Annotated in this window: 46 protein-coding genes and 2 tRNA genes; 18 read left to right on the forward strand and 30 right to left on the reverse strand. The window is 70.6% G+C overall.

Going from position 1 to position 57,671, the window contains the following annotated elements; all coding sequences use genetic code 11:
* From FJ091_17490 to FJ091_17515, 6 genes are all read right to left on the reverse strand, one after another.
* Positions 1 to 372: lipoyl domain-containing protein (locus FJ091_17490; protein ID MBM4385149.1), on the reverse strand; the 372-nt coding region annotated here is incomplete at its 3' end.
* Positions 373 to 383: 11 nt separating this feature from the next.
* On the reverse strand, positions 384 to 1,445 hold the full coding sequence (locus tag FJ091_17495) for an NAD(+)/NADH kinase (protein ID MBM4385150.1): 1,062 nt from the start codon (positions 1,443 to 1,445) through the stop codon (positions 384 to 386).
* A gap of 30 nt (positions 1,446 to 1,475) precedes the next feature.
* Positions 1,476 to 2,495 (reverse strand): alpha-ketoacid dehydrogenase subunit beta, encoded by a 1,020-nt coding sequence (locus FJ091_17500; protein MBM4385151.1) that lies wholly within the window; start codon positions 2,493 to 2,495, stop codon positions 1,476 to 1,478.
* A 163-nt stretch (positions 2,496 to 2,658) separates the two neighbouring features.
* On the reverse strand, positions 2,659 to 3,588 hold the full coding sequence (locus FJ091_17505) for a thiamine pyrophosphate-dependent dehydrogenase E1 component subunit alpha (protein ID MBM4385152.1): 930 nt from the start codon (positions 3,586 to 3,588) through the stop codon (positions 2,659 to 2,661).
* A gap of 296 nt (positions 3,589 to 3,884) precedes the next feature.
* Positions 3,885 to 4,523: an EthD domain-containing protein gene (locus FJ091_17510; GenBank protein ID MBM4385153.1), complete on the reverse strand. Its 639-nt coding sequence runs from the start codon at positions 4,521 to 4,523 to the stop codon at positions 3,885 to 3,887.
* Entirely contained in the window at positions 4,520 to 4,930 is a 411-nt protein-coding gene (locus tag FJ091_17515; protein ID MBM4385154.1) for a cobalamin B12-binding domain-containing protein, read from the reverse strand. The genes FJ091_17510 and FJ091_17515 overlap by 4 nt, the downstream gene beginning before the upstream one ends.
* 511 nt (positions 4,931 to 5,441) lie before the next feature.
* On the opposite strand from FJ091_17515, the gene FJ091_17520 reads away from it, so the two are divergent.
* Positions 5,442 to 5,798 carry a PEP-CTERM sorting domain-containing protein gene (locus FJ091_17520; protein ID MBM4385155.1) on the forward strand — a complete coding sequence of 119 codons (357 nt, stop codon included), beginning with the start codon at positions 5,442 to 5,444 and terminating at the stop codon, positions 5,796 to 5,798.
* A 35-nt stretch (positions 5,799 to 5,833) separates the two neighbouring features.
* Here the strand turns inward: FJ091_17520 and FJ091_17525 are convergent, their stop codons facing one another.
* Positions 5,834 to 7,528, reverse strand: coding sequence for a methylmalonyl-CoA mutase (locus tag FJ091_17525; GenBank protein MBM4385156.1), 1,695 nt, complete (start codon positions 7,526 to 7,528; stop codon positions 5,834 to 5,836).
* A 90-nt stretch (positions 7,529 to 7,618) separates the two neighbouring features.
* Here FJ091_17525 and FJ091_17530 point away from each other — a divergent pair, with 90 nt between their 5' ends.
* Positions 7,619 to 8,845, forward strand: a complete 1,227-nt coding sequence (locus FJ091_17530) for an MFS transporter (protein ID MBM4385157.1) — start codon at positions 7,619 to 7,621, stop codon at positions 8,843 to 8,845.
* A 204-nt stretch (positions 8,846 to 9,049) separates the two neighbouring features.
* Here FJ091_17530 and lon read toward each other — a convergent pair whose 3' ends face one another.
* The 5 genes from lon to FJ091_17555 all read right to left on the reverse strand — a co-directional run bounded on the left by lon (position 9,050) and on the right by FJ091_17555 (position 14,951).
* Positions 9,050 to 11,521, reverse strand: coding sequence for an endopeptidase La (lon, locus tag FJ091_17535; protein MBM4385158.1), 2,472 nt, complete (start codon positions 11,519 to 11,521; stop codon positions 9,050 to 9,052).
* A 25-nt stretch (positions 11,522 to 11,546) separates the two neighbouring features.
* Positions 11,547 to 12,794 carry an ATP-dependent Clp protease ATP-binding subunit ClpX gene (clpX, locus tag FJ091_17540; GenBank protein MBM4385159.1) on the reverse strand — a complete coding sequence of 416 codons (1,248 nt, stop codon included), beginning with the start codon at positions 12,792 to 12,794 and terminating at the stop codon, positions 11,547 to 11,549.
* Positions 12,791 to 13,429 carry an ATP-dependent Clp endopeptidase proteolytic subunit ClpP gene (clpP, locus tag FJ091_17545; GenBank protein MBM4385160.1) on the reverse strand — a complete coding sequence of 213 codons (639 nt, stop codon included), beginning with the start codon at positions 13,427 to 13,429 and terminating at the stop codon, positions 12,791 to 12,793. Before clpP ends, clpX begins: the two co-directional genes overlap by 4 nt.
* Before the next feature lie 135 nt (positions 13,430 to 13,564).
* Positions 13,565 to 14,845, reverse strand: coding sequence for a trigger factor (tig, locus tag FJ091_17550; protein MBM4385161.1), 1,281 nt, complete (start codon positions 14,843 to 14,845; stop codon positions 13,565 to 13,567).
* Between the two features lie 20 nt (positions 14,846 to 14,865).
* Positions 14,866 to 14,951 (reverse strand) — tRNA-Leu (locus FJ091_17555).
* Between the two features lie 288 nt (positions 14,952 to 15,239).
* On the opposite strand from FJ091_17555, the gene FJ091_17560 reads away from it, so the two are divergent.
* Complete coding sequence (locus FJ091_17560; GenBank protein MBM4385162.1) at positions 15,240 to 16,223, forward strand: LLM class flavin-dependent oxidoreductase; 984 nt, start codon at positions 15,240 to 15,242, stop codon at positions 16,221 to 16,223.
* A 173-nt stretch (positions 16,224 to 16,396) separates the two neighbouring features.
* Here FJ091_17560 and FJ091_17565 read toward each other — a convergent pair whose 3' ends face one another.
* Entirely contained in the window at positions 16,397 to 16,552 is a 156-nt protein-coding gene (locus tag FJ091_17565; protein ID MBM4385163.1) for a hypothetical protein, read from the reverse strand.
* A 76-nt stretch (positions 16,553 to 16,628) separates the two neighbouring features.
* Between FJ091_17565 and FJ091_17570 the strand changes: the two genes are divergently transcribed.
* From FJ091_17570 to FJ091_17585, 4 genes are all read left to right on the forward strand, one after another.
* The gene (locus FJ091_17570) at positions 16,629 to 17,114 is read left to right on the forward strand and encodes a TlpA family protein disulfide reductase (protein ID MBM4385164.1); all 486 of its coding nucleotides are present in this window, start codon (positions 16,629 to 16,631) and stop codon (positions 17,112 to 17,114) included.
* Positions 17,090 to 17,302, forward strand: coding sequence for a DUF4266 domain-containing protein (locus tag FJ091_17575; GenBank protein MBM4385165.1), 213 nt, complete (start codon positions 17,090 to 17,092; stop codon positions 17,300 to 17,302). The genes FJ091_17570 and FJ091_17575 overlap by 25 nt, the downstream gene beginning before the upstream one ends.
* Before the next feature lie 54 nt (positions 17,303 to 17,356).
* Positions 17,357 to 18,565: a DUF3570 domain-containing protein gene (locus FJ091_17580; protein MBM4385166.1), complete on the forward strand. Its 1,209-nt coding sequence runs from the start codon at positions 17,357 to 17,359 to the stop codon at positions 18,563 to 18,565.
* Between the two features lie 222 nt (positions 18,566 to 18,787).
* Positions 18,788 to 19,720, forward strand: coding sequence for an FAD:protein FMN transferase (locus FJ091_17585; protein MBM4385167.1), 933 nt, complete (start codon positions 18,788 to 18,790; stop codon positions 19,718 to 19,720).
* A gap of 91 nt (positions 19,721 to 19,811) precedes the next feature.
* On the opposite strand, the gene FJ091_17590 is transcribed toward FJ091_17585, so the two are convergent.
* Entirely contained in the window at positions 19,812 to 22,262 is a 2,451-nt protein-coding gene (locus FJ091_17590) for a hypothetical protein (protein MBM4385168.1), read from the reverse strand.
* Positions 22,263 to 22,334: 72 nt separating this feature from the next.
* Positions 22,335 to 22,928 (reverse strand): hypothetical protein, encoded by a 594-nt coding sequence (locus tag FJ091_17595; protein MBM4385169.1) that lies wholly within the window; start codon positions 22,926 to 22,928, stop codon positions 22,335 to 22,337.
* 99 nt (positions 22,929 to 23,027) lie between these two features.
* Here FJ091_17595 and FJ091_17600 point away from each other — a divergent pair, with 99 nt between their 5' ends.
* The 8 genes from FJ091_17600 (at position 23,028) to FJ091_17635 (ending at position 30,039) form a co-directional block, all read left to right on the forward strand.
* Entirely contained in the window at positions 23,028 to 23,495 is a 468-nt protein-coding gene (locus FJ091_17600; GenBank protein MBM4385170.1) for a hypothetical protein, read from the forward strand.
* Between the two features lie 7 nt (positions 23,496 to 23,502).
* The gene (locus tag FJ091_17605) at positions 23,503 to 24,774 is read left to right on the forward strand and encodes a hypothetical protein (protein ID MBM4385171.1); all 1,272 of its coding nucleotides are present in this window, start codon (positions 23,503 to 23,505) and stop codon (positions 24,772 to 24,774) included.
* A gap of 17 nt (positions 24,775 to 24,791) precedes the next feature.
* On the forward strand, positions 24,792 to 26,906 hold the full coding sequence (locus FJ091_17610; protein MBM4385172.1) for a hypothetical protein: 2,115 nt from the start codon (positions 24,792 to 24,794) through the stop codon (positions 26,904 to 26,906).
* Between the two features lie 4 nt (positions 26,907 to 26,910).
* Entirely contained in the window at positions 26,911 to 27,477 is a 567-nt protein-coding gene (locus FJ091_17615) for a hypothetical protein (protein MBM4385173.1), read from the forward strand.
* 133 nt (positions 27,478 to 27,610) lie between these two features.
* The gene (locus FJ091_17620; protein MBM4385174.1) at positions 27,611 to 28,222 is read left to right on the forward strand and encodes a hypothetical protein; all 612 of its coding nucleotides are present in this window, start codon (positions 27,611 to 27,613) and stop codon (positions 28,220 to 28,222) included.
* Between the two features lie 518 nt (positions 28,223 to 28,740).
* Positions 28,741 to 29,403, forward strand: a complete 663-nt coding sequence (locus FJ091_17625; GenBank protein MBM4385175.1) for an FkbM family methyltransferase — start codon at positions 28,741 to 28,743, stop codon at positions 29,401 to 29,403.
* Positions 29,404 to 29,413: 10 nt separating this feature from the next.
* Positions 29,414 to 29,815, forward strand: a complete 402-nt coding sequence (locus tag FJ091_17630; GenBank protein MBM4385176.1) for a thiol-disulfide oxidoreductase DCC family protein — start codon at positions 29,414 to 29,416, stop codon at positions 29,813 to 29,815.
* Positions 29,816 to 29,868: 53 nt separating this feature from the next.
* Complete coding sequence (locus tag FJ091_17635) at positions 29,869 to 30,039, forward strand: hypothetical protein (GenBank protein MBM4385177.1); 171 nt, start codon at positions 29,869 to 29,871, stop codon at positions 30,037 to 30,039.
* A gap of 10 nt (positions 30,040 to 30,049) precedes the next feature.
* Here the strand turns inward: FJ091_17635 and FJ091_17640 are convergent, their stop codons facing one another.
* Both FJ091_17640 and FJ091_17645 read right to left on the reverse strand, forming a co-directional pair.
* Positions 30,050 to 31,189 (reverse strand): zinc-binding dehydrogenase, encoded by a 1,140-nt coding sequence (locus FJ091_17640; GenBank protein MBM4385178.1) that lies wholly within the window; start codon positions 31,187 to 31,189, stop codon positions 30,050 to 30,052.
* A gap of 94 nt (positions 31,190 to 31,283) precedes the next feature.
* The gene (locus FJ091_17645; GenBank protein MBM4385179.1) at positions 31,284 to 34,685 is read right to left on the reverse strand and encodes a hypothetical protein; all 3,402 of its coding nucleotides are present in this window, start codon (positions 34,683 to 34,685) and stop codon (positions 31,284 to 31,286) included.
* A 64-nt stretch (positions 34,686 to 34,749) separates the two neighbouring features.
* On the opposite strand from FJ091_17645, the gene FJ091_17650 reads away from it, so the two are divergent.
* On the forward strand, positions 34,750 to 35,589 hold the full coding sequence (locus FJ091_17650; GenBank protein MBM4385180.1) for an SDR family oxidoreductase: 840 nt from the start codon (positions 34,750 to 34,752) through the stop codon (positions 35,587 to 35,589).
* A gap of 8 nt (positions 35,590 to 35,597) precedes the next feature.
* Here the strand turns inward: FJ091_17650 and FJ091_17655 are convergent, their stop codons facing one another.
* On the reverse strand, positions 35,598 to 38,807 hold the full coding sequence (locus tag FJ091_17655; protein MBM4385181.1) for a DUF1080 domain-containing protein: 3,210 nt from the start codon (positions 38,805 to 38,807) through the stop codon (positions 35,598 to 35,600).
* A 46-nt stretch (positions 38,808 to 38,853) separates the two neighbouring features.
* Entirely contained in the window at positions 38,854 to 39,711 is an 858-nt protein-coding gene (locus FJ091_17660) for a VOC family protein (GenBank protein MBM4385182.1), read from the reverse strand.
* A gap of 69 nt (positions 39,712 to 39,780) precedes the next feature.
* Here FJ091_17660 and FJ091_17665 point away from each other — a divergent pair, with 69 nt between their 5' ends.
* Entirely contained in the window at positions 39,781 to 40,425 is a 645-nt protein-coding gene (locus tag FJ091_17665) for a nitroreductase family protein (protein ID MBM4385183.1), read from the forward strand.
* A gap of 54 nt (positions 40,426 to 40,479) precedes the next feature.
* Here FJ091_17665 and FJ091_17670 read toward each other — a convergent pair whose 3' ends face one another.
* The 3 genes from FJ091_17670 to FJ091_17680 all read right to left on the reverse strand — a co-directional run bounded on the left by FJ091_17670 (position 40,480) and on the right by FJ091_17680 (position 43,102).
* A complete protein-coding gene (locus FJ091_17670) occupies positions 40,480 to 41,703 on the reverse strand; it encodes a CoA transferase (protein MBM4385184.1) in 1,224 nt (407 codons plus the stop codon).
* Positions 41,704 to 41,777: 74 nt separating this feature from the next.
* Entirely contained in the window at positions 41,778 to 42,113 is a 336-nt protein-coding gene (locus FJ091_17675) for a hypothetical protein (GenBank protein MBM4385185.1), read from the reverse strand.
* On the reverse strand, positions 42,113 to 43,102 hold the full coding sequence (locus FJ091_17680) for an LLM class flavin-dependent oxidoreductase (protein MBM4385186.1): 990 nt from the start codon (positions 43,100 to 43,102) through the stop codon (positions 42,113 to 42,115). The genes FJ091_17675 and FJ091_17680 overlap by 1 nt, the downstream gene beginning before the upstream one ends.
* 95 nt (positions 43,103 to 43,197) lie before the next feature.
* Between FJ091_17680 and FJ091_17685 the strand changes: the two genes are divergently transcribed.
* On the forward strand, positions 43,198 to 45,435 hold the full coding sequence (locus FJ091_17685; protein ID MBM4385187.1) for an acyl-CoA dehydrogenase: 2,238 nt from the start codon (positions 43,198 to 43,200) through the stop codon (positions 45,433 to 45,435).
* Between the two features lie 21 nt (positions 45,436 to 45,456).
* On the opposite strand, the gene FJ091_17690 is transcribed toward FJ091_17685, so the two are convergent.
* From FJ091_17690 to FJ091_17725, 8 genes are all read right to left on the reverse strand, one after another.
* Positions 45,457 to 45,532: transfer RNA gene (locus FJ091_17690), tRNA-Lys, on the reverse strand.
* Between the two features lie 177 nt (positions 45,533 to 45,709).
* The gene (locus FJ091_17695) at positions 45,710 to 47,677 is read right to left on the reverse strand and encodes a pyrroloquinoline quinone-dependent dehydrogenase (GenBank protein ID MBM4385188.1); all 1,968 of its coding nucleotides are present in this window, start codon (positions 47,675 to 47,677) and stop codon (positions 45,710 to 45,712) included.
* Positions 47,674 to 48,381, reverse strand: a complete 708-nt coding sequence (locus FJ091_17700; GenBank protein MBM4385189.1) for a TetR/AcrR family transcriptional regulator — start codon at positions 48,379 to 48,381, stop codon at positions 47,674 to 47,676. Before FJ091_17700 ends, FJ091_17695 begins: the two co-directional genes overlap by 4 nt.
* A 31-nt stretch (positions 48,382 to 48,412) precedes the next feature.
* The gene (locus tag FJ091_17705; protein ID MBM4385190.1) at positions 48,413 to 52,072 is read right to left on the reverse strand and encodes a hydantoinase B/oxoprolinase family protein; all 3,660 of its coding nucleotides are present in this window, start codon (positions 52,070 to 52,072) and stop codon (positions 48,413 to 48,415) included.
* Positions 52,069 to 54,021, reverse strand: a complete 1,953-nt coding sequence (locus FJ091_17710) for an alkaline phosphatase family protein (GenBank protein ID MBM4385191.1) — start codon at positions 54,019 to 54,021, stop codon at positions 52,069 to 52,071. The genes FJ091_17705 and FJ091_17710 overlap by 4 nt, the downstream gene beginning before the upstream one ends.
* 148 nt (positions 54,022 to 54,169) lie before the next feature.
* Complete coding sequence (locus tag FJ091_17715; GenBank protein ID MBM4385192.1) at positions 54,170 to 54,952, reverse strand: SDR family oxidoreductase; 783 nt, start codon at positions 54,950 to 54,952, stop codon at positions 54,170 to 54,172.
* Complete coding sequence (gene murJ / locus FJ091_17720) at positions 54,949 to 56,517, reverse strand: murein biosynthesis integral membrane protein MurJ (protein MBM4385193.1); 1,569 nt, start codon at positions 56,515 to 56,517, stop codon at positions 54,949 to 54,951. Before murJ ends, FJ091_17715 begins: the two co-directional genes overlap by 4 nt.
* Positions 56,514 to 57,545 (reverse strand): KamA family radical SAM protein, encoded by a 1,032-nt coding sequence (locus FJ091_17725; protein MBM4385194.1) that lies wholly within the window; start codon positions 57,543 to 57,545, stop codon positions 56,514 to 56,516. Before FJ091_17725 ends, murJ begins: the two co-directional genes overlap by 4 nt.
* Positions 57,546 to 57,671 lie beyond the last annotated feature (126 nt).

Raw genomic sequence — 57,671 nt, forward strand, 5'->3', positions numbered from 1 at the left:
GCGCTTCGGCGCGCTCGCGGCGGCCGGCGCCGCGGCCGCTCGCGGTGCTGCCGCGGGCGCCGCGGCCGTAACGAGTGCCGGGGCCGCGGGGCCGACGCTCTTTGCGAGCCCCGCGAGGTCCGCGGGAATCGCTTCACCTGGCGCGAAGATGAAGCCGATCAAGTCGCCGGGCGCGCACGTCACGTTCTCCGCGATCCAGTGCTTCACCACGCCGGACGCGTCCGCGTCGACCTCGAGCTCGACCTTCTCGGTCTCGAGCCGATAGAGCAGCTTGCCCTTCTCGACGCTCGCGCCGTCCGCCACGTACCACTGCGCGACGACGCCTTCGGACATCGTCATGCCGACTTTCGTGAGGAAGATTTCTGCGGGCATGCAGGCAGTCCTTACTTTGACTTTTCCGCGCGGATCGCCACCGAGGCCAGCGGTGTGCGATCAGAAGCGCGGAGGAAATGAGAGCTCTCGAATCCCTTCGTCAGCCAGCCTTCGCGCGCGGCGCGGCCGAGCACGCGCGGCACGTCGATCACCCACGGGCCATCGCGCTGCACGCGGAGCGTCGCGCGCTGGCCGGGTGCGAGCACGCGCTCACGCTCGCCGTCGAACGCGAGCGCACCGGCTCCGGTGACTTCGACGGGCTCACCGAACGCGATGCGGCGCACGCTGCGCACGCGCACGTCCTGATAGAAGCCGGGTGCGATCGGCGCGTGCACGATGCCGGCGCCCTCGCCGAACTCGAGCAGCAACGCGGCGTCGTCCTCATCGCCGACCGGCGCGACGAGTCCGCCGATCGAGGTGATGCCGACGCCCGCGGGATCCGCACGCGTGAGCAGCGCGAGCACGAGGCGATCCGCGTCGAGCAGCGCGCGCGCGCCCACGAAGCGGTCCTGCGTGAGCACCGCGTCGATCAGCGCGAGATCGGGCTTCTCGCCCGCGATCTCGACGCTCACGGCCTTCGCGCGGCGCGCGGACTCTGCGAGCGGTGCGCGCCCGGTGGCGACGAAACCCGCGGCGGCGCCGGCGAGCGTCGCCTCGACGAAGCGCGGGAACACGTTGTTCGTGCCGGTGGAGACGGGCAGCAGCGGCGCATCGCGCCAACCCGTCGCGAACGCGCGGTTCGTGCCGTCGCCGCCGAGCGTGATCACGGCGCCGCAGCCGGCAGCGCGCAGCGAGATCGCGCCGCGCATGGTGTCGAGCACCGAGCCCGTGCGCGGCGCGGCGACCTCCTGCGCCTCGATCTGGCCCGCGAACTCCGCGAGCGCGTTCGCCGCGAGATCGTGCGTGTCGGGGATGAAGCGGAAGCTGCGCGCGCCCGCCGCGATCGCGCCGACGACGGCGCGCCGCACGATCGCCTGCTTCTCCTGGTTGTCGAACACGGAGGCGCGCGCGACGAGGCGTCTCACGTCCTTGCCGGACGCGGGATTGCAGCAGATGCCGATCGGAGCAGGCACGTGTTCGACTCCGTTCGGCGCGCGCGCTCTTTAGACCGTCTTCCCGATCACGCGCTTGACCTCGGCGACGATCTTCCCGGCGTCGGGCAGATAGTGCTTCTCGAGCGCGGGGCTGAACGGAACCGGCGCGAACGGCGCGCCGAGGCGGCCGACCGGCGCGTCGAGATGATCGAACGCGAGCTCCTGAATCTGCGACGCGATCTCCGCGCCGAAGCCGCCGAAGCGCACGGCCTCGTGCACGACCACCGCGCGGTGCGTCTTCTTCACCGAGCTCACCACGGTCTCGGTGTCGAAGGGCGAGAGAGTGATCGGGTCGATCACCTCCGCGTCGATGCCTTCCTTCGCGAGCTGCTCGGCCGCGTTCAGCGCTTCGTGCCGCATGCGACCCGTCGCGACGATCGTGAAGTTCGAGCCCGGGCGCGCGATGGTCGCCTTGCCGATCGGGATCGAGTACGGCGCCTCGGGCACCTCGCCCATCATCGCGAGCGAGACCTTGTTCATGATCACGATCACGGGGTTGTCGTCGCGCACCGCGGCGATGATCGCGCCCTTCATGTCGTAGGGCGTCGCGGGCATCATCACCTTGAGGCCCGGCAGGTGGACGAGCCAGCTCTCGAGGCTCTGGCTGTGCTGCGCCGCAAAGCTCATGCCGGCGCCGGCGAAGGTGAGCAGCGTGACGGGCAGCTTCGCCTTGCCGCCGAACATGAAGCGCATCTTCGCCATCTGGTTCGCGACTTCGTCCATGCACTCGCCGAGGAAGTCCATGAACATGATGTCGACGATGGGGCGCAGGCCCGTCGCGGCGGCGCCGACGCCGAGGCCGATGATGCCGCTCTCGCTGATCGGCGTATCGATCACGCGCCTCGGCCCGAACTCGGCGAGCAGCCCGCGATAACAACCGAACACCGAGCCCGCGCCCGCGACGTCTTCGCCGGCGATGAACGACTCCGGGAACTCCTGCATCGCCTGGCGCACGCCCTCGGTGATGGCGAGGACGTAGGGAAGCTTGCGCGGGCCCGCCGGCGCCGTGCTCGTTGCTGCTGCTGCCATGGTTTCGACCTCGATTCGTGAATTCAGATTGCGATGCCTGACGACGGATCAGCGGCGAGGCGCAGCCTCGCCCGCTGCATCCGCCCCCGCCGCCCGCGACCGAGGGCCGCGAGGCTCCTCGTACACGCGCAGGGAGGACCAAGTCCGTAACAACTCCACGCCCCTACCTCACGTAGTAGACGTCTTCCGTCAGCTGATCCGGCGTCGGAAACGGGCTCGCTTCGGCGAACGCGATGCCCTCGGCGGCGTCGGTCTTCACGCGCTCGTGCACGGCCTTCGCCTCCTCGCGCGACATCACGCCGAGCGACGCCATGCGCTCCTCGAGCAGCACGATCGGGTCGCGCTTCTTCCAGGCCGCGACCTCTTCGTCCGTGCGATACGCCATGCCCATGCCGCGCACGCCGACGTGGTCGTAGAAGCGATAGGTCTTGAACTCGAGCAGCGTCGGCCCGCCGCCGCTCCGCGCGCGCGCGACGGCTTCCGCCGTCGCCTCGTACACCGCGACCGCGTCCATGCCGTCGGCGATCACGCCGGGCATGCCGTAGCCCGCGGCGCGATCGGCGACGTCCTTGATCGCCTGGTGATTCGCCTGCGAGGTGTACTCGCCGTAGCCGTTGTTCTCGCACACGAACAGCACGGGCAGCTTGTAGAGCGCGGCCATGTTCGCGGCTTCGTGAAAGGCGCCCTCGTTCGAGGCGCCGTCGCCGAAGAACGTGGCCGCGACCTGCTTCGTGCCGCGGTACTTGTTACTGAAGCCTGCACCCACCGCGATCGGCGGACCGGCGCCCACGATGCCGTTCGCGCCCAGCATCCCGACGTCGAGGTTCGAGATGTGCATCGAGCCGCCCTTGCCCTTGCAGTAGCCGGTCGAGCGGCCGAACAGCTCGGCGTACATCGGCTTGAACTCGCCGCCCTTCGCGACGAGGTGCCCGTGCCCGCGGTGCGTGCTCGTGATCTGGTCGTCGTCGTTCAGGTTCACCATCACGCCCGCGGCGACGGCTTCCTGCCCGACGTAGAGATGGAGCGCGCCGGGCACCTTCCCGTTCTCCATCAGCTTGCCGGCCTCTTCTTCGAAGATCCGGATGCGCACCATGCGCAGGTGCATGTCCTTCAGCACTTCGTTCGTGGGCATCTGGGCCACGGGCAGGCTCCTCGGTGTTCGCGGGATTGAACACGTTACACCTGGCCGAAGCGAATTTCGCCCGCCCCCAGGCCGCAAATCGATCTTGTTGCTCGAGCTCCCGAGTCCCACAAACGGCGCTGGTCTCGCCGCGCCTGCGGCGGAGCTGCCGGTTCCCGCAGGAGTGAGCCGCGCGGCGCGCGTGGACGTGACGAAGGCCGCGGACGACTCGACGCGGCGCGCAGAGCTCGCGAGATGCGAATCCCGCTTCAGGGCACCCCCGCTGGCGGCAGCGGCGTCTCGTGCTCGCTGACGCGCAGCGCCACCACGCGCGCGGCCTCTCGCTCGCGCGCAACGCACCACGCACCGATCGATGCAGCGGCTTCGCAGTGCAGGAATGTCACCGTGTGCCACGGCGGCTCGCCGAACGTGGCGAGCGAGTCGTTATGCAGCGACCAGCGCAAACCTGCCACGGCGTCGCGCAGATCGGGCAGCGCACGCGACGCGAACTCGTGCTCGCCCTGCCCCGCTGCGCGCCGCGCGAGCACGATGATTGAAACGCGCGCCGGCTCGCCGCGTGCGCCCGTCTCCTCGACGTCGCGCAGCTCGAAGAAGCGATTGCGCGGCTTGTCCATGAAACGCAGCTCGTCGCGCAGCACCGCATCGCCGGCCGGCGTAGCGAGCTTCGCGACGACACTGCGCATCGCCGCCGCATCCCGGTACGTGAAGGCGGTCGCGACGTCGAAGCCCGCTGCGCCGTGCAGCTCCTCCGTGACGTGGTGGCGCACGTAGCGCAGGAGGCCGCTCATCAGCGGCAGCGCGAGTGGCGCGTGCTGCGTCTCGTAGTGCGCGCGGAACTCGTCGCGCGAGAGGCCGGGCTTGCGCGCGATCAGCGCGAGGGTCTTCACGCGCCCGCGGCCCACCAGGCGCGGATGTAGGCCACGATCTCGTCGGTCTTCGCGCCCATCGTGAAGATCTTAACGACGCCCGCCGCCTCGAGCGCGGCCACGTCCTCCGCAGGAATCACGCCGCCCGCGATCACGAGCTTCTCGCCCGCGCCCTGCTCCCGTAACAAGTGCGCGACGCGCGGCAGGTGCTGCATGTGCGCCGCACTGAGGCTCGAAATGCCGATCACGTCCGCGTCTTCCTGAATGGCGGCGTTCACCACCATTTCGGGCGTCTGCTTGAGCCCCGTGTAGATCACCTCCATGCCCGCATCGCGCAGCGCCTTCGCGATCACCGTGATGCCGATCGTATGAGCATCCAGTCCGAGCTTGGCGAGGAGCACGCGGATTGGGCGGTGGGGGCGGTGCATCGGGGGCTTCATTCTCTTCTGGGTGATCGGGGCACTCGACACTCGATCTTCGCCGTCGAGTTCACCTGGAGCTCGGGCTCGGTTGATCGCTCCGGGAGGTCATCGCAAATTCGTAAGGGATCAGCGGGCTCGCTTGCCGTACCCGCGACGAACCCCCGCGATGCCGGCGGATGCCGCGTTGGGAGTCGACTCGTGACTTGCTCGCATCCTCGCTTCGCGGGCAGAGAGATCGCCACCTCCAGGCTGCGGTCTAAGAAGTCTAAGAAGAGGGGTGAGCGGTGACGATTTGCAGCAGGGCAACTTCGGCAGTTTTCTCAGCAGCGTTCGCGCTCGTCGCGACCTCCGCGGGCGCCTCACCGATTCAGACCCTGACGAATCTCACCAGCGTCACGGTCTTCGAGGCCACGAACACTGTCCACACCATCGACTTCGCGCCGAACGCCCCGGAGTTGTTGGCGAGGCTGCCCGACCCGATTGGAGACACGAGTCGAGACTTCAGCTTCTTCGCCGGTTGACGATCGAAGGCGTCCTGACGCCCGGAGTCCTCGGTGGCGGGATGAACATCACGGGCGTGCGGCTGAACTTCAGCAACGGCGCATCTCCACTGGCGGATTTCGTGTCGAGCTTCCAGGCCGTGTGCGACTTCGGCGGTTGTGTCACCGGCTCCGAATTGTTGGCGGTTGACGGAGACCTCTCCTTCAGCTCCATCCCGCTGCTCGGCGCCACCCTGAACTATCCGACAGATCCGCGGCGAATGCGGCTTACCGTGGGCTGGACCGGGATTTCCGTTGCAGAGCCCGCCTCGTTCGTGCTGGCCGGTCTTGGCCTCGCGGGCCTCGCACTGCGCGGGCGGCGCAAGCAGCGCTGAGCGCGGTTCCACGTCGCGAGCACGCGCGGACGCTCTCACACTCCGCTCGTGAGCGTGTCAGGGGTGTACGTGCCGAACACCTCGCGCAGCGCATCGCAAATCTCGCCCTGCGTCGCGTAGACCTTCACGGCTTCGAGGATCGGCGGCACGAGGTTGCTGCCGTCGATCGCAGCCTCGCGTACCGCTTCGAGCGTCTCGGCGACTTTGCTCGCGTCGCGCTTCGCCTTCACGGCGTGCAGCTTCTCGATCTGGCGGCGCTCCGTCTCTTCGTCGAGGCGGAAGATGTCGATCGCGCGCTTCGCTTCTTCGCGCACGGCGAAGTTCTGGCCGACGAGGACGCGCTCGCCCGTCTCGAGCGCGCGGTTGCGCTCGACTTGCTCGCGCGCGAGCTCTTTCTGGAAGTAGCCGCGCTGGATCGCGGCGAGCGCGCCGCCCATCGCGTCGATCTTCGCGATCTCGGCCATCACGGCGTCTTCGATCTTGCGCGTCATCAGCTCGACCGCGTACGACCCGCCGAGCAGGTCGACCGCGTCGGCCACGCCCGTCTCGTGCGCCACGATGTGCTGGATCGCCGCGCCCACCGCGATCGCGTCCTCGCTCGGCAGCGCGTGGGCCTCGTCGTAGAGCGGGCTCGTCATCGTGGTGGCGCCGCCGCCGAGCGCGCAGGCGAGCATCTGGATCGCGAGGCGCGCGATGTTGTTGAGCGGCTGCTGCAGCGTCATCGACATCGTGCCCGGCGAGCTCATCAGCTTGAGCCGCAGCGACTCGGGCTTCTGCGCGCCGTAGCGCTCCTTCATGATGCGCGCCCAGACCTTTCGGTACGCACGCAGCTTCCCCACGGCCTCCATGAAGTCCATGTCGATGCCGGTAATGAACGAGAAGTACGGCGCGACCTCATCGACGTGGAAGCCGCGCTTCAGGACCGCGTTCAGGTACTCCATCGCGATCGAGAAGCCGAAGGCGAGCTCCTGCACCGGGTTCGCGCGCGCGGCGTAGAGCTGCGCCGAGACGACCGAGATCGGGATCCAGTTCGGGTGATTGCGGATCGTGTACTCGATCACGTCGGTCGAGAGCCGCAGGCCGTGCTCGGGGGGAAAGATGTAGCGCCCGACGCACGTGTACTCGATCAGGATCATGTTCGGCATCTGCAGCGTGAACCTGCGCGGGTCGACTCCGCGCCGCTCGAGCGCCGCGAGGATCAGCGCGAGATTCACCGGCTGCGGACCGTTGCAGACACTTGTTAGGTGCTTCAGCTTCTCGAACGGCAGGTCGAGCGCCGCCTCCATGTCGGCGAGCGTGTCGATCGCGGTGCCCGCGCGGCCCACTTCGCCCGCCGCGAGGGGATGATCGCTGTCGTAGCCGTTCGTGGTGGGCAGGTCGTACTCGATGATCAGCCCCGACAAGCCGCGCTCGAGCATGTACCGCCCGCGCTTCGCCCAGTCGCCGCCGGTCCCGAAACCGGTCACCTGCGCCATCGTCCAGAGCTGGCTGCGATAGCCGTTCGCGTCGGTGCCGCGCGTGAACGGGTACTCGCCGGGGAAGCCGAGATCGCGGGCGTAGTCGAAGCCGATCGCGTCGAGATCGGCGGGCGTCGCGAGGCGGTCCACGGGCCAGTGCATCGCCTGCGTCGTGAACGCCGGCTTGCGCTCGCCCCGCGCGAGCTCGCGCGCGAGCGTGCCCGCCTCCCACGCCGCGCGCTTCGCGCGGATGTCGTCGTTCGCGTCGGCCATGCGCACTCCTTCGCGCGAGCAAGATGCAGCACGCGCGCCCAGATCGCAGCACGCCTCGACTCGCGCGCAGTGCGTGTGCAACATGCCCGCGTGGAAGCACGAGGTGCGGACGCGGACTCGCTCGCGCGGCTGTCGCCGTACCACAAGCGCCTGCTCGCGCTGCTCACCCTCGCGACGGCGATCGAGGGCTTCGACGCCGCGCTGATGATGGTGACGATGCGCGGCGTCGAGCAGACGTTCGGCGCGAGCACGATCGAGGTGTACGACGCGATCTCGTGGCTGAGCTGGGGCGCGATCGCGTCCGGCGTCGTGATCTGGTGGGCGGATCGCGTGGGACGCAAGCCCGCGCTCTTGCTCTCGCTCGCGGCGTACGGCGCGTTCTCGCTCGCGACGGCGCGTGCGGATTCGCTCGCGGCGTTCGCCTGGCTCCAGTGCGGCGGTCGCCTCTTCATGGTCGCGCAGCTCTCACTCGCCTACGTGATGCTGTCCGAGGAGATGCCGCCCGCGCTGCGCGGACGTGCGAACGGACTGCTCGGCACGGCGGCCGGCGTGGGCGCCGCGGTGCCGTTGTTGTTCGCTGGCGTCGACTGGCGCACGACCTACACGATCGGCGCGTTGCCACTGCTGCTCGCGCCGATCTACGCGTTGGCGCTGCGCGAGACCGCGCTGTTCGAGGCGGGCCGGGCGGCGCAAACGCACGCGCGCGACGCGCTGCGCGATCTGCGCGCGTTCACGCGCGGCGGCCTCCTCCCGCGGCTCGCCGCGGTCACTGCGCTCTGGTTCACGCTCAGCTTCTGGTCCGGGGGCGTGCTCGTGGGATTCATCCGCTTCGTCGGCGCCGAACGCGGTTGGGGCGCGGAGATGATCGGCCGCCTGCCGTGGGGAACGATCCCGGCAGGCATCGCGGGCTATCTGCTCGCGGGCTACGCGATGGACCGCCTCGGACGGCGCGCGACGGCGATGCTCTACTTCGCCCTCTCGAGCGCCGCGACGATCCTGTGTTATCAGGCAGAAGGCGCGCTGCCGGTCGCGGCCGCCTACTGCGCGGTGACCGCGCTCGGCGGCGCGTGGACGGTGACGAACACGCTCACCGCCGAGCTGTTCCCGACCGCGCTGCGCGCGACCGCCTCCGGCATCGCGGGCAGCTTGTTAGGGCGCCTCGGCTTCGTGGTGGGCCCGCTCGTCGCCGGCCGCGCGATCGCCGCGTTCGGCGACACCGCGAGCGCAATGTCCGCGCTCGCGCTCGCGAACCTCGCGTGCGTCGCGATCGTCGCGAAGTGGATCCCCGAAACCCGCGGCGCGCGCCTCGCCGACTGACGAGCCCCCTCGCACCCCTCAGCCCATCCCCGCCCCACCCACCCACGCCAGAACGACCTGGAAGTCGAACGCTACTCCCAAGCACGTCGGCCGAGGCCGCAAGCGAAGCGCGCAGCAACGGCGGAGTCTTCGACGCCGTTGCGGAGTCAACGTGGAGGAAGGCGGCGTCCTCGCTGTCCGGGACGCCTCTCGACCCGCGCGCAGCTAGTTGATCCGCGGCGCCTCGGTCGCGGCAGCGGGAGCCGCCGCCGCGCCCGCGAAGATCGCCTCCACCACGTGCTCGCCGGCGCGCAGGAAGCCGCGCACGTCGGCGTGCGCGAGCGCTGCGACCAGCACCTCGTCCATGTGCTCCACGGGGACCAGCTTCAGGCCGCGCGTGATGAGAGCGGGGATCTCCTTGAGGTCCTTCTCGTTCTCTTTCGGAATCACGACGGTCTTGATCCCGCCGCGCAGCGCCGCGATCAGCTTCTCCTTGAGCCCGCCGATCGGCAGCACGCGCCCGCGCAGCGTGATCTCGCCGGTCATCGCGACGCTCGCCTTCACCGGCACGCGCGTCAGCGCCGACGTGATCGCCGTCGCGATCGTGATGCCCGCACTCGGGCCGTCCTTCGGAGTCGCGCCCTCGGGCACGTGGATGTGGATGTCCACCTTCGAGTAGAAGTCCGGCACGAGGCCGAGCTGCTTCCCGCGCGAGCGCACGTACGACATCGCCGCGTTCGCCGACTCCTGCATCACCTCGCCGAGGCGGCCCGTAACGACCAGCTTGCCCGAGCCCGGCGTCACGGAGACTTCGGTCTGCAGCAGCTCTCCGCCCACTTCGGTGTACGCGAGGCCCGTGCACAGGCCCACGCGATCCTCGGTCTCCACCTCGCCGTGGCGGTGCTTGCGCACGCCGAGCAGCTTGCGCACCTGCACGGGCGAGATCTTCTGCTTCTTCGCCTTGTCCTTGCCTTCCTTCGCGACGGCGAGGGCGACCTTGCGGCACAGCGAGGCGAGCTCGCGCTCGAGGCTGCGCACGCCAGACTCGCGCGTGTAGTACCGGATGATCTCGAGAATCGCGGCGTCGTTGATGTCGATGTGCCGCTGTTCGAGGCCGTTCTGCTCGCGCACCTTCGGCACGAGGTAGTCGCGCGCGATCGCGAGCTTCTCGCTCTCGATGTACCCGGGCAGCTGGATGATCTCCATGCGGTCCTGCAGCGGCCGCGGGATCTGGTGCAGCACGTTCGCGGTGCAGATGAACATCACGCGCGAGAGGTCGTAGTCGATGTCGAGGTAGTGGTCGTTGAAGGTGTGATTCTGCTCGGGGTCGAGCACTTCGAGCAGCGCCGACGACGGGTCGCCGCGGAAGTCCATCGACATCTTGTCCACTTCGTCGAGCAGCACGACGGGATTGCCCGAGCCCGCCTTCTTGAGCGACTGGATGATCTTGCCGGGCAGCGCGCCGATGTACGTGCGCCGGTGCCCGCGGATCTCCGCCTCGTCGCGCACGCCGCCGAGGCTGATCCGCACGAAGTCGCGGCCGGTGGCTCGCGCAATCGACTTGCCGAGGGAGGTCTTGCCGACACCGGGCGGGCCCACGAGGCAGAGGATCGGGCCCTTCATCTTCTCGACCAGCGCCCTCACGGCGAGGTACTCGACGATGCGCTCCTTCGGCTTCTCGAGCCCGAAGTGGTCCTCGTCGAGCACGCGCTCCGCATCGCCGATCGAGTGGTTCTCGTCCTTGTACTCGTTCCACGGCAGCGAGAGCATCCAGTCGACGTAGTTGCGGACGACCGTCGCTTCCGCCGCCATCGGCGACATCATCTTCAGCTTCCGGATCTCCTTCTCGGTCCGGTCGCGCGCGTCGTCGGGTATCTTCTTCGCTTTGAGCTGCTCCTCCAGCTCCTGGATCTCGTTCTTGAGGTCGTCCTTCTCGCCGAGCTCCTTCTGGATCGCTCGCATCTGCTCGTTGAGGTAGTACTCCTTCTGCGAGCGCTCCATCTGCTTCTTCACGCGGCCGCGGATGCGCTTCTCGACTTCGAGCACCTCGATCTCGGCCTGCATCAGCGCGAACACTTCTTCGATGCGCTTGCCGGGGTCCGCGAGCTCGAGCAGGCGCTGGCGGTCTTCGAGCTTCGTGTTGAGGTGCGTCGCGATCGTGTCCGCGAGCTTGCCCGGTGCCTGGATCTGGCTGACCGACTGCAGCACCTCCGCGGGGACCTTCTTGTTCAGCTTCACGTAGTTGTCTAAGGTCTGGTGCACGCTGCGCACCAGCGCCTCGATCTCGGGCGTGCGCGGCTCGGTCTCTTCGAGCGCCTCGACGTCGGCCGTGAAGAACGGCTCCTGCTGCACGAAGCGCTTCACGCGCGCGCGCGCGCGGCCCTCGACCAGCACCTTCACGGTTTGGTCGGGCAGCCGTAACAACTGGATGATCGAGCCGAGCGTGCCGACGCGATAGATGTCCTCTTCGCCCGGCTCGTCCTTGCCGGCGGCGCGCTGCGCGGCGAGGAACAGCTCGCGTCCGTTGGCGGCGGCCTCCTCGAGCGCCTTGATCGACTTGGGCCGGCCCACGAACAGCGGCACCACCATCGTCGGGAACACGACGATGTCGCGCAGCGGGAGCAGCGGCATCACGCGCTCGGCCTTCACGGGCGCCGGGGGCGTGCCCTTCGGATCGTCGCTCTTGAAGAAGGACATGCGCTCTCCCCCGCAGCCGCGCTGCCTAAGCGGACTCTGCTTCCCGCTTGTACACGAGCAGCGGCTCCGCGCCCTGCTCGATCACCTCTTCGTTCACCACGCACTCGACCACGTCGTCGCGCGAGGGGATGTCGTACATCACGTCGAGCATCGCGCTCTCGAGGATCGCGCGCAGACCGCGCGCGCCCGACTTGCGCGCGAGCGCTTGCCGCGAGACCGCGCGCAGCGCGCCGTCCGTGAAGCGCAGCCGCACGTCCTCGAGCTCGAACAGCTTCTGATACTGCTTCACCAGCGCGTTCTTCGGGCCGGTGAGGATGTTCACGAGCGCGGCTTCATCGAGCTCGTCGAGCGTCGCGATCACAGGCAGCCGGCCAACGAACTCCGGAATCATCCCGAACTTGAGCAGGTCCTCGGGCTGAATCTCGCGCAACAAGTCGCCAATCTTGCGATCGTTGCGCGACCGCACGTCGGCGCCGAAGCCGATGCCCTTCACGCCGGTGCGGCGCTGGATGATCTCGTCGAGGCCGACGAACGCGCCGCCGCAGATGAACAGGATGTTCGAGGTGTCGACCTGCAGGAACTCCTGCTGCGGGTGCTTGCGCCCGCCTTTCGGCGGCACGCTCGCCATCGTGCCCTCGATGATCTTCAGCAGCGCCTGCTGCACGCCCTCGCCGGAGACATCGCGCGTGATCGACGGGTTCTCGCTCTTGCGCGCGATCTTGTCGATCTCGTCGATGTAGATGATCCCGCGCTGCGCGCGCTCGATGTCGTAGTTCGAGGCCTGCAGCAAGTTGAGGACGATGTTCTCGACGTCCTCGCCGACGTAGCCGGCCTCGGTGAGCGTGGTGGCATCCGCGATCGTGAACGGCACGTCGAGCATCTTCGCGAGGGTCTGCGCGAGCAGCGTCTTGCCGGAGCCGGTGGGGCCGAGCAGCAGGATGTTCGACTTCTGCAGCTCGACGTCGCCGAGGCGGCCCTGATTCTCGATGCGGCGGTAGTGATTGTGGACCGCGACCGCGAGGGCCTTCTTCGCGAACTCCTGCCCGACCACGTAGTCGTCGAGGAAGCTCTTGATCTCCTGCGGCTTCGGAACCTTCGACGTCTCGCGCCGGGCTTCGTCCTGCCCGTACTCCTCGGCGATGATGTCGTTGCACAGCTCGATGCACTCGTCGCAGATGTAGACGGTGGGGCCGGCGATCAGCTTGCGGACTTCGCGCTGGCTCTTTCCGCAGAAGGAGCACGACAGGTTCGCGTTGTCGTCCCGCTTCTTCACGTCTTCGCCGCCCCCCGAATGCCGCGCTGCGCAGGGGTCGCGGCCACGGGCCGCGGCCGATGTGCCGCTACTTGGTCGACGATCCCGTACGTCCGGGCCTCGTCTCCATTCATATAGTAGTCGCGCTCGGTATCGCGGGCGATCTGCTCCACCGCCTGTCCCGTGTGGCTCGAGAGCACTTCGTTCAGGCGATCGCGCAGCTTGAGGATCTCTTTGGCCTGGATGTTGATGTCCGAGGCCTGACCGCGCGCGCCGCCCCACGGCTGGTGAATCATCACGCGCGAGTTCGGCAGCGCGCTGCGCTTGCCATTCGCGCCGGCTGCGAGCAGCACCGCCGCCATCGACGCCGCCTGCCCCACGCAGAACGTCGACACGTCGGGGCGGATGTATTGCATCGTGTCGTAGATCGCGAGACCCGCGCTGATCGCGCCGCCGGGCGAATTCACGTAGAGGTGGATGTCCGCGCTCGGATCCTCGGCTTCGAGGAACAGCAGCTGCGCGATGATCAGGTTCGCGTACTCGTCGTGAATCTGGCCGCTCAGGAAGATGATGCGGTCGCGCAGCAGCCGCGAGTAGATGTCGTACGAGCGCTCACCGCGGTGATCTTGCTCGACGACCATGGGGATCAGCGGCATGCGCGTCGCGGCTCCGGCTCTCGAATGCGCCCGGCTTCACGCGCGAGCGAGACTTGTTAGGAACCGCGCGACCGATCACCCCCGTTCGGCCCCGCTGCGCGGCTTTCGCGCGCAATTTGCGCGCTAAGCGAGCGGCTAGGCCACAGTAGCCAGCGAGAGCACTCGGTCAAGCGCGGCATCGATGCGCAGTCGCCCGCGCAGGTTCTCCAGCATGTCGCGCTCGTCGTACTGCTTGCGCAGGCGATCGGCAGCGAGGCCCTGATCGCGCGCCATCTGCGCGATGCGCTCGTCGAGCTGCGCGTCCGCGATCTCGATCTTCTCGGCGTCGGCGATGGCTTCGAGCAAGAGGCTCTCGCGCACCTCCTTCTCCGCCTCGGGCCGCCACTCCTCGCGCCACTGATCCATGCGCTGGTGCAGCTCCTCGTGCGGCATGAATTGCCCGAGCTGCTGATACGCCATCTCGAGGCGCTGCGAGACGCGGCGCGTCACGAGGCCCGGCGGCACGTCGAACGAGGCGCGCGCGACGAGCGCCTCCATCACGCTGCGCCGCAGCTCTTCCTTCGCGCTGCGCTCCTTGCGCGTCTCGAGGTCGCTGCGCACGCGCGCGCGCAGCGCATCCACCGTGGTCACGCCCTCGTCGCCGAGCGACTTCGCGAACTCGTCCGTGAGCGCCGGCGTCTCGCGCTTCTGGACCTTCTTCACCTGCGCCGCGAACACGGCGCTCTTGCCGGCGAGCTCCTTCGCGCCGTAGTCGGCGGGGAAGGTCACGCGCAGCTCGCGCGCGTCGCCGGCGCGCGCGCCCTTCAGCTGGTCCTCGAAGCCCGGGATGTAGCCGCCGGAGCCGATCTCGATGAACGAGTTCTCGGCGCTGCCGCCCTCGAACGCGACGCCGTCGATCGTTCCCTGATAATCGAGCGTGAGCGTGTGGCCCGTATCCGCGGGGCCGTCGACGTCCGCCAGCGGCGCACGCCGATTGCGCAGCGCCTCGAGCTCTTGCTCCACCTCCGCGTCCTGCACCTCCACGCGCGGCTTCGTGCCCGGGAGCCCGCGCCACTCCGGCAGCTCGATCTTCGGCAGCACCTCGATCGTGGCGGTGTACTTGAACGCGCGATCCTGCGCGGGCGGCTCCGTCTCGATCTCCGGCTCGGCGATCGGCGCGACGCCCGCCTGCGCAATCGCCTCCGGGAACGTCTGATTCACGAGCGTGCGCTCGATCTCTTCGCGCAGCGACGCGCCGTACAGGCTCTCGAGCACCCCGCGCGGCGCCTTGCCCGGGCGGAAGCCCTTCACCGTGACGCTGCGCCCGAGGTCGCGATACGCGTCGTTGAAGGCCTTGCGCACGCGCTCGGCGTCGACCTCGACGGTCAGGATGCGCACGACGGGGCTGGATTCGACCGCGGAGACGGAGACGCTCATGGATCCTCTCGAGAGATTGCTGGTGCCGGGGACAGGACTCGAACCTGCACGTCCAATGGACAGAGGCTTCTAAGACCTCTGCGTCTGCCAGTTCCGCCACCCCGGCGCGGGGAGGCGAGCGAAGGTAACCGCTTCTCCGGGATTTCGAGCCGTGCGCTTTTGTCTTGTTTGCGTCGCAAAGCGCTCCGAAGACTTCGCGCTTTGCTGCGCGCTTCGCTTGCGGCCTCGGCCGACACGCTTGGGAGGAGCGTTCGACTTCGAGGTCGCTCTGCCATCGCGGCCGTACGTCAATGCACCGAGGTCTGCAGATTGCTCCAAGAGTTCGGGGCGCGGCGCTTGAAGGCGCATGCGCGGGGCGCTCTCGCCCTATCTCTAGATGGGGCATGATCGCGGCATGAAGGTCGGGGTTTTGCAGTTCTTTTCTTGGCCGGATCGGAAGGTGCCGCTGCCGGCGGTGTATCAGCGGGCGCTGGCGCGCGTGGATGTCATGGAGCGCGGCGGGTACGACGCGATCTGGCTCGCGGAGCACCACTTCACGGGGTACAGCGTGTGCCCCTCGGTGCACGTGATGGCGACGCACATCGCGGCGCGCACGCAGCGGCTGCGCATCGGCACCGCGGTCACGCTCGCGGCGCTCTATCACCCGCTGCGCATCGCGGAGGAAGTCGCGCTGCTCGACGTGCTCTCGGGTGGGCGCGTGAATTGGGGCGCGGGGCGCGGCTTCGACGCGACGGAGTTCGCGAACTTCGGCGTCGCGACGGAAGAGAGCGGCCCGCGCTTTCGCGAGGCCGTCGAGGTCGTGCTCGCGGCGTGGAAGAGCGAGCGGCTCACGTTCTCAGGGAAGTACCACCAGTTCGCGAACCTCGAGGTGCTGCCGAAGCCGCTGCAGCAGCCGCTGCCCGCGTGGATCGGCGCGACTTCGGCGGATCCGATCCTCTGGGCCGCGAGCCGCGGGCTCTCGATCCTGATGGATCCGCACTCGACGCACGGGCAGATCGCGCGCAAGCGAGAGCTCTACCGCGAGAAGCTCGAAGCCAGCGGCTTCTCGATCGCGGGGCGCGATCTCCCGATGGCGCGCCTCGTCGCGATCGCCGACAGCGACGCGGAAGCCGAAGCCGTCGCACGCCGCGGAGCCGCCTGGACCACGGGCTCCTACGTCAAGGCGAAGACGATGAACGCCTTCCGCAGCGACGGCGCCGAGCTCGATCCCACCGAGCACTACCTGAACGACGTCATCGTCCACGGCAGCCCCGACAAAGTCGTCGACCAGCTGCAACGGCTACAGAGCGAGATGTTCCTCGACTACCTGATGCTCGCCCCACTCAGCGAGCGCACCTTCCAGCTCTTCACCGACAAGGTGCTGCCCCGAATCCAATAACAAGCACCGCACGCCCGAGTGCATCGACGCGCCGAGGCCACGCAGGAGCGACCTCGAAGTCGAGCCAACGCTCGAGCAGGTCGGCCGAGGCCGCAAGCGAAGCGCGCAGCAGCGGCCGAGTCTTCGAGGCCGATGCGAAGTCAACCAGGAAAGATCGATTCGTCCTACGCCGCCTACGGCGGCGTGGGACGAATCGGCGCGAAGCCAATCAGGGCATCCAACTGCGCCCCGGTCCCCAGCCCATGCATCGGCAGAGCCGATGCGAAGCGGCCCACGTCGTCGTGCAGCGCCATGTAGTTGAGCACGATCGACTCGGCGAGCAGCTGCACGTTGTTGCTGATGCGCGACGCGTTCGTCTCGACGTCGCCGCTCGGGCGATAGTGGCCGATCTGGCGGCCGGGCCGCGTGAGCGCATCGCTCGCGCTCGAGGAAGGAGATCGCGCGCCCGACTTCGAAGCGCGCAGCGTCGTCGGCGACGCCGAGGTCGCGCTCCACGCAATGCGCGGCAAGGTCGTCCTCGTCGACTTCTGGGCCTCGTGGTGCACGCCGTGCCAGGCCGCGATGCCGCAGCTCGAGAAGATCTCGAAGGAGTTCCCCGCCGACCGCTTCGTCGTGCTCGGCGTGAACGTGGACAAGAAGCTCGAGGACGCGCGCAAGGCGCTCGCCAAGCGCCCGGTCTCTTACCTGAACGCGAGCGACCCGACGGGGATGCTCCCGAAGCGCTTCGGCCTCGAGACGATGCCGACGACGTACCTGATCGACGAGACGGGCGTCGTCCGGCTCGTGCACCGCGGCTACCGCAACGGAGACATGGACGAGATCCGCAAGCACGTCCAGAAACTCCTCGACAAGAAGAAGAGCTTAACATGCACGGCAAGCTCGTGTTGTTAGGGATCCTCGCGATGCTCGCGAGCGCGTGCACGCACGTCGACCCGTGGGAGCGAAATCTCCTCGCGCGGCCCGACATGGCGTGGGAAGTGGACGACGTGACCGCGACGCAAGAGAACCACACCTACTTCGCCAAGGAGGCCGCGATGCCCGGCGGCGGCGTGGGTGGCGGCGGCTGCGGCTGCAACTGAGCGCGAGCGGAGGGGAACGCGATGCGCGAGAGGACGAAGCGACGTGCCCGCACGGTGAGGCGCGCTGAAGAGCGGCGCGCGCTCGGCACGCTGGCGGCGCTCACGAGCAGCGCGCTCGCGCTGCTGCCGGGGCTCGCGGGTGCCCAGACCGACAACGGCTGGGAGCTCGACTACGGCTACTCGATGTACTCGGAGGGCCGCATCGGGGCGAGCAAGATCAGCGCCGGCAGCCGCGACCGCTACGACATCGACACGCACCAAGCGAAGCTCGCCGTGCCGATCGGCTCGCACATCTCGCTCGGCCTCGACGTGATGTACGAGAAGATGACGGGCGCCTCGCCGTGGTTCATCGAGCCGAACCTCGCGGGCGATCCGGTCGTCGTGATGACCGGCGCGAGCATTCAGGACACGCGCACCGACATCCTCGGTTCGGTGAAGTTCATCGGCGAGAAGTCGCGCACGACGCTCGCCGGCGGCACTTCGTTCGAGGACGACTACTCGTCGATCAACTTCAGCTTCGGCCGCGAGAAGGACTTCAACGAAAAGCTCACCACCTTCTCGTGGGGCATCGGCTTCTCGACGGATGACATCGATCCGACCGCGACCTCGTTCGATCCGAACCCGAGGAAGCGCACCAAGAAGACCGGCACGTTCTCGCTCGGCCTCTCGCAGGTGATCGACCGCGCGTCCGTCGCGCAGACTTCGCTCACGCTGCAGTACGCCGACGGCTTCCTCAGCGACCCGTACAAGCTCGTGCACGCGAGCGGCACGAACCTCGCCGACCACCGCCCCGGCACGCGCACGCAGCTCTCGTGGCTCACGCGCTACCGGCGCCACTTCGAGCGCGCGCGCGGCTCGCTCCACGCCGACTACCAGCTGGCGTGGGACACCTTTGGAGTCGTCGGCAACACCCTCGAGCTCGGGTGGTATCAGGACGTGTTCGGCCTGGTCACCGTCGCGCCGTCGGTCCGTTACTACACGCAAAGCGCCGCCGACTTCTATGCGCCCTATTTCGCCGCGGGCTTGCTGCCGAGCGAGAACGCATCGAGCGACTACCGGCTCTCTCCCTACGGCGCGATCTCGTACAAGCTGCGAGCGGATCTGCGTCTCGGCGATCTGCTCAAGGTTGCGAATGCGACGCTCGGCGTGCAGTACGAGCACTATCAGAGCGGCGGCAACTTCCGACTCGGCGGCGTGGGCACCGAGAACCCGGGGCTGGTCGACTTCGACGTTCTTCTCGTGACTTTGCGGACCGGGTTCTAGGTCAGGTGTATTCGAGGCGCCGCGTTTCTCCTCGTGCTTCGCTCGGCTCCGAAGACTCCGCCTCGCTGCGCGCCGCGGCACGCACCGCGCACGTCCCGGCTTGGGCGCTCGCGGCTTGCGGTATCCAGCGAGCCCGCGTTTCGTCGTCAGGAATCAGCTGCTTTTGTCGTGAGGTGCCGCTTCGCTCCTCGACTCCTCTTCGCTTCGTGATCCGGTGATCGGATGCGCGTCTTCTCGTTCAAAGCGATGGGCAGCCCGTGCGAGATTCGCATCTACGGCGACGAGCGCGCGGACGCGATCGCGGCGGCGGCGCAGGCGGAAGTGGTGCGGCTCGAGGCGAAGTACTCGCGCTATCGCGAGGACAGCTTGGCTTCGCGCATCAATCGCAGCGCGGGCGATGCGCGCGGCGTCGAGGTCGATGGCGAAACGGCGCGCCTGCTCGACTATGCGGCGACGGCGTGGCGCGAGAGCGAGGGCCGCTTCGACGTGACGTCGGGGATCCTGCGGCGCGCGTGGAACTTCAAGTCGGGGCGCGTGCCCGAGCAGCGCGAGATCGACGCGCTGCTTCCGCTGATCGGCTGGGATCAGGTCGTATGGCATGCGCCGCGCATCGTGCTCCCGCGCGCGGGCATGGAGATCGACTTCGGCGGCTACGTGAAGGAGTACGCGGCGGACCTCGCGGCTGCGAAGTGCCGCGAGCTCGGCGCTCGCCACGGGCTCGTCGATCTCGGCGGTGACCTCGCCGTGATCGGGCCGCATCCGAGCGGTGTGCCGTGGCGCATCGGAGTGCGCGATCCGCGCGCACCCGAGCGCGCCCTCGCGTTCGTCGCGCTGAGCGGCGGCGGCCTCGCGACGAGCGGCGACTACGAGCGCTGCATCGTCGCGAACGGCACGCGCTACGGGCACGTCCTCGATCCGCGCACCGGCTGGCCCACGCGCGGGCTCGCGTCCGTAACGACTGCGGCGCCTGCGTGCCTCGTCGCCGGCACGCTCACGACGAGCGCGATGCTGCGCGGCGAACGCGGCGGCGCCTGGCTCGACGCGCTCGGCGCGAGCTCGCTCTGGGTGCGCGACGACGGACAACTGGGCGGACGCCTCGCCCCGCGCGCGAGCTCGGCCCCGACGCATTCGCACGCAACGCCCGCGCGCATCTGAGCGCAAGCGAAGCGCGCAGCGAGCCGCAGGCGAGCGAAGTTAAGTGCGGTAGCAGCCGAGCGAAGTTAAGTGCGGTAGCAGCCGAGCGAAGTCACTGCGGCAGCGGTGCGATCAGCTCGGGCGACCAACCACGCTGCTCGATCTCGGGCAACGCGTCGATCGCGTCGATCGCATGTGGAAAGCCCGCGACGACGACATCAAAGCGCTGCGCGCCGTCCCACGTCCAGGCGACGACGCGCGCTCGCGTGCCGGCGATGTCGCCGACCTCTGCGGCGAGCGCCTGCGCGTCCGCCTCGCGCGTGCGCGTCGCGACGAGCAGCGCCCACGTCGCGCGTTTCCCGCGCAGCGCGCCGTGGCGAGCGAGTGCACGCTCGTGAGCCGTGCGCATGCGGATCGAGTCCGCGAGGCGCTCGTCGGCGCTGCGCTCGATTCGCGCTTCGAGCGCCATCACGATGCGGCGCTCGCTCTCCTGCGACTGCCGCTGAGTGAGCAAATGCCCGAGCACCGGCGTGTCCATCAGATACGGCGGCCCCGTCGCGATCTCGGAGCCGCCGCGCTGAAGCAGCATGCCGAGCACCGCCATGCCGCCATCGTCCACGCGTGTGTGCGCCTGCAGCGTGCGCTTCACGAGCGTGGGCCCGACGGCCGCATTCCCGAGGCTCGGCGCGACGCCCGTGACCTCCAGCTCGACGGCGATGAGAACGTCGCCCGCTTGGCCCGCAACGGGCTTGAGGCGCAGGCGCACGCCCACGTCTTGGCGCTCGATGTTCACGCGAGTCGTCAACGGATCGTCCGTGCTTCCCCCGGCGGAGTCGCTTGCCGCAGTCGGAATCGGCACGTTGAAGCCCGCCGAGAGCTCGTGCTCTTCGCCGCTCGTCGTGAGCAGCTGCGGCTGCATCAGCGAGCGCACGCGCACCTCGCCCGCCCGCGCGCGAATCTGCGCGGCTTCGCGCACGTTGACGTTGACGACCCGCCCGTCCGGAGTCGTGACCGGGATCGTGAACAGGCTGCGACGCCGATATCCACCGAAGAACGTCGGGTCGACTCCACCAGGCGGCGCGAGGCCGAAGGGATCACCGATGCCGACACCGAAGACCGTGCGCCTCGGGTTCGACGGATCGGTGGAGGGGAGGAATGCGTCGACCCCGAGCGCGAGGTCGCCCGTCGTCGTCACTTCGGAGATGTGCGCGCGCACGGAGATCGTCGGCGGTGAGACGTCGAGCTGCTCGAGCAAGCGCCGCACCTCGCGCTGCGCCTCGGCGCCTCCGCTCACGAGCAGCGATCGGCTCGGCGCGTCGGCCACGACGGCGGCGCGGCCGAGCTGAAGCGCGGGAGCGCGGCCCGGCGCGCCCGCAGCGGAGCCGCCGCTCGCGATTCCCGTGAGCAGCGTCGCGACCTTCTCGGGGTCCGCGAAGCGCATGCGAAACACCGCGACGTCGCCATCGATTTCGGGTGCGACATCGAGCTCGTCGATGCGCGCGCGCAGCGCGGCGAGCGCCTCGGGCTCCGCGCGCGCGATCAGCGCGTTGGTGCGCTCGTCGAGAAAGAGCTCGGCGCGCGCGCGGCCGGTGAACGGGTCGACGAGTGAGTCCGCGAGCAGCGCCTGCAGCTCCGCGGCACTGCGCCAGCGCGGGCGAAGCACGGCCAGCTCGCGCCGCGACGTCTCGTCGAGGGCGCGCGCGAGCGCGTGCCAGCGCTGCACTGCGGACTCGGGCCCGATCAGGACGACGCCGTTGGTCGGCGCGTGCGCGACCGCCGTGACCGTCGCGCCGGAGAACGTCTGCATCGCGTTCACGATCTGCTCCGCGGTGGCGTCGCGGAAGTGCACGAGCGCCGTGACGAGGCGCGCGCGGTCGCGCGAGAGCGTGCGACCTGCGCGCGGCGCACGGCTGCGCGCGTCGTCGAGCGGCAGCACGAGCCACTCGCCCTGAGCCGCAGGCACCGCCGCGAAGCCTTTGCCCTCGAGCGTCGCGTGCAGAATCTCGAGCGCTTCACTCTTCGTGACGGGCGCCGTGACGATGACGGTCGCCGTGCCCTGGAGGCGGTCGTCGTAGATGAACGTCTCGCCCGTGATGCGCTGTACCTCGTTCACGAGCTGCGCGAGCGGCGCGCCCCGGAGGCGCAGCGTCACGCGCGATTCCTCTCGCGCGAGCCGTGCGAACTCGATCGAAATCAGCGGGCCTTGGCGGGAGAGCTGCGCGGCGGCGCCGGGCGCGCGCTCGATCCGAACCGTGACTGCGCCCGATTCCTCGCTCGCGCTCACACCGCGAATCGCGGTGCCCGCGGCGGGAGGCAGCGCACGCGCCGCTCGCGGCCCGAGCACGGCGCCGGGCAGCTCGAGCACGACGCGACCGGGTGCTTCGACCACGAGCCGCGGCGCCACCGCGCCGTCCACCTGTACGAGTACGTGATCGCCGCGCGGCCCGCGGTCCACCTCGATGGAGCGCACGCGCGCGGGCTCCTCGTCCTGCGCGCGCCCGAGCTGCGGCGCGCCTAACAACAGCGCCGTGAGACCGATGCGCAGCGCACGCGAGCGGATCATGCCCGCAACGTAGCCGCGTGCTCGGTCCGAGAATCGCAACGCGCGGCCAGCCCCCCGGCTTGCGGCCGCGACCTACGGCCCCCGGCGTCCGCCGAGCCAGCTCGGCAGCCACTTCCGCTTCTTCTTCGGCTTCTGCGGCTTCGCGCGCTTCGGGGCGTCCTTCTCGCCGTCGCCGCCGAGCCAGCGCGGCCACGAGTCGGGCCACGGAAACTCCATCTCCGCGAGCGGCTTCTGGTGGAACGCGTAGCGCGCCGAGAGCACGAACTCGTGCGCGCGCAGGTCGAGATCGAGCTCGCCGACCTGGACCGGCGGAACCGGAGTGGACGCGCCGGTGGCGGTGTCACGCGTGTCGCTGACGAAGTCCCACTGCCGTCCGTAGATGAACTCGCTCTCGACTCGGAACGCGGTGCCCCACGAGTCCCACTTCTGCGGGAGCACTTCTTCGAACTCGAAGCCGAAGCCGATCGTCACGCCGTATCCGAGCGAGGAGTCGCCATCGCTCCCGACGACGCGGCGCTGGTTCGCGATGATCTCGCCGGTCGAGTTGTCGCGGCCGAGCGACTGCAGGAAGGTGCCTCCGGCGTAGAACTCCGCTGCATGCGCGGCGGGCGCGAGGCTCGCGGCCGCTAGCAAAGCGCCCGCAAAAGTGGCGAGTCGACGACGCATTCGAGCCCTCCAGCAACACGTGCTCTTCGCTTCGACCGAACGCCGCCTTTGTGAGAGCCGTCACTCATGTCGGCGCGCGGATTTCCGCTGTTATGCGCCATGGCTGCCAGCGATCAATCCGTACACGGCGCTCCGGTGTGGCTCTTCTCCTTCGTCGATCTGGCGTTCCTGCTGCTGATCGCGATGACCCAGTTCCAATCTGGGAAGGAGCTCGCCGTCGAGCTCGGCGAGATCGTGGTTCCGAAGATCAACACCGAGGCCGAGGGCATGCCCTCGTCCGCGAGCATCGCCTGGCAGCTGCGCGTACATCCGACGGGCGACGGCACAGCGAGCCCGTTCGAGCTGATGCATCCGAGCGATCCCGCGTCGACGGCGCGCATCTCCGAGAGCACGCTGCGCGCGAAGCTTGGCGAGCTCGCGAAGCGCGGCGGCGCGCGCCCCGTGCTCGCGCCCGATGCCGATTCGCGCAGCCAAGACTTGCTCACGGCGGTGAGCGCAATCGAGGAGGCATGGCCGCAGCGCCGTCGCGTCACGGTGACGCCGCTCGCGGGCGGCCCGGCGCAGTAGGCGCGCGATGGGCCACCGCCTCCGCCACACCTACGGCCACGGCGCCGCGAAGATCACGCTCGCACCCGCGTTCACGCCGAGCCCTTACGCGCGCGCGCTAACGGCGCGCGGCGACCTCGCCGGCGGCCTCGAGGAGCTGCGCAAGGCGGGCGCCGGCCGCATCGCGGCGCGCCTCGCCCTAGCTGGTGGCGGCGGGCTCGTCGCGGCGCTCGCGCTCGCGTTCGTGCTCTCGCCGTTCTTCGCGCGCCCGCCCGACAGCGGCGAGACGCAGATCGTGATGGCGATGCCGAAGCTCGAGGAGGAAGAGCTGCTGCCGGAGCCCGAGCCGGAACCGGTGGTGCCCGAACCCGAGCCGGAGCCCGAGGTGATCGCGCAGGAAGAGCCCGTGCCGCTGCCGGAGCCCGAGCAGGTCATGCCAGAGCCGGAGCCCGAGCCGGTGAAGGTGGTGAAGAAGCAGCCGCCGCCTCCGCCGCCGATGCCTGCAATGCCCGCGCCCGCTGAGCCGCCCAGGGAGTTCGTGCCGACGCCCGCTCCGGTGCGCGTCGCGCGCGAGCCGGTGAAGCAGCCGCCGAAGGTGGTGAGCATCGACCCGCTCTCGCCCGTGCCCGCGGTTCCGTCCGAGGAGCCCGCGCCGCTGCCGCAGACCACGCGCGTCGCGAAGAACGCGCCGGCCGCGAACCGCCCCGCCCTGCCCGCGCTCGCGGACTTCGCGCCGATCGGCGACCCCGCGCCCACGGGCGCTCCCGCCGCGGTCGCCTCACGCGCGGTGCGCACGAACGTGGTCGCACGCAACAACACGCCCTCGAATCGCCCGGTCGCGTTCGCCGCGGCCGCCAGCGCGGCGCCCCCCGCCGCGTTCGACGAGAGCGCGGTGGCGCCCGCGCTCGCGACGCGCAACGCCGTGAAGCGCCCCACGAGCGCGCCCACGGCGTCGAGCCGCCCGCAGAGCCTCGGCTTCAACGCGGGGACGCCGAGCGCCTCCGCCGCCGACGTGACGCCCCAGGCCGTGGGCCGCACCGAGCGCGCGCTGCCGCAGCGCAGCACGGGCGGCGCGCAGGGCGAGAACCTCGCTGCGGTGCCCCTCGGCTCGCTGGCTGCGTGCGCCACGGACCGCGAGGAGGACGAGCGCAAGATGGCGGTGCTCGGCGCGGTGCGAGGACGCACTGAATGTTCGAGCGCCGCCGGCCGATACCGCTTCGTGGAGACGAAGAATCTCAACGCATTCCTGATGTGGATCGAGCGCGCGCCGAACCGGCCCGCGGTCGACCGCTGCGTCTAGCTTCGCCTCGCACTCGAATGCTTAGGGGGTTGAGCATGTTGTTAGGACGTGTCCGCATCGCCGTCGTTGGCGCGGCTCTTGCCGCGCTCTCGTTCGCGCAGATCGCCAGCGCAGAAGGCAACGCGTGGGACGGCTACCTCGATTACGCCTACGTGTACTCGTCGGCGGACTCTGCGGCGCTGAAGGCGCGGATCGAGCAGTACGGCAAGGAAGCCGGCGTGCCGCTCGACCGGTACATCACCGAGCAGTTCGAGTCGGTCGCGGCCAGCGACGAGCAGGGCCCCGACGACGAGCTGCGCATCCGCCGCCAGGCGATCGGCTACCTGCTGCTCTATCTCGCGAACGCCGATGCCGACCAGCTCGAGAAGAGCGTCGACGCGATCGACGAGCTCAGCGAGCAGCTCGGCCGCAGCGAGAATCACTACTGGTATCACTACATCCACGCGCACGAGGCGCTCGAGCTCGGGCGCGAGCACGACTTCGTCGGCTACGTGCTCGACCTCTGGCAGAAGGTCGTGGTGCCGCTCGAAGAGCCGTATCAGACGATGCAGGCGCTCTCGCTGCACGACTCGCCGGCCGCGGGCTTCGCTGCGTCGCTCCCGTATCTCTACGAGAACGTCGCGCGCCTGATCTTGTTACGCAGCCAGGAGCTCGGCATCGACAGCGGCCTCGACCCGCTCGGCTCGGTGATCCGCATGCTGGCGGACGGCCGCGTCGGCGGTCACCCCGACGTGATCCCGGCGAGCGCATCGTCGAAGGAGTACCTGAGCCGCATTCTCGATCGCCTCGACGGCGCCGAGAGCGACGCCGGCTCGCTCACCTTCACGCTCGCGCTGTTCGAAGCCGCGAAGCACCACGACACCGCGCGCGGCAAGCTCGCGAGCGAGGGCCTCGGCGACGCCACCGTGAAGGCGCTGCAGGTCGCGAGCGCGAGCTATCAGGTCGCGCTCGACCGCGCCGACACGGTGCAGGGCGAGGCGGCGGTGCACACGCGCACGCTGCGCCTGCTCGGCGAGATCTACGCCGCGAAGCAGCGCCTCGGCGTCGACCCCGAGATCAACACCACGTTCACCATCGAAGACGCGATCGACGTCTACAACCGCATGGCCGAGGCGGGCAGCGAGGGCTGGGGCGAGCTCGGCTACACGCAGAAGCCCGAGTACGTGCTCGCGATGCGCACGCTCTGGGAAGAGATCCAGGAGTCGTCGCTCAACATCGCCGACTACTACCTCGCGAAGAGCCAGGAGCTGCCGCACAAGGCCGACGAGCACGCGCGCAACGCCGCGCGCCTCTACACGCGCTACCTGCAGCTGTTCCTCTACTACGCCACGAACGAGGGCAAGGAAGGCGTGCCGGACTCGGCGTACTTCGCCGCGCACGAAGCCGCGCGCGGCGTCGGCGACTCCTACCTCGTGTACGCGAAGCGCCCGACGATCGAGGAGGTCGACCTCGCGATCCGCCAGTACCGCGCGGCGTTGAAGATCTTCCCCTTCGATCGGCAGATCTGGCCGGGCATCACCGCAGCGCTGCAGCGGCAGGGCCGCGAGAGCGAGTACCTGAGCCTCGTGCGCCCCGCGGCGGAAGGCGCGGTGCGCTCGCGCGCGCTCGCGCGCTGGATCGGCAGCAACGAGCCGGAGAGCACGCGCTTGAAGACGCTCGTCGGCGCGTTCTCCGACAGCCTCGTGCTCGTGTACCTCGGCTACGCCGAGGGCAAAGGCATCGACGAGCTGGAGGCCGGCCTCGCGAAGCTCAAGGTGCAGCGCGACGAGGTGAAGTCGCGGCTCATGGGCCTGCAGTCGCAGCTCGCGGGCGGCTCGCAAACCGCGCCCCCGGCGTCGATGGGCGACGATGGCGAAGTCGTGGGCAAGGTCGGCTCGGGCGAGAAGCTCGACGCCGCTCAGCTCGCGCAGCTGAATCGCGAGATCATGGAGACGAGCGCGCTGCTCGAGCGGCTCGACACGCAGATCGAAGCGCGCCGCCGCACGCTGCCGCTCTACAAGTCCACGCTCGAGACCGACGGACTCTCGGGCGACCTGCGCACGCGCCGCGATCACCCGATCCACGCGCTCTTGCGACGCATGTACCACGAGCACGCCGACGTCGACGTGACCGAAGCGGCGTACGAGGAGTAGGCGCATGACGAGCACGCGACATTTCCTCGCGCTCGCGTTCGCGGGCGCCCTCGCCGGCTGCGCCAGCTACGAGCCCGTGCCGCTCGAGGACATCGAGCTCGCGCGCGTGCACAAGCCGCTCGGCGGCGAGACGCTCGCGGAGAAGCACCGCGAGATGCAGCGCACGCGCGACGACATCGTGCGCCACCTGCGCACGCTCGACTCGATGGTCCGGCGCGATGACGACGACGGCATCGTGGTCTTCAAGTCGTTCTTCTACGGCTACATGGACGACCACGTCGAGAAGCTGCTCGCGAAGGACTGGACGAGCCACCACCCCGAGCTCGCCGGCCTCGACGCGAGCATTCGCTTCAATGCGATCGAGGTGCTCGCGAAGCTCGACTCCCCGCACCGTGCGGAGGCGCTGATCGACGACGTGAAGCTCCGCTACCGCGGGCGCGGAAACCTGATGGTCGACTACCCGGCCGGCCGCCGCGTGAACCTGACCAAGGCGCTCGAGCTCGTCGAGGAAGAGTATTGGCGCGACGACGACCCGAACGAGCGCCTCAACGCGGACATGCCGGAAGAGTGAGCGAGCGGCGCTTCGCCGCGCCCAGCGCGGCGAAGTCGAGCGGAGATCGAACCGCAAGCGAAGCGCGCAGCGCGCCAACGGCGAGCGGAGAAACAAAGCTGGCCTCGATGCCACGAGATGAGGAGTGACCCCCATGGCCCCCGAAGCAACCTGGAACGCCGGCTCGATCGCGGCGCTGATCGTCACCGTCATGGCGCTGATCGCCGTTTGGTTCCCGTTCTGGTGGGGGCTGCGCGCCTGCATGCGCGGCTTCGCCGTGACGCGCAAGGTCTCGGCGGGCGAGATCCAGAAGGCCCTCGAGCGCGAGACGCCCGGCGTGAACGAGCCGATCGCGATTCAGGTGCTGCGCGTGCTGCGGGCGTCGCAGAAGGACAATCCCGAGAAGATGCCCATGGCGTTCTTGATCGACGCCTCGCGGCAGTACGTGTCGAACGAATACGAGGCGAACTACGCCAAGCCGGTGACGCTGTACTCGAACATCCTGCCGCCGATCGGGTTCATCGGGACGTTGTTAGGGCTCGTGGTGCTGGTGCTCGCGAAGGACGGCGGCGACGCGATGCTCGAGCTGGTCGGCCTCGCCGGCGCGGTCTCGAAGTCGATCTGCGCGCTGTTCGGGTTCATCGTGCTGGAGTCGCTGAAGATTCGGCTGTACGGGCGGATGCTCGCGGGGCTGGACGAGGCGACGGGCATCGTGTCGCGATCGGCGCAGGCGCCGGCGCGGAAGGCGGAGGCGGCGCTGGCGTAGGTGCTGCATCGGGCGGCGCTTCGCGCGCCCGTTCGCTGCTTGGGTGCGCGGCTCTCGCTTCGCTCGAGCGCGCCCTTCGTGGGTGCTTGGGTGCCGGCGCGCCCGTTCGTAGCGCCGCCGCGCGGTCCGGCGGGGGCTCGGCTGCGCTCGACCGCGTGGGCGCGTCTGGGCGAAGCCGTGCGCTGACCGAGGGTTCTGGTGCGATGCCGATTGCCGTGAGCGCGCCCACGCCCGGGCACTCGCTCCGCGACCCCCGCCTCCCCGCGCGGCTCCTTGCCGTGCGTTTGCTCGGCGCGTGTGGGGGTGGAGAGCGGCGCGGATCGGCGCGCCGTTGAGGCGCGCCTCCCGCGACGCTGCGCGCTTTTCGCGGCGTGGTTTGCGTGCGCGGAACTGGGCGTTTCGTGGGCCATGTTGTGTGCGTGATGGTGCGGAGACTCAGCGCGCGGCTTTGGTGGTGGCTCGATTCGGTCGGGCGTCATCCGCGGTTTTGGTGGCGGCTCGTCAGGAGGCCGTCGCGTGTGCGGCTGCATGGGGTGTGGCTCGAGGTGCCGGCGGATGCGTCGGCGGCGCATCGGCGGGAGGTCTATGCGGAGCGGTACGAGCGCGGGGAAGCGCGCTGTGTGTTGTTGCGGCTGGATGCGGATGACGTGGTGATGGAGGTCGGCGCGGGGGTTGGCTTCGTTTCGACGCTGTGCGCTTTGCGCGTCGGGAGTGAGCGCGTGACTTGTTACGAGGCGAATCCGGCGCTGTTGCCGCGGATTCGGGAGACGTTCGCGGCGAATGGCGTGTCGCCGGCGCTCGTGCATGGCGTGCTCGCGCGGGAGGCGGGGGAAGCGGAGCTGTTCGTGGAGCGCGAGTTCGTGTCGTCGTCGCTGCGCGAGCGAAGCGGCGAGGCTCGCGCGGTGCGCGTGCCGCGGCTCGCGGTGAACGAGGAGCTGCGGCGCGTGCGGCCGACGTGTCTCGTGATCGACATCGAGGGGGGCGAGAGCGAGCTGTTGCCGGCGATCGACTGGACGGGTGTGCGCAAGCTCGTGCTCGAGGTGCATCCGCACGTGATCGGCGAGGCGCGCGTGCGCGAGCTCATCGCGCTGATCGAGGCGGAGGGGTTTCGCGAGGAGCGCGGCGTGTCGAGTACGAGGAAGAAGTTCTTTGCGCGCGCGAGTGTGAGCGCGCGGCGTTAGGTTTCGCGCGATGAGTCTCGACGGCCCGATCCTGCTCTTCGACGGCGTGTGCAACCTCTGCAACGGCACGGTGCAGTGGGTGATCGCGCACGACCCCGAGGCGCGGATTCGCTTCGCGTCGCTGCAGTCGGAGGCGGGGCGCGCGCTCGTCGCGAAGCACGGGCTTCCGCCCGATGCGATGGACACCGTGGTGCTGGTCGATGGCGAGCGGCACTGGGTGAAGAGCAGCGCCGCGCTCGAGGTGTTGGGGCGTGTGGGCGGCGCGTGGAGACTTGCCGCGCTGCTGCGCTTCGTGCCGCGCCCGCTGCGCGACGCCGTGTACGACGTTGTCGCTCGCAACCGTTACGGCTGGTGGGGCAAGCGCGAGGAGTGCTGGGTGCCGACGCCGGAGCTGCGCGCGCGCTTTCTGTGAGCCGTTACCTCGCCTCGCTCACGGCCTCCAAGGGGGCGGGGAGGCACGACGCCATGCGTATCCAGATCGTCGCCGGGAAGTCTCTGCTCGAGACCACGCTCCATCAGCTGTTCGAGGCCCTGCGCTCCGTCGCGGACTCGGAGGCCGAGGCCGAAGCGGTGTTCGAGGAGATGGTGGACGAGGGTCGTGTGCGCGTGGTGTGGGAGCTGCCGAGGGCGGCGTAAGCGATGCCGCTCACGCCTTCTGTGGCGTGATCAGCACCTTCTCCCCCGTCGCCTGCTTCGCGTACACGCCGATCGCTTCGCGCGTGAGCGCTTCCGCGAGCGACACCTCCTTCGTGTAGTGGCTCGCGAACGTGGTCTTCACTTCGCGCGCCACGCGCTCGCGCAGCGCCTGTGCGGCCGCCGGGCCGACGCGCTGCAGGAACGGCATCAGCAGCCAGCCGCCCACGCTCCAGGCCATGCCGAAGCTGCGAACGAGCTCGGTCGGGCCGCGATCGAGGCCGCCGTAGATGTAGAGCTGCTTGTGCACGGTCGAGCCGTAGCGGTTGAACTCCTTCGCCGTGCGCAGCGCCGCGACCTCCATGCAGGAGAGGATCACGCTGCCTTGCTTGCCGCCGCCGATCGCGTCGAAGGCGATCGTGGCGCCGGTCTCGGCGAGCGCGTTGGTGAGGTCGTCGCGGAAGCTCGGCGCGCTCGTGTTGCACACGTACTTCGCGCCGAGTCCCCGTAACAACTGCTCCTGCTCGGGCTTGCGCACGACGTTCACGAGCGCGACGCCGTCGGCGAGGCACAGCTTCACGAGCATCTGCCCGAGATTCGAGGCGGCGGCGGTGTGCACGAGCGCCTTGTGTCCCTCGAGGCGCATCGTCTCGACCATGCCGAGCGCGGTGAGCGGATTCACGAAGCACGAGGCGCCGTCGCGCGCGCTCGTGCCGGGCGGCATCACGAGGCACAGTGCCGCCTTCGCGACGCGGACCTGCGCGTACATCGCGCCGCCGATCAGCGCGACGGTCTTGCCGAGCAGCGCCTGCGCTTCCGGCGCGCTGCCCGCCGCGATCACGATGCCAGCGCCCTCGTTTCCCACCGGCATCGGGTGACCCAGCCGCGCCGCCATCGCGCGCAGCATCTCGTGGCCCACCTGCGCCGTGACCACCGGACGCGCGGGCGTGCCCGCGTACTTCGCACCGCTCATGTCTGCGCCCGCGAGCAGCATGCCGAGGTCCGAGGGGTTGATCGGCGTCGCCTCGACGCGCACCACGACCTCGTCCGCCTTCGGCGCCGGCACCGGCGACTCCGCGAGCGAGAGCTCGAGCGTGCCGTCCTTCCTGAGGTTCGAGAAGAGCTGAAGGCTGGTCGTGGGGACGCTGCTCATCGAGTTTTCTCCGGATTGAGTTGGGGACCGCCACTTGGGGTCTGGCACGGATTCGCGCTCCCGGCCGTTTCGTGCCAGACCCTAAGTGGCCGTGTCACGGACGGAATCCGAGTTGACGTGGCTGGAGGCTCGCGGGCTCACTCGCGACGCGATGGGCGATCTCGGCCCACTCGCACACGAGCCTGCGCGTGTCGCGCGGGTCGATCATCTCTTCGAGCTGGAACTTCGAGAGCGGGCCGAGCGGGCCGCGCACGCTCTCGATGCGCGCCTCGATCTCGGCGCGCAGCGCGGCGGGATTCGCGGCTTCGGCGAGCTGGCGCTTGTAGGCAGCCTCGATGCCGCCTTCGGGCGGGATGCCGCCCACGTCCGCCGCGGGCCACGCGACGCGCACGCAGGCGCGCGAGACCGGCGTCGCGAGGTTGTTGCCCGCGACGCCGAAGCTGCGGCGCATCAGCACGGTGAAGATCGGCACGCTCACCTGTGCGAACGCGACCATCCAGGTCCCGCCGCGGCGAATCGTCGCCGCGATCTCGTGCTCTTTGCCGACCGCGAAGCCGGGGTTGTCGACGAGGTTCAGCACGGGAATGTGGAAGAGATCGCACAGGTCGAGGTGGCGCGTGAGCTTCTCGCAGCCCTGCGCGGTGAGCGCGCCGCCGTTCACGTGACGCGAGTCGGACGCGATCACGCCGAGCACGCGCCCACCGAAACGCACGAAGCCGGTGATCTGGTCCGTGCCCCACAGCGATCCGATCTCGAAGAACGAGTCGCGATCGGCGAGCAGCCGGATCGCGCGGCGCATGTCGAACGTGGTGGTGCGCTTGCGCGGCACGAGCGTGAGCAGCTCTTCGTCGCGGCGCTCCGCCGGATCGCTCGCGCTCGTCAGGGGCGGCGCTTCGTACACGCTGCTCGGCAGGTAGGAGAGAAAGCGCTTCGCCTGCGCGATCGCGTCTTCCTCGGTCTCCGCGAGGTTGTCGACCGCGCCGTTCGCGCAGTGGATCTGCCAGCCGCCGAGCTCCTCCTTCGTGATCTCGTAGCCCACCGCGTGGCTCACGACCGGCGGGCCTGCGACGAACAGCTGCGAGATGCCGCGCACCATCACCGAGAAGTGCCCGAGCACGGCCTTCGCCGCGCCGAGCCCGACCACGCTCCCGAGCAACAAGTTCACCACGGGCACGGTCGCGAGCTGCCGCGCGTAGAGGTCGCTGCCGAGGTGCCCGGGCAGGAACGAGCCGCCGCCACCCGCGACGCGCGGGCGGCCCGCCTTGATCGCGCCGCTGCTCTCCGCGGCGGCGCTCTCTCCCTCGCGCTTCTGCTGCGGGACCATCGCGGCCACGCTGCCGCCGCCCGAGGAGCCGTCGAGCAGCCGCAGCGACGGCGCGCGCAGCTCCATCGCCAGGCGATCGAGATGCGTGCTCTTCGCCGCGATTGCGCCGTCCGCGTGGCCGCCGCGCGACGTGAAGTCGTCCGCGCACACGATCGCGGTGCGGCCCGCGATCTTGCCGTAACCGCCGACCTGGTTCGCCGGCGTGAACTCGATGGGCTGGCCGTCGTCGCCGTAGCTCGCGAAGCCCGCAACGCTGCCGACCTCGCGGAAGCTGCCCGCATCGAGCACGAGCGCGATGCGCTCGCGGCAGGTGAGCTTGCCGCGCGCGCGCTGGCGCACGACGCCCGGGTCGCGCGAGCCGGGGGCCAGCCGCGCGTTCGCGAGCGTGCGCAGCGCGTCGACCTGGTCGAGCACCTCCTGCCAGCCCGCCTCGCTGCGCTTCCCCACCACCGCGCCGGCTGCGGGCGCGATCGTGGCGACGATCTGCCCTGGATCGAGCGCGTCGCCCGCGCTCAGCGCGAGCACGCTCGCGACGGTGCCGGCGCACGGCGCCGTGATCAGCGTCTCCATCTTCATCGCGGTCACCACGAGCAGCGCATCGCCCGCGGCGACCGCTTCTCCCGCGCGAACGCGAACCTCGACGACGGCGCCCGCGACCGGGCACTCCACCGCTGCGTGCCCCTCGGCCACGTCGAGCGCCGGCAACGTCGACGCGCGCGCGCGCGGCGCACTGGCCGCCGCACCTGCTGCGCGCGCGCCAGCGCCCTCTTGCGCGAGCAGCGCGACCGCGGCGCTCGCGGGCGCCTCCGCCCGTAACAACTCCGGCGCCTCGTCCAGCAGCGAGGTGCGCGCGTCGCCGGCACGGAACGTGGGGTGGGAGAGGATCGCGCGCAGCGAGGCGAGGTTCGTCGCGATGCCGTCGACGTGGAACTCGGCGAGCGCGCGCAGCGCGCGATCGACCGCCGCGGCAAAGGTGCCCGCCGAGCCCGAGCCGGCGATCAGCTTCGCGAACAGCGGATCGAACTGCGGCGGCGGCGCGTAGCCCGCGTAGCCGCATGCGTCGACGCGCACGTGGGGGCCGCTCGGTTCTTTGTAGGCGCGCATCACGCCCGCCCCCTGCGCCACGACGCGCGCCTGCAGAGCGAAGCCGCGCGGCGCGCCGATCGCCGCCTGGCTCGCGAGGCCGAGCTGCGCGAGCGAGGCGCCGCACGCGATCTGGAGCTGCGCCTCGACGAGATCGACCCCCGTGACGAGCTCGCTGACGGTGTGCTCCACCTGAATGCGCGGATTGCACTCGATGAAGAAATGCTCGCCCGTCTCGGGCGTGACGAGAAACTCCACCGTGCCCGCGTTCGCGAACTCCGCAGCGCGCGCGAGCGCCAGCGCGTCTCGCAACAACTTCTCGCGCAGCGCAGCATCGAGATTCGGCGCGGGCGCCACCTCGATCACCTTCTGGTTGCGCAGCTGCACCGAGCAGTCGCGCTCGTGGAGGTGCACCAGCCCACCCTGCCCGTCGCCGAGAATCTGCACCTCGATGTGGCGCGGCCGCAGCGCGAGCTTCTCGACGAACAGCGCGCCGTCGCCGAACGCCGCGAGCGCCTCGCTGTGCGCGCGCTCGAACGCCTCCGCCAGCTCGCCCGCGCTGCGCACCGCGCGCATCCCGCGCCCACCGCCGCCCGCCGCCGCCTTCAGCATCACGGGGAAGCCGATCTCGCCCGCGAGCTTCGCCGCCTGCGCCACGCTTGTTAGGGCCGCCGCGCTCCCGCGGACGACCGGAATCGCGAGCGACTGCGCGAGCCCGCGCGCGCGCAGCTTGTCGCCGAAGAGCGCGATCGTCTCGGCGCGCGGTCCGACGAAGACGAGCCCCGCGGCGGCGCACGCCTCCGCGAAGCGCGCGTTCTCGGCGAGAAAGCCGTAGCCGGGGTGCACGCAGTCGCAGCCGGTCTCGCGCGCGACGCGCACGAGCGCGTCGATCGCGAGATAGGCGCGCACGGGATCCGCGCCCGCGCTCGGGAGCTCCACGGCGCGCGTCGCGAGCCGCGTGTGCAGCGAGGCGGCGTCCGCCCCCGCATACACCGCGACCGACTCCATGCCGAGCGCCGAGGCCGCCTTCGCGATGCGAATCGCGATCTCGCCGCGGTTGGCGATCAGCACGCGCTTCAGCTGCGGCACGCAGGTTCCTCCTCGTGGAACGCGCGAGGTTGGCACAGCATGTCCCCCATCTCAGGAGGAGCAGATGAGCGACTGGCGCGGCGTGGCGGTGATCGTGGGCGCCACCTCGAAGTGGCAGGCGGACGGGCGCAACACACGCCTCGCGCATGGGCGTGCGCTCGACGCGAGCGCGCTGCCGCTCGGCGCGCGCTTCGGCATCGGCGGCGCGCTGGCGCTGAAGTTCGCGCGCGAGGGCTACTTCGTGGCGCTGACGACGCGCGCCGCGGCGAATGCGCACGGGCTCGCCGAGGCGGTGCGCGCGCAAGGCGCGCAGTGCGGCGTGTTCGAGCTGGACCTCGTCTCGCCCGACTCGGTCGCGAGCGCGTTCGCGGCGATCCGCCGCGAGGCGGGCGAGCCCGACGTCGTGATCTACAACGCGGGCTATCTCGAAGGCCGCGATCTCCCGCCCGGCAAGGAGCTGCTCGAGCACATCCCGGTCGAGCTGTTCGACACCGCGCAGCACATCGCGAGCCGCGGCCCCTACCTCGTCGCGAAGGAGGCACTGCCGGCGATGCGCGCGCGCGGCGCGGGCACGTTCCTCATCACCAACAACCCCGCCGCGTTGCGCGGGCGCAAGCGCCTAACGGGCCAGTCGCTCTACTACCCGCGCGTGATGTCGCGCGCGCTCGCGCAGGTGCTGACCGAGGAGTACTCGGAGCACGGCGTCCACGTCGCGAACGTGATCGTCGACGGCCTGATTGACTCGCCAGGCACGCGCGCGCTCGCGATCGCGCAGAAGCGCCCGGAGCTCGTGATGAATCCGGAGAAGATCGCGGAGGCCTACTGGTACCTGCACTCGCAGGACCGCTCGTGCTGGACGCACGAGCTGCAGCTCACACCGGCGGCGGGGACCGTGAGCCATTAGGGGACGCGTCAATCCGCGAGCCGGCGCAGCTTCACGTTCCGGTACCACACCGCGTCGCCGTGGTCCTGCAGCAGGATGTGGCCCTCGCGCGCGGCGCCGAAGCCGGGCGTGTCCGCGAACTTGCTCGCGGCGAGCGCGCGCTGCCACGCGGGTGAATCGCGCTCGATCGCGAGCACGCGCACGCCGTTGAGCCAGTGCTCGACGTGCGCGCCGCGCACGACGATGCGCGCCGTATTCCACTCGCCGGCGGCGCGCACGACGCGCTGCTCGCTCGCGACGAGGTCGTAGAGATCGCCCGCGCGCCGCTTCTCGAGCTGGCCGTCGGCATGGCGCGCGTCGTCGAGCACCTGCATCTCGAGCGCGCGCGTCCAGGCGAGCCGGTCGGTCTCGTCGGGCACGGCGTAGAAGATCCCGCTGTTGCCGCCCGGCTCGGTCCGCCAGTCGATCGACAGCTCGAAGTTGCGGAAGCGCTGCTTCGTCATCAGGTCGAGCGCGGGCGTGCCCCACGGATTCAGGTGATTCCACACCAGCCCGGCGAACGAGAGGTTGCGCGTGAACTCGAGCGCGCCCCCGCGCACGACCCAGCCCGAGATCGCGTCGCCGTTCTCGCCGTAGATCTTCCAGCCCGCGAACGAGTGGCCGTCGAACAGCAGCTGCCAGCCCTCGGCGCGCTCGGCAGCGCTCAGCTTGTTATGGGCGTCTGGGTTGGCTGCGGCATCAGCGCCATCGCTCGGCAGCGCGTTGAGCGTGTACCACGCCTCGTTCACCCACAGCGACTCGCCGCGCTCGCTGCGCAGCCCGCGATCGAGGCGCAGGTAGACGACGCGGCCCGCCTCGAGGCCCGCGACGTCGAGCGAGAGCGTGCGCCGATCCGCGGAGGCGCGCACCGCGCTCAGCGTGAGCGTGCGCGGGTCGTGCTTCGGGCCGCCGTAGCTCGCAGTCGGCACGTAGCGCCAATCCTGCACGCGGAAGCGACTCGGCTCGAGCGCGCTGCCTTCAGCGAGCGGGCGCGTGAGCACGACATCGAAGCCGCCGCGACGCGCGTGAACGCGCAGCGGCTCGAACGCGGGCTCGTCGGCAAAGCGCAGCAGCTCGAGCCCGTGCCACGCCTTGTCCTGCTCACCCCAATTGCCGCGGCTCCCGATCTCGCCCGCGACGAGGCTGCCGTCCGGCGCGGCGAGGAGGCGATTCACCGGACCGCGCAGGCCGCCGGAGAAGTGGAAGGCCTCGCCCTGCGCGCGCCCGCCGACCTCTTCGAGCGCACCGCGCTTGAGCCCGCCGTTGTAGACGTCCCCCCATAACAACTGCCCCGCGTACGGACCGCGCGTCAGCACGAGCGGCTGCGTGGGCGAGTTGCCGATCTCGTTCTGCGGCAGCCAGAGCGTCGGCGGCGTGACGCCCTCCGCGGCGGCGACGCCGGGCGCGCGCCAGCCGTAGTCGGCGCCCGGCTCGATCCGAACCAGCTTGCTCGCGGGCAGCCAGTCGCCCTGGTTGTCGGTGACGTAGAGCGCGCCGTCGGGCCCCGCCGCGACTCCGTTCGGCGTGCGTAAGCCGACCGCGACGACCTCGCTCGCGCCCGTAGCAAGCGAGACGCGCAGCAACTCGCCGCGATCCGGCGCCTGCTCCGCGCAGCTCTTGCCGCCGTTCAGCACGCACACCGAGAGCGCGGCGTAGAGCGAGTCGCCGACCTGCGGGAGCCCGAAGCCGAACTCGTGGAAGTTCGACGTCGCGCTCCAGCCGTTCGCGAGGGCGCGATACTCGTCGACCCAGCCGTCGCCGTCGTGGTCGACGAGGCGCGTGATCTCTTGCTTCTGGATCACGTGCAGCGCGCCGTCCGCGAACGCGAGGCCGAGCGGCTCGTGCAGGCCTTCCGCGATGCGCGTGACGCGCACGCCCTCGCCCGCGCCGTCCCAGCCCGCGATCGCGAACACAGCGCCGTCGCGATCCCAGGTCGCCACTGCGAGCCGCCCGTCCGGCAGCCACGCGAGGCCGCCTACGCGCGGCGTGAATCCCGGCGCGGCGATCGGCGTGGCCCGCAGCGCGGGATGCAGAGTCGTCAGGCGCGGCTCGGTGTCGCTCTCGTAGGTGATCGCGCCGCTCGCTGCCTCGCTCTCGGGGGCGAGCAGCGCGTCGTGCTCCGTCTCCAGCACGAGCAGCGCGAGCGCGCGAGCCTCCGCGTCGGAGAGCGCGGGGTGCGCGGGCATCGCTGCCGGACCCCAGCGCGAGGCGCTGCCCTCGCGAATGCTGCGCGCGAGCGCCGCAGCCGTCGCCTCGGGGTTCGCACCCGCGTTTCGTGCCGCGATCTCGCGCCACGCCGGGCCGCTGATGCGATCAGTCGCGTGATGACACGTGAGGCAGTCGTGCTGCGCGAACGCGCCCTCTTGCACCTGCGCCGCCCTCGCGATCGGCTCACGAGGCCCGGCGAACGACTGCACGATGCGCGAGCGCCCCGGCGCGAGCAGTAACAACTCGCCCTCGAGCCGTGCGGCTTCGATCTCCGTGGACTCCGCGCCGGCTCCGAGCGAGAGCGCCACCTCGGCGCCTGCTCCCTCCGCGACCTCGAACACACGCTCCAATCTGAGCGGCGCGGCGGCCGAGCCCGCGCGGGCGTCTCGGCCTAACAGCTCGGGGCGCTCTGTCACCACGCGAGTGTTGCCCGCGCCATCGCTGACCTCGAAGCGCAGCCAGGCGGCCCCGCGCCCCGCGTCGTCCACGCCGTAAGCGCGCCAGCGCACGCGCGCCGGCTCCCAGCCGCCGGCGCCGCGTACGCGCCATGCCGTCGCGGCCTCGCCGCGAAGCCATGCCGAGCCGCGGCTCAATGGCTCACCGCCGTGCTGCTCGTCGAACGCGGGGCCCGTGAAGTCGATCTCGCCGCGCCAGAGCAGATGAATCGACGCCGTCTCGGTGCTGTAGGCGAGCCACACGCCCGGCGCGAGCGCGAGCGACAGCATGCGCGGCCGCCCATCGAGGCTCGAGCGCAGCACCCACGGCGAGTGCCCGCGGCCCGCGTACTCGCGCCGCCCGAACGCCGCGAAGTCCTGCGCCGGCGGCGGCGACACCGTGTCCCGAATCGCGACGAACAGCTCGCGCAGCGTGAAGGCCTCGACCGCACTGCGCGTCTGCGGCGGCTGCTGAGCGAGCCAGATGCGGAAGACGAGGACGACCGCGAGTGCGAGCGAGACCACGGCGATCGCGAGGATGCGGAGCGCGCGGAGCATGAGAGCGAGTTTGTCGCGGATTCGGGTGCGCAGCCCAGCCGTGGCGCTACGCGCTCGCCGCGCGCTCCACGATCACGCGCGTCCCGAACAAGCTGCGCGCGTCCACCTCGATCGCGCCCGCCTGCCGCGTGTCGACGATCAGCCCGCGTGCGAGCAGCGCCGCACCCACGGCCTCCGGATCCCGCGCGCAGAGCACGAGCGCAGCCATGCCCTCGCCCGAGGTGCTGAGCCGCTGCGCGAGCGCAGCCGCGAACGGGCGCGACACATCGAGCGGCTGCGCGAGCTCGATCACGCCGCCGCTCGGCGCGCGCACGAGCACGCGCTCGACGCCGCGCTCCGCAGCGATCCCGGCATCGAGCACGCGGAGCCCGAGCGCGCGCTCGTAGGTGTCGCGCGCGCGCTTCGCGTCGCTCACTGCGATCACCACGCGCGCGATGCCGGAGAGGCCGAGCGCACGAGCTTCGTTGCGCGTGATCTGCTCGGGCTGCGCTTGGAACGAGGCGGTGGGGTAGACGCGGATCAGCACGCCGTGCGTGCTGCGCGGGTGCACGTCGCGCCCGCCGGCGCCGGCCATCAGCGGCAGCACGCCCAGCCCGCGCGCCCGTAACAACTCGGCCTCGGCGTTCGGGTCGGGCGCTTCGAGCATGAGCGCGAACAGGCCGTCGCCGCGCCGAGCGAGGAAGCGCGTGAGGCTCTCGCTCAGCGGCGCCGCGGGATCGTGCGGGCTCATCAGCTCGATGTTCGAGCCACCGGGCGGCACGCACATCGCGAGCTTCGCGCCGAGGTTCGGCGCGCTGTAGGCGGAGAGATCGACGACGGGCATGCCCAGCACGTCGCGAAAGGCGGCGACGATGCCGGCGAAGTCCCGCGCTGCAATCGCGATGCGCGGCATGGCGGTGATCACGGCGCTTCTCCTTCGGGCCGCGCGCGACGGTATCGCGCGTGGCATGCTCGCCTCTCACCAGGAGAACTCATGCGCTTCGACCTCGCCCAAACCGACGATCTGCTCGCCACCACGCGCGCCGTGCGCAAACGCCTCGATCTCGCGAAGCCGGTGCCGCGCCAGGTCGTGCTCGACTGCATCGCGCTCTCGCAGCAAGCCCCCACCGGCTCGAACAGCCAGGGCTGGCGCTGGGTCGTCGTCGAAGACGCCGCCAAGCGCCGCGCGCTCGCCGACATCTACCGCAAAGGGGCCGAGGCCTACCTCGTTCAGGCCGAGAAGAACGCGACCGACGCCCAATCGAAGCGCGTGTTCGGCAGCGCGCTCTACCTGATGGACCACCTCGCCGAAGTGCCCGTGCACGTGATCCCGTGCGTGCAGGGCCGCCCACCCGAAGGCACGCCCGGCGTCGGCTGGTCCGGCTTTTTCGGCTCGATCTACCCCGCCGTGTGGAGCTTCCAGCTCGCGCTGCGCTCGCGCGGGCTCGGATCGGCCCTAACAACCCTGCACCTCTTCCAAGAGAAGGCCGCGGCCGAGCTGCTCGGCATCCCCGAGAACGTGATGCAGGTCGCCCTCTTGCCCGTCGCCTACACGCAGGGCACCGACTTCAAGCGCGCCGAGCGCCCGAAGCCGGAGACGATCACGCACTGGAATGAGTGGGGGGACCAGAAGTCCTAGACGCGGCGCAGCGAGCGCGCAGTCGATGAACCGGCCCGCGCTAGGGCGCCGTCCCTAATAGATCGCCCCGCTCGCCTTCAGCTCGAGCAGCTGCTCGATCGTGAGGCCGAGCTTCTCGCGCAGCACTTCGTCGGTGTGCTCGCCCATCTCGGGGCCGCGCTTGAGCGCGGCGCGCTGGCCGTCGAACTGCACGGGGCTGCGCACGAGCGTGAAGCGCCCGCGCTTGCCGCCCTCCACTTCCTGCGTGTAGCCGTTCTCGATCGCCTGGCGGTCCTCGTGCAGCTCGCGCGCCGTCTGCGTCGGCGCCCACGGGCCCTCCATGCCGTCGAGCGCGACGCGCCACTCGGCGAGCGTGCGCTGCGCGAAGGTGCGGTCGAGCTCCGTGATGCACGCCTCGCGATTCTCGAAGCGCACCTTCGCGTCCTTGAAGCGCGGGTCCGTCGCCATGTCGGGACGCCCGATGCGGCGGCACAGATCCGGCCAGTAACGATCGGGCTGGAGGTGCACGAGGATCAGCCAGCGCCCGTCCTTGGTCTTGTAGTTGTTGACCACGGGATTGAAGCGCGCGGTGCGCGGCGCCCACGGCAGCTGCGACATCTCGGGCGGCAGCAGCTTGCTCGCGACGATGTCGGGCGAGAGCACCCACATCGCGGTCGAGAGCAGCGAGACGTCGACCACCTTCGCCTCGCCCGTTCGCTCGCGGTGGAAGAGCGCCGCAGCGATGCCGCCCGCGATCGTCATGCCACCGATCCCGTCGCCGAAAGCGGCGCGCTGAAACAGCGGCTCGCTCATCTCTGGCGTCGTGAACGCAGCCGCCATGCCGCCGCGATGCCAGAACGCGGTGGCGTCGTAGCCGCCCATCTCGCGCTCGGGCCCGAGATCGCCCTGCCCGTGGCCGCGCACGTAGATCGCGCGCGGGTTCACGGCGCGGATGTGGTCGACGTCGATGCGCAGCTTGCGGCGCGCCTCAGGGAGGAAGTTGGTGAGGAACACGTCGCACTGCGCGGCGAGCTCGTAGAGCAGCGCGCGCCCGGCCTCGCTCGCGATGTCGATGCCGACGCTGCGCTTGCCGCGATTCGGCTGCTGCACGAGGAAGTCGACGCCGCCGACGTCCGTGGAGACGCCGCTCGACGCGAGGCCGCGCTGCCCGTCTCCGCGCACGGGATGCTCGACCTTGAGCACGTCCGCGCCCCAGTCCGCCAGCACCGCGCCCGCCGATGGCACGAACCAGAACTGCGCGACCTCGAGCACGCGCACGCCTTTCATCACGTCGAGCATCGGAAACTCCTCGCTTCCGGCTGACGCTGGCGCGCGCCGCAGTTGTTATGCCACCCGCACGCTGCGACGCGGCGTCACTCCGCGCGCGGCTTCACCACGGGCGTGATCGCGCGCCACAGGCTGGTAGACGCCTTCGGATCCATCGCCGGCGAGATCACCATCGCGTCGGTGCCCGCGCGCTTCATCAGCCCCGCGAGCGTCGCCTGCGGGTCGTCCGACTCGATGTCGTAGATCGCGAGGAACTTGTAGCCCGAAAAATCTGAGGCGTTCGCGATCTCGAAGCGCTGCGCGGAGACGAAGCCGGGCACGCCCAGCACGTCGCCGAGGTGCACCCCGTCGTACCAGCGGTGATACGCCGCGTCCTCGCCCGGCTTCGCGTTCGTGAGCACGACGAACTTGTAGGTGGCCATCAGCGCACCAGCGCTTCGAGCTGCTGCGCGAACTCGCGGCCCTCGGCGCGCGGCGCGTAGATCAGCTGCAAGTCGGCGCCGAGCGCGGCGCGCTCGCGCAGCTGCTCCTTCACTTCGTCGATGCGCCCGATCACCTGCAGATCGCGCACCATGCGGTCCGACATCGCGGCGATCGCCTCGTCGTAGCGCTTCTCCGCAAACGCTTTGCGCGACGCGCTCACCTCGGCCTCGTAGCCGCTGCGCACGAGCATCTGCCAATAGAACACGCCCATCTGGTTCACGTAGAACGAGATCTGCTGGCGGGCGGCGTGCCACTTCTTCTCGTCCTCGTGGCCGTCGAGCACGGTCACGTTCGTGAAGGGCATGATCGTGAAGCTCGCCTCGCGGCCGGCGCGCTTCGCCGCGTCGTTCAGCTGCTGGCGCAGCTCGGGGAAGCGTGGCTTCGCCCAGTGGATCGGGATCACGCCTTCCGCGATTTCCCCGGTCTGCTCGATCGACTTCGGTGTGATCGCGGCGATCGCGACGGGGATCTTGGTGCGCGGCCGCGCGTAGTCGAGCTGGAAGCCGCGCTTCAGCTGAAAGATCTCGCCGGCGTGGTGGAGCTTCTCGCCCGCGATCAGCTTGTTGAAAATCTCCACCGTCTCGCGCATGCGCTGGAGCGGACGATCGAACTTCACGCCGTTGAAGTGCTCGATCACGAACTGCCCCGAGCTGCCGAGGCCGAGCATCGCGCGCCCGCCGGAGATCTGGTCGAGCATCGAGAACTCTTGGGCCATCACGGCGGGCGTGCGCGAGAAGCAGTTGAGAATCGCGGTGCCGAACGTCACGCGCGACGTGTTCGCTGCCACCAGCGTGAGCCACGGCAGGATCGACGGCCCCCACGCCTCGCCACTCGCGATGTGCGCGTAGCCGAGATCCTCGGCGATGCGGACTTGCTCGACCGAGGCCCGCCAATCCTTGCCCATTCCTAACAACAGACCGAGGCGCATCGCTCTCTCCTCACCCCGAGCGGGGCTCTCGCGTTGCGAGGTACGGTATCGCGATCGATTCGAGCCTCGTTCTCGAACCACGCGAAGGAGCCCCCATGCCGATCGCCATCTCCGAAGAACATCTCGAGCTCGCGCGCGTCGCGCGCACGTTCCTCGCCGACAACGGCGCGCGCGCCGCGAATCGCGCGCAGCTGGAAGCGAAGCAGGAATCGCTGCCGCCGTTCTGGAAGCCCCTCGCGGAGCTCGGCTGGACCGGGCTCCACCTCTCGGAGAGCTACGGCGGCAGCGGCTTCGGCCTGCAAGAGCTCGCGGTCGTGCTCGAGGAGATGGGATACGCCGTCGCGCCCGGGCCGTTCCTGCCGACCGTGTGGGCCGCAGCCGTGATTGACGCGTGCGGCAGCGACGCGCTGAAGCGCGCGGTGCTGCCCGGCCTCGCGTCGGGCGAGGAGATCGGCGCCGTCGGCCTCGATGGCGCGCTCGCGCGCGGTGCGAACGCGGCGACGGGCGCGAGCGGCGCGCTCGCTCCCTTCGAGCGCGATGCGAAGGCGCCCGCGCTCGACGACGCGCTGCGTGGCGACGCGGGGCTGGTGTTGGGGGCGGGCCTCGCGAAGTGGCTCGTGCTGGCGGTGGGCGACGATCTCGTCGTGGTGGATCGCGACCAAGAAGGCGTCGCGATTCGTCCGCGCCTCTCGCTCGATCCGAGCCGGCGCGTTGCGGAAGTCGTGTGCTCGGGCGTCGCGGTGGACGACTCGCGCGTGATGCGCGGCGCGCGCGCCACCGCACTGCGGCTCGGGCGCACGCTCGCGGCGGCGGAGGCGTCGGGCGCGGCGCACGCATGCAGCGAGATGGCCGCGGAGTACGCGAAGGTGCGCGTCCAGTTCGGGCGCACCATCGGCACGTTCCAAGCGGTGAAGCACCACTGCACGAACATCCGCGTCGACGCCGAGTGCGCGACGGCCGCCGCGTGGGACGCCGCGCGCGCGGAGCTCGAAAACTCACAGGCCGAGATGGCGAGCGCCGTCGCCGCGGCCGTCGCGCTGCCCGCGCTCGCGCGCGCGTGCCAGCTCAACATTCAGGTGCACGGCGGCATCGGGTACACGTGGGAGCAGGACGCGCATCTCTACGTGCGCCGCTCCGGCGCGCTCAGCGCGATCTTCAAGCCCGACCAAGCGCAAGCAGACGTGACGCGACTCGCCGCCGCGGGCGTGAAGCGCGCCTACTCGATCGACCTGCCGCCAGAGGCCGAGGTGTTCCGCGCCGAGGTGCGCGAGTTCGTGGCGAAGTACAAGGCGCTGCCGGAGGCGGAGAAGCGCAAGACCGTGGCGCGCAGCGGCTACCTCGTGCCGCACTGGCCGAAACCCTACGGCCGCAACTCCAGCGCGATCGAGCAGCTCGTGATCGACCAGGAGTTCGCGAAGGGCGGGCGCGAGGCGCAGCGGCCCGAGCTCGGCATCAGCGGCTGGAACACCCTGACAATCCTCCAGCACGGGAACGCGGAACAAGTCGCGCGCTGGGTGTGGCCCTCGCTCGAAGGCGAGCTCGAGTTCTGTCAGCTGTTCAGCGAGCCGAATGCGGGCTCCGACGCCGCGGGCGTGCAGACGCGCGCAGTCAAAGTGGACGGCGGCTGGCGCGTCACGGGCCAAAAGGTCTGGACGAGCGGCGCACATCTCTGCAACCGCGGCTTCGCGACCGTGCGCACCGACACCAACGCGGCGAAGCATCAGGGCATCACCATGATGGTGATCGACATGCACGCGCCGGGGATGACGGTGCGCCCGCTGAAGCAGATCACCGGCCACTCCCACTTCAACGAGGTGTTCTTCGACAACGTGTTCGTGCCGGACAGCGACGTGGTCGGCCCCGTCAACCAAGGCTGGACCGTGGCGCGCGCGACGCTCGGCAACGAGCGCGTCTCGATCGGCGGCGGCGTGCGCGGCAGCGGCCCCGGCGGCCCGTCGCCGCTCTCGCTGTGGCAGAAGCACGCGCCGAACGACACCGGCGTGCAGCGCGAAGTGGGCACGTTGATCGCCGCGCAAGCCGTCGCGCGCCTGCTCAACCTGCGCTCCGCAGCGCGCGCCGTCGCCGGGGGCGAGCGCGGCGCCGAAGGCAACATCACGAAGCTATTGGGCTCGGAGACCGCGCAACAAGTCGCCGCGCTCTGCACGCGCCTCGTCGGCGAGCAAGGCGCCGCGTTCGACGGCGAAGGCGGCATGGCCGCGATGCTGCTGCTCGCCTCGCGCGGCGGCTCGATCGCCGGCGGCACCTCGGAGATCGTGAGGAATCAGATCGCGGAGCGGATCTTGGGGCTGCCGCGGGATCCGTTGTTGAAGTGAGTGGCGACGAGCGGGGATCCTTGGTGAGCGCGGAAGGGATCGAACCTTCGACCTAGGGATTAAGAGTCCCTTGCTCTACCAGCTGAGCTACGCGCCCGAAAAAGGCGACGCACAGTAAGGGGCTCGCTCGGGGCGAGCAAGGGCCGCGCGGCCGTCGGAGACGCACTGGACCGACGCCGCCGCGCCGTTACGTCGCCCGCCGCCCCGTGCACCTCACCCCCGCTGCCAGATCAGCGCGCAGCTCAGTGTGCTTCGCCGCACCTCGCGCCGTCGATCACGGCAGCGTGTACGCGATCACGTGGTCGCCGAGCGGCGAGTCGACGCCGATGTGGCCGCCAGGTGCGACGACGAGGAACTGCTTCGCGTTCGCGCGCAGCTTGTACGTGATTGGGCCGGCGTGGAGGCCTGCGGGCAAGTCGAAGGTCGCGATGCGCTCGCCGCTGGCCGCGTCGTGCACGCGCAGCAGCGGCTGCTTCGTGCCGCCGTGGAAGACGAGGCCGCTCGCAGTCGCGAGCGCGGGGCCGAAGCTCGCGCGCGCGGCGTCGACTGCGCCGACGGCGGTGGGCGCGCGCCACGCGATGTCGCCGCGCGCGAGGTCGACCGCGACGACTTCGCTCCACGGGGGCTTGTTGCACGGCACGCCGTCGTTCAGCAGCAGCGTGCGGCCGTTGATCTGGCTCAGCTGGTAGCGCTCGCCGACGCCGCGGCCGGTCAGCAGCCACCACGCGTTGCGCAGCGTCACGCCCCGCAGCGGCTTCACGTCGGCGCCTCCGCCCGTCGCGCGCTCTGCCACTTCGTCGAGGCGAATCACGTGCACGAGGTTGTTCACGGGCACGAACAAGCGCTGGCGCACGGGATCCCACGTCGCGCCCGACCAGTTCGCGCCGCCGGCGGTGAAGGGGTAGAGGATCGAGCCGCGCGTACTCGGGGGCGTGAAGAGGCCGTCGTTGCGCAGCTCCGCGAGGCGCTCGCGGCACGCCTTCGCGTGCGCCGGCGTGGGCGCGTACACGTCGCTCGACCGTAACGACTGCGGCACGAGCGCCGGCGGCGCGCTCGGAATCGGCTGCGTCTTCGACGCGCGCTCACCCGGGAGATCGCTCGCGGGCGCGGGGCGCTCGTGCACGGGAAAGAGCGGCGCACCCGTTTCGCGATCGAGCACGAACACGAACCCGTGCTTCGTGGCCTGCGCGACGGCGTCGATGCGCTTGCCCTCCCGCTCGATCGTCACCAGCACGGGCGGCGCAGCGAGGTCGTAGTCCCAGAGGTCGTGGTGCACGGTCTGGAAGTGCCAGCGGCGCGCACCGGTCGCGGCGTCGAGCGCGACCACCGAGTCGCTGTAGAGGTTGTCGCCGAGGCGGTCGCCGCCGTAGAAGTCGGGGCTCGGCGTGCTCACGGGCAGGAACACGAGGCCGCGCGCGAGGTCGGCGGTGATCGTGGACCACACGTTCACCGCACCTGTTAGGCGCGTGCCGTTCTCCCAGGTCTCGCGGCCGGGCTCGCCCGCGCGCGGGACGGTGTGGAACGTCCAGCGCACGGCGCCGGTGCGCGTGTCGAACGCGCGCACGTGCCCCGGAGGCGCGTCGGGCCGCAGCGTGTCGGCGATCGAGCTGCCGACCACAATGAGATCCCCAACGACCGTGCCCGGCGAGGTGACGTTGTACTCCCACTCGTCGTACACGGGCGCAACCCCGTCGAGCAGGTTGACCTCGCCGCGCCTTCCGAAGTCCGCGCACGGCTTCCCGGTCGCGGCGTCGAGCGCGATCAAGCGCGCGTCGAGCGTCGCCACGAACACGCGCGCTGCGCACTCGCCGCTCGCGCGCGCGTCGCGCCAGTAGGCGACGCCGCGGTTGATCCACATGTTCGCGTAGGCGCGCCCGCGCTCGAGCTCGGGATCGAACGTCCACAGCTCGCGGCCGGTCTCGGGATCGAGCGCGATCACGCGGTTGCGCGGCGTCGTGAAGAACATCCGCCCGTCGACCACGATCGGAGTCGACTCGAACGCGCTGCCGCGATTCACGCGCAGCGGAAACGCGCCCTCGAAGAAGTCGCCATGCCGGTAGCTCCATGCCACGCGCAGCTCGCCCACGTTGTCGCGCGTGATGTCCGCGAGCGGCGAGTAGCGCCCGCCGCCCGGCGCGCCCTCCGTGTAGGGCCAGTCGGCTATAGGCGGTGGCTCCGCGACGGCATCGCCACGGAGCAGCGCGAAGGTGATTAGGGTCGCGACGAGCAGCCGGTGCTTCACGGCAGGTCTCCATGCAGGGCGCGGCTGACGAACAGGGCGACGCCGTCCTCGATCAGCGCCTCGTCGGCGAAGCGCGGATCCGGAATCGGGTCCCAGTGGCGGTGGATCGCCCACTGCGCGGCGATCTCGAGCGTGATGCGCGCGCTGATCGTGGGGTCTGCGATCGGCGCGAGCTGCTTCGCGGCGACGCGCGCACGGATGTAGCGCTCGAGCAGCGCCATGATGCCGCCGCGCCCGCCGGTGGAGTAGAGCGCGGCGAGCTCGGGGAAGTCGGGCGAGCAGCGATCGAGCAGCTTGATCCCGATGCGGTGCGCGGCGAGCAGGCGGAACAGCTCGCGCACGATGGTGTCGATCTCCACCCGCGTGTCGCGCGCGCGCTTCTTCGCGAGTGCGGCTGCGAGCGCGGGCAGTTGCACCTCGCGCGCGAGGCGAGCCCGCACCTTGCGCAGCGTCGCGCCTGCGCGTGGCGTCGGGACCGGCAGCTCGCGCGGCAGCGGAATCGCGGCGCTGCGATCGGCGTGAAGCAGCGCCTGCTCGAACAGCGCCTCCTTGCTCTCGAAGTAGAGGTAGAGCGTGCCCTTGGCGACGCCGAGCTCGTCCGCGATGTCGGCCATCTGCGTGCGGCGATAGCCCTGGCGCAAGAACACGCGGGTCGCTGCGCGAATCGCAGCGTCGAAGCGATCGGTCGGAATCGGTCGCGGCATGGAGCGACCCTAAACTGACCGACTCGGTCAGTCAATCCGAAATCCCGGCGCCCCACCCTCCCCCGCCCGGGGTCTCGAGCCGCAGCCGATCGCCGGGCGAGAGCTGCAGCGTGGCCCGGCCGGGCAGCCGCTCTCGCGTGCCGTCTCTGCGCACGAGCCAGTTCGCGCCGCGCGCGCCGGGCGAGCCGCCTGCGGCGCCCCACGGTGCGATCACACGGCGCTCCGTGATGAGCGACGCCGTCACCGCCGCCGTGAACTCGAGCTCGCGCACGAGGCCTTCGCCGCCGCGCCAGCGCCCGGCTCCGCCCGAGCCGCGGCGCAGCGAGAACTCGTGCACGCGCACCGGCGTGCGCGACTCGAGCACCTCCGGGTCGGTGATGCGCGTGTTGCTCATGTGCACGTGCACACCGGAGCCGCCCGGCGCGCCGGGCGTCGCGCCCGAGCCGCCGCCGAGCGTTTCGTAGTAGCCGAACGAGGCATCGCCGAACGCGAGGTTGTTCATCGTGCCCTGGCTCGCGGCGGCGACGCCCATCGCGCCGAGGATCACGTCGACGACGCGCTGCGAGGTCTCGACGTTGCCCGCCACGACCGCGGCGTCGCGCGGCGGATCGAGCAGCGACCCGCGCGGAATCCGCAGCTCGAGCGGCGCGAGGCAGCCGCCGTTCAGCGGGATGCGCTCGGCGACGAGGCAGCCCAGCGCGTAGATCGCCGCAGCCTCCGCCACGGCGCGCGGCGCGTTCAGGTTGCCCGCGACCGCGGGCGACGTGCCAGAAAAGTCGAGTACGCCGCGCCCTGCTGCGAGCGTGAGGCGCGCGCAGATGCGCGTCCCGTCGTCGAGCACGTCGGCGAACTCGCGCGCGCCGTCGCCGAGCTTCGCGAGCTCGCGCGAGACTTTGCGTGCGGCGGCGTCCTGCAGCGCGCGCATCAGCTCGGCGAGCAGCTCGGCGCCCTCCTCCGCCACGTACTCCGCTAGAAGCCGCGCACCGGCGCGATTCGCCGCCGCCATCGCTTCGAGGTCGGCGACGTTGTCGTCGGGACTTCGCGCGGGATACCGCGCGCGTGTGAGCAGCGCGCGCAGGCCCGCTTCGTCGAAGGCGCCCTCGCTGGCGAGGGGAAACATGCGCAGCACGACGCCCTCTTCTTCGAGCGTGCGCGAGTCCGCCGGCATCGAACCCGGCGACATGCCGCCGATGTCGGCCTGATGACCGCGGCTCGCGACGAAGAAGCGCAGCGCGCCGCCCACGAACACAGGCGTCACGACCGTCACGTCGGGTAGATGCGAGCCGCCCTCGGCCGGATCGTTCGTCGCGATCGCATCGCCTTCGCGCAGCGCGGGGAAGCGCGCGAGCACGGCGCGCACCGTCGCGCCCATCGCGCCGAGATGCACGGGGATGTGCGGCGCGTTCGCGACGAGGCCGCCGCTCGCGTCGAACACCGCGCACGAGTAGTCGAGGCGCTCCTTGATGTTCACCGACACCGCGGTGTTGCGGAGCACGAGGCCCATCTGCTCGGCGATCGACATGAAGCGTGAGCCTGCGACTTCCAGGCGAACGGGGTCGTTCGCATCGCGCGCCTCGCCCTGCGCGCGCGCTGCGCCCGCGAGATCGCGCACCACGAGCGTGCCGTTCGCGAGCGCCTCGGCGCGAAAGCCCGGATCGAGCACGAGCGTGCTCGCGTCGTCGACGATCAGTGCCGGGCCTTCGACGCGCTCACCTGCCGCGAGTGACGCGCGATCCCGCACGAGCGCCCGCGCGCGGCCCGCGCCGGGGAACCAGCACTCGCTCAGCTCCGTCCGCGGCTCCGTGTGCGCGGTTGTACCGGAGGCGGCGCCTGCTGCGACGACCTCGAGCACGCGCACGCGGGCCGTCGTGATCTCGATCGCGCGCGCCCGCGCGTAGCCAAAGCGCGCGCGGTGCTCGCGCTCGAACGCGTCGCGCCACGATTCGCCGCTCTCGGCGCGCACCGTCAGCGCGGTCTCCGCACCGCGGTAGCGCAAGTCGAGCATTCGCTCCGCGCTGGAGCGCTGCACGCGTTCGGCCGCGAGCGCCGCTTCGCCTTCGCGCGAGAGCGCGTCCAGCAGTGCGAGCACGCTCGCGGGCGCGGCATCGCCGGCGAGCAGCACGCGGCCCGCGTCGCGCTGGCCGTCCCAGCTGCGCGGCGCCGCGCCGATGCCGTGCGCACTCAGCAGGCCCGCGAGCGGATGCACGAGGAGCGTGCGCATCCCGAGCCGGCGCGCGACGGCGCAGGCGTGCTGACCCGCGGCGCCGCCGAACGCGACGAGCGCGAGCTCGCGCGGGTCGACACCTCGCGCGATCGAGACCTGCGCGATCGCCTGCGCCATGTTCGCGTTCGCGATCTCGACGAAGCCGGCAGCGATCTCGTCGAGCGTGCGCGAGAAGCCCGCGGCGGCGAGCTCGCGTTGCAGCGAGAGCAACGCGCGCTCGACGGGCTCACGCTGCAACGGAAACGGGAAGCGCTCCGCGGGGAGACGCCCGAGCCAGAAGTTCGCGTCGCTGATCGTGAGCTCGCGCGCACTCGCGCGGCCATAACAAAGCGGCCCCGGGTCGGCGCCCGCGCTCTCCGGGCCAACGGTGAGCTGCACGCCGTCGAAGCGGCACAGCGAGCCGCCGCCCGCCGCGATCGTGTGTACGCGCAGCATCGGCGCCTTCACGCGCATCCCGGCGACGACCGTCTCGTAGGCGCGATCGGGCTCGCCGTTCACGATCAGCGACACGTCGGTCGAGGTGCCGCCCATGTCGAAGCCGATCGCGCTCGCGAAGCCCGCCTCGCGCGCGGCGCGCGCGGCGCCGAGCGCACCGCCCGCCGGCCCTGACAGCAGCGCATTGGGTCCGCGAAAGCGCGCCGCGTCGGTGAGTCCGCCGGAGGACTGCATGAAGCGCAGCTGTGCGCCGGGGAGCTCCTGCGCGAGCGACGCGAGATGACGACGCAGCAGGGGAGTCAGGTACGCGTCCGCCGCAGCGGTCTCACCCCGCGCGAGCATTCCCTGCTCGCGCGCGATCTCGCTGGAGGCGACGACGTGCGCAAAGCCCGCCTCGCGCGCGAGCGCGGCGACGCGCTCCTCCCAGCTCGGCTCGACGCTCGCGTGCAGGCCGACGACCGCGACCGACTCGAGCCCAGCCGCGCGCGCGACGCGAAACGCTTCGCGCGCTTCCGCCTCGTCGAGCCCTTCGAGCTCGCGGCCACGAAAGTCGATGCGTCCTGGCAGCTCGATCACGCGCGCGGGCAGGGGCGGCGGCTTCACCACCGAGAGCGCGAACAGCTCGGGCCGCTCCTGCGTGCCGATCGCGAGCAGATCGCCGAGCCCGCGCGTCGTCGCGAGCAGCACGTGCGCGCCGCGGCGCTCGAGCAGCGCGTTGGTGGCAACCGTCGTGCCGAGCCGCAGCTCGCACGGCGGCAGCGCGTCGCCGGCGCGCCACGCCCCGGCGTCACGCAGCAGTGCGTGAATGGCCTCCACGGGCGCGCGCTCGTGCGAGAGCACTTTGCGCGTGTGAAGCGCGCCGTCGGGAGCGAGCGCGATGCAGTCCGTGAACGTGCCACCGCGGTCGATGAAGAACTGCCATGCAAGCGAAGCGCGCGGCGAGCCGGAGTCTTCGGAGGCGAGCGAAGATCGAACGGTGGCCTCGCTGAGCGCGCGAGAACGTGCGTCACGCGTTCGCGCGCCCCCGTTCACGCGCGCGCCTTCGCTCCGTACAGAACGTCCCGCAGATCGAGCGCGAGGCGCGTGCCGTCCAGTAACAAGTGGCGCGGGTTGAGGCCGGGCGCGCGCACGCTCACGGCGATCCGCGTCGAGTCGACGTCGCTCGGCGTCGCAAAACCGAAGATGCCTCCCGCGTCGGTCGTGCCATGCGCGATCACGCGCGGCGCCGCGCCCGCGCGGTGCGCTTCCACGAGCACCTCGGCGCCCGCGAGCGCGGGCTGCTCGCCGCTCGCGTCTGCGTCGTTGTCGGCGACGAGCACGCGCGCGGTGCGCCCATCGGGCGCGCGCTCCACGCGGACCGCGAGATCGCGCAGCCAGATCATCGGCTCCGCCACGACGCCGGAGAGGCCTGCGTCGATCACGTGCCAGCTCGGATTCGCGCGCAGCGAGACATCCTGCGGCGCCATGCCGTGGTCGGCGGTGACGACGAAGAGCGTCTCGTCGAACAGGCCGAGCTGATCCAGCAGTGCGAGCACGCGACCGATGCGCTTGTCGCTCTCGGCGAGTGCGTCGCGTAGACCGTCGGCGTGTGGGCCGTAGTCGTGGCCAGCGCCGTCCGTGAGCACGAGCTCGTGGTAGACGAAGTCCGGCGGCGGCAGATCCTCGCGCGTGAACAGCTCGATCACCTGCGCGACGCCGCGCGTGTCGACCACCGCTTCGTCGGCGACGCCCTTGAACTCACGCGCCCAGCGCGGGTGCTGGTCGACCGAGAGCTGCGCGGTGAGCTCCTTCACGCGCCCGCGGTCGCAGAGGTTGCGGCCCTCGAGCACGGCGTGTTTCGCGCTGCGACCGAACGGCGCGTAAATCGCGGCCGTCATGCACTGCGATCCGCGCACGCGATGAAACGCCTCGTACAAGCTCTCGATCGCGCCCGCTGCATAGCCTTCGGTGCCCGCCTGCTTGCCTTGCGGCGACACCGTCTCGCGCGAGGCGCGCAAGTAATAAGTCGGGTTCACCACGTCGTGATGCCCGCACCAGGCGCCGCTGCCGATCGCGGTGTGGCTGGGCCACGTGATCGAGGGGAAGTTAACGATCGAGCCGCCGCGCAGCACGCCCGCGCGCTCGCGTAGGCGCCGCAGATTCGGCAGGGCCTCGGGGTCGCGGGCGAGGCGATCCTCCAGCTCGGTCTGGTGCAAGCCATCGAGCAGGAAGACGTAGAGGCGCCGCGGTTTGTCGGGGGCGTCCGCGTCGAGCAGCTCGCGCAGCACGCGCCCGTCTTGGCGCGCGAGATACACGTCGGGCGCGACGCCGCGCTCGCTCGCCGTTCGCGCCGTGGCGTCGCAGCCGTCGATGCGCGGAAAACCGAGCGCGGCGAGGCAGGTCGGCGCGATGTCGACCGCGCGCGCGGCGAGCGCGTGCACGCCGCGCCTAACACCTTTGCCCGAGAGCCACAGCGGCGCGCGCGCCTGACGCACGTGCAGCGCCCCGTGCGTGCCGGGCTGCGTGCCCTGGCACCAGTCGCGCGGCGAGACGGCGAGATCGGGCGCGTTCGGCGAGTCGAACAGCTGGGCCACGCGCTCGTATGCGAACGGGTAGCTCTGCTGCGCCGGTGCGATGAAGCGGCGCGCGGCGTCCTCCGCATCGAACCCACTCGCTGCCGCAGCGCGCTTTTCCTCGTCGAGCGTCGCGAGCGCGAGTGGGTCCTGATTCGCGACGGGGTTCTCCCCAACGACTTCGAGCACCTCGAAGCCGAGCGCGCCGCCGTCGCGAATCACGCGCTGGAACCGCACGAGCCCGCGCGCCGACCAAATCTCGTACGCGCCCGGCGCGCCGTTCTCTCCGGCGCGACACGTGAGCACGAGATCCACCTGCGCGCCGATCTTCGGGTCCGCGAGCAGCGCGTGAATCGCGCGGTTGCCCGACTCCTCCTGCTCGGGATCGAGCCCCTGCCCCGCCAGCCGCTCCGGTCCGTGAATGCGCATGCGCCGCAGCGTATCGCGCACACCGCGACTCCCCGGAGGGGGGACGTTCCGCAAGAAAGTAAAGAAAAGGGCCTGGTTTCTTTACTTGCTTGCGGAACGTCCCCGAAGCCTCACTGGACGGGCCGATTCGTCCGCGTCGCCGCGCGCCCTACATCACGTAGTTCAGCCCGAGCCGCCCGCCGTCGGGGTAGATCGTCGTGCCCGTGAGGTACGACGCGTCGTCGCTCGCGAGGAACACCGCGATGCGCGCGATCTCCTCGGGCTCGCCGAGGCGCCCGAGCGGCGTGCGCGAGAGGATGCGAGCGCGCGCGGCGTCGTCCGTGAGCACGACGTCGCGCAGCATCTCGGTGGCGATCGAGCCGGGCCCGATGCCCATCACGCGAATGCCGCTGCGCGCGAGGCCGAGCGCCATCGTCTTGGTGAGCTGATTGATCGCGCCCTTGCTCACCGTGTACGGGACTTGGTTCTCGATCGCGAGCACGGCGTTCACGCTGGACATGTTCACGATCACGCCGCGCGCGCCGTTCTCGCGCGCGGGCTGCGCGAGCATCTGCCGCGCCGCCGCTTGCCCGCACAAGAGCGCGCCCTTCAGGTTGACGCGCAGCACGCGATCGAAGTCCTCCTCGCGCAAGTCGAGGAAGCTCGCGGCGTGCACGATGCCCGCGTTGTTCACGAGCACGTCGAGGCGCCCATGATGACTCGCCGCGCTCGCGACGAGCGCATCCGCATCGGCTTTCTCGCCGACGTCGGCGTGGACGAAGCGCGCCTCGCCGCCGGCGCCGCGAATCTCGGCTGCGACCGCTTCGCCGCGCGCATCGTTCACGTCCGACACGACGACGCGTGCGCCCTCACGCGCGAATTCGCGCGCACACGCGGCGCCGATTCCCTGCGCGGCGCCCGTCACGATCGCGACGCGATCTCGCAGCTTCATCCCTTCCTCCGAATGCGCGCACGAACGCGGGCGAACACGTCGCGCGTGGGCTCGTCGCCGAGCGCGTGAAGCAGCGGCAGTGCGAGTGCGGCGTAGACGACGCCGCCGACTGCCAGCTCGAGGAGCGCGCGCGGCGTCGTGCCGAGGCCGCTGCGCGTGCCCGCGATGTCGGCCACGAGCCACGCGAGCGCCGCGGTCGGGAGCGAAGCCGCGATCGCGCGCACGAGCGTGCCGAGCAGCGGAAGCAGGCGCGGCGCGCCGTGCAGGCGACGCGCGACGACGAGCGTCGCGACGGCGTTCGCCGTGATCGCGAGGGCTCCCGCGAGCGCGAGGCCTGCGGCGCCCTGCTCGCGCCCGAGCCACGCGTAGAGCGGAAACGCCACCACGACGAATGCGGTCCCGAGCAGCATCGGCCGCCACATGTCCGCGCGCGCGTAGAACGGACGAACCGCCACGGTCTGCACCACCCACGCCGGCACGCCGAGGCAGAACAGCTGCAGCGCCGTCGCCACCGGCGCGGCGTCGCCGAGCGCGAACTCGCCGCGCACGTAGACCGCGCGCACCAGCGCGTCCGACAGCGCCGCCGTGCCGACGCCCAACAACACGGCGATCGCGGTCGAGGCTTGGAGCGTGCGCAGCACGAGCCGGTCGAGCTCGTCCTTGCGCCCGTCCTCGAGCAGCTTCGAGAAGGTCGGGAGCGCCGCGGTCGCAACGGCTTGGCCCACGAGGCCGACGGGCAGCTGCATCAAGCGCCGCGCGAACGCGAGTGTCGCGATCGAGCCGACCGCGAGCAGGCCGCCGAAGTAGCGGTCGTACCACTCGTCGACCGTGATCAATGTGACGCCGAGCATGAGCGGCAGTGCCACCACGAGGTAGCGGCGGAACTCGGGATCGAGCGGCGCGAAGCGGAAGCCGAGCGCGATGCGGCCGCGCGCTTCGTAGAGCGCGGTGCCGAGCGAGCCGGCTGCCGCGCCGAACAGCGCGCCCCACGCGAAGCCCTCGATGCCGAGCTCGCGGGCGCCGACCGCGCCGCACGCGATGATGCCGAGGTTGTAGACGATGGGCGCCGCGGCCTGGGAGCCGAAGCGCCCCTCCGCCATCAGCGCGCCGCGCACGATGCCGCCCGCGATGAAGAAGATCTGCGCCGGCAGCACGATGCGCGTGAGCCGCACCGTGAGCGCCTGCGCCTCGGGCTCGAAGCGCGGGAACTGCAGCGCCACGAACGCGTCGGCGAACGTCCATAACAACACGCTCGCCGCGAGCGCGAGCGCCGTCATCGTGCCGAGCACGGTCGCGAGAAAGCGCTGCGCCGCCGCATCGCCCTGCTCGGACTTCGCGCGCGAGTAGAGCGGGATGAACGCGATCGAGAGCGCGCCGCCGGCGAGGAAGTAGAAGAGCAAGTCCGGGATCTGGAACGCGGCGTTGTAGGCGTCCGTCGCGCGGCCGCGGCCCACGAGCGCCGCGATCACCGACTCGCGCACGAAGCCGAGCACGCGCGAGAGCAGTTGGCTCGCGACGAGCAGCAGCGCTGCGAAGCCGACGCGGCGGGCGGTGGTTTCGGTCACGCCGGATTCAGCTCGCGCCACACGCGCCCGTCGAAGCTCTCCATCACGACGTAGTCGCCTTCGCGGCCCTTCAGGAACGGGTAGTCGAGGGGCACCTTTCCGTACGGCGTGTCGAGCACGTACTGCGGAATCGCGAAGCCGCTCGTGCGCCCGCGCAGCGCGCGGAACAGCTCGACGCCGCGTTCGATCGGCACGCGGAAGTGGCCCGTGCCTTCGAGCAGCTGCGCCTGATACACGTAGTAGGGCCGCACGCGCATGCGCACGAGGCCCTCGCAGAGCGCCTTCATCGTCGCGATGTCGTCGTTCACGCCGGCGAGCAGCACGCTCTGGTTGCCGACGGGGATGCCCGCACGCGTCAGCAGATCGCACGCGCGCGCGGCCTCGGGCGTCAGCTCCTTCGGGTGGTTGAAGTGCGTGTTCACCCAGATCGGGTGGTAGCGCTGGAGCATCTCGCACAGCTCCGGCGTGACGCGCATCGGAAGCGTGACCGGGAAGCGCGTGCCGAGCCGCACGATCTCGACGTGCGGGATCGCGCGCAGCTCGCGGATCAGCCACTCGAGGCGCTCATCGCTGAACACGAGCGGGTCGCCGCCCGTCAGCAGCACGTCGCGAATCGCCGGAGTCGCGCGAATCCAGTCGAGCGCGACCTGCAGCTCGGCGCGCTTCATCGTCCACTCTTCGTCGCCCACCATGCGCTTGCGCAGGCAGTAGCGGCAGTAGAGCGCGCACTCGTTGTTCACGCAAAACGCGATGCGGTCCTCGTACACGCGCACGACGTTCTTGACCGGCGAGTGCGCCACTTCGTCCAGGGGATCCGCGAGGCCGTGCGGATCGCCGAGCTCCGCGAGCCGCGGCACGACCTGCTTGCGCACGGGGCACTCGGGATCCGCGGGATCCATCAGCGAGGCGTAGTAGGGCGTGATCACGAAGCGGAAGCGCTCGGACAGCGCTGCGATCGCGCGCGCCTCGTCGTCCGTGGGCGTGACGAATCGCGCGAGCTCCGCCGCGCCGCGAATGCGGTGCTGCATCTGCCACGTCCAGCTCGCCCAGTGCGGCGAGCCGATGTCTTCGCGCGAAGCGGTGGTCTTGTTGACTTCGCTCGCCTGCGGCTCGCTGCGCGCGCCGCCGTGCGGCGCTTGCCGTTTCTCGGTTCG

Source organism: Deltaproteobacteria bacterium, from assembly GCA_016875395.1.
In the GTDB taxonomy this organism is placed as follows: Bacteria; Myxococcota_A; UBA9160; order UBA9160; family UBA6930; genus VGRF01.

What these genes read in the sequence shown, in the direction of transcription:
- lon (MBM4385158.1), bottom strand. Translation starts at nt 11,521, where the DNA reads ATGTCCTTCTTCAAGAGCGACGATCCGAAGGGCACGCCCCCGGCGCCC.
- FJ091_17640 (MBM4385178.1), bottom strand. Translation starts at nt 31,189, where the DNA reads ATGAGCAGCGTCCCCACGACCAGCCTTCAGCTCTTCTCGAACCTCAGG.
- FJ091_17675 (MBM4385185.1), bottom strand. Translation starts at nt 42,113, where the DNA reads ATGGCCACCTACAAGTTCGTCGTGCTCACGAACGCGAAGCCGGGCGAG.
- FJ091_17615 (MBM4385173.1), top strand. Translation starts at nt 26,911, where the DNA reads ATGACGAGCACGCGACATTTCCTCGCGCTCGCGTTCGCGGGCGCCCTC.
- FJ091_17620 (MBM4385174.1), top strand. Translation starts at nt 27,611, where the DNA reads ATGGCCCCCGAAGCAACCTGGAACGCCGGCTCGATCGCGGCGCTGATC.
- FJ091_17610 (MBM4385172.1), top strand. Translation starts at nt 24,792, where the DNA reads ATGCTTAGGGGGTTGAGCATGTTGTTAGGACGTGTCCGCATCGCCGTC.
- FJ091_17500 (MBM4385151.1), bottom strand. Translation starts at nt 2,495, where the DNA reads ATGGCAGCAGCAGCAACGAGCACGGCGCCGGCGGGCCCGCGCAAGCTT.
- FJ091_17605 (MBM4385171.1), top strand. Translation starts at nt 23,503, where the DNA reads ATGGGCCACCGCCTCCGCCACACCTACGGCCACGGCGCCGCGAAGATC.
- FJ091_17685 (MBM4385187.1), top strand. Translation starts at nt 43,198, where the DNA reads ATGCCGATCGCCATCTCCGAAGAACATCTCGAGCTCGCGCGCGTCGCG.
- tig (MBM4385161.1), bottom strand. Translation starts at nt 14,845, where the DNA reads ATGAGCGTCTCCGTCTCCGCGGTCGAATCCAGCCCCGTCGTGCGCATC.
- FJ091_17680 (MBM4385186.1), bottom strand. Translation starts at nt 43,102, where the DNA reads ATGCGCCTCGGTCTGTTGTTAGGAATGGGCAAGGATTGGCGGGCCTCG.
- FJ091_17710 (MBM4385191.1), bottom strand. Translation starts at nt 54,021, where the DNA reads ATGCGCATTCACGGACCGGAGCGGCTGGCGGGGCAGGGGCTCGATCCC.
- FJ091_17700 (MBM4385189.1), bottom strand. Translation starts at nt 48,381, where the DNA reads ATGCCGCGACCGATTCCGACCGATCGCTTCGACGCTGCGATTCGCGCA.
- FJ091_17715 (MBM4385192.1), bottom strand. Translation starts at nt 54,952, where the DNA reads ATGAAGCTGCGAGATCGCGTCGCGATCGTGACGGGCGCCGCGCAGGGA.
- FJ091_17630 (MBM4385176.1), top strand. Translation starts at nt 29,414, where the DNA reads ATGAGTCTCGACGGCCCGATCCTGCTCTTCGACGGCGTGTGCAACCTC.
- FJ091_17515 (MBM4385154.1), bottom strand. Translation starts at nt 4,930, where the DNA reads ATGCACCGCCCCCACCGCCCAATCCGCGTGCTCCTCGCCAAGCTCGGA.
- FJ091_17650 (MBM4385180.1), top strand. Translation starts at nt 34,750, where the DNA reads ATGAGCGACTGGCGCGGCGTGGCGGTGATCGTGGGCGCCACCTCGAAG.
- FJ091_17595 (MBM4385169.1), bottom strand. Translation starts at nt 22,928, where the DNA reads ATGCGTCGTCGACTCGCCACTTTTGCGGGCGCTTTGCTAGCGGCCGCG.
- FJ091_17725 (MBM4385194.1), bottom strand. Translation starts at nt 57,545, where the DNA reads ATGCAGCACCGCATTCGCGGCGCGGCGGAGCTCGCGCGATTCGTCACG.
- FJ091_17670 (MBM4385184.1), bottom strand. Translation starts at nt 41,703, where the DNA reads ATGCTCGACGTGATGAAAGGCGTGCGCGTGCTCGAGGTCGCGCAGTTC.
- FJ091_17505 (MBM4385152.1), bottom strand. Translation starts at nt 3,588, where the DNA reads ATGGTGCGCATCCGGATCTTCGAAGAAGAGGCCGGCAAGCTGATGGAG.
- FJ091_17635 (MBM4385177.1), top strand. Translation starts at nt 29,869, where the DNA reads ATGCGTATCCAGATCGTCGCCGGGAAGTCTCTGCTCGAGACCACGCTC.
- FJ091_17525 (MBM4385156.1), bottom strand. Translation starts at nt 7,528, where the DNA reads ATGGCCGACGCGAACGACGACATCCGCGCGAAGCGCGCGGCGTGGGAG.
- FJ091_17665 (MBM4385183.1), top strand. Translation starts at nt 39,781, where the DNA reads ATGCGCTTCGACCTCGCCCAAACCGACGATCTGCTCGCCACCACGCGC.
- FJ091_17590 (MBM4385168.1), bottom strand. Translation starts at nt 22,262, where the DNA reads ATGATCCGCTCGCGTGCGCTGCGCATCGGTCTCACGGCGCTGTTGTTA.
- FJ091_17655 (MBM4385181.1), bottom strand. Translation starts at nt 38,807, where the DNA reads ATGCTCCGCGCGCTCCGCATCCTCGCGATCGCCGTGGTCTCGCTCGCA.
- clpP (MBM4385160.1), bottom strand. Translation starts at nt 13,429, where the DNA reads ATGCCGCTGATCCCCATGGTCGTCGAGCAAGATCACCGCGGTGAGCGC.
- FJ091_17600 (MBM4385170.1), top strand. Translation starts at nt 23,028, where the DNA reads ATGGCTGCCAGCGATCAATCCGTACACGGCGCTCCGGTGTGGCTCTTC.
- FJ091_17560 (MBM4385162.1), top strand. Translation starts at nt 15,240, where the DNA reads ATGAAGGTCGGGGTTTTGCAGTTCTTTTCTTGGCCGGATCGGAAGGTG.
- FJ091_17575 (MBM4385165.1), top strand. Translation starts at nt 17,090, where the DNA reads ATGCACGGCAAGCTCGTGTTGTTAGGGATCCTCGCGATGCTCGCGAGC.
- FJ091_17585 (MBM4385167.1), top strand. Translation starts at nt 18,788, where the DNA reads ATGCGCGTCTTCTCGTTCAAAGCGATGGGCAGCCCGTGCGAGATTCGC.